The 57,268-nt window shown below is 60.8% G+C and carries 52 protein-coding genes (2 of these 52 only partly in view); 37 read left to right on the top strand and 15 right to left on the bottom strand.

The window, feature by feature from the left end; genetic code table 11:
* The 3 genes from SPHINGO391_RS16110 to SPHINGO391_RS16100 form a co-directional block, all read right to left on the bottom strand.
* Positions 1–1,093, bottom strand: partial view of an NAD-dependent succinate-semialdehyde dehydrogenase gene (locus SPHINGO391_RS16110; RefSeq protein ID WP_152009783.1) — the 5' portion only. Its footprint begins 386 nt before the window's first position; only the first 1,093 of its 1,479 coding nucleotides appear in the window; it begins with the start codon at positions 1,091–1,093; the stop codon falls past the left edge of the window.
* A complete protein-coding gene (locus tag SPHINGO391_RS16105) occupies positions 1,093–2,388 on the bottom strand; it encodes a 4-aminobutyrate--2-oxoglutarate transaminase (protein WP_152009782.1) in 1,296 nt (431 codons plus the stop codon). The genes SPHINGO391_RS16110 and SPHINGO391_RS16105 overlap by 1 nt, the downstream gene beginning before the upstream one ends.
* A gap of 272 nt (positions 2,389–2,660) precedes the next feature.
* Positions 2,661–5,090, bottom strand: coding sequence for a glycoside hydrolase family 2 protein (locus SPHINGO391_RS16100; protein ID WP_193217320.1), 2,430 nt, complete (start codon positions 5,088–5,090; stop codon positions 2,661–2,663).
* Between the two features lie 314 nt (positions 5,091–5,404).
* On the opposite strand from SPHINGO391_RS16100, the gene SPHINGO391_RS16095 reads away from it, so the two are divergent.
* The 14 genes from SPHINGO391_RS16095 to SPHINGO391_RS16030 all read left to right on the top strand — a co-directional run bounded on the left by SPHINGO391_RS16095 (position 5,405) and on the right by SPHINGO391_RS16030 (position 20,390).
* Positions 5,405–6,481: a C4-dicarboxylate TRAP transporter substrate-binding protein gene (locus tag SPHINGO391_RS16095; protein WP_244615220.1), complete on the top strand. Its 1,077-nt coding sequence runs from the start codon at positions 5,405–5,407 to the stop codon at positions 6,479–6,481.
* Between the two features lie 6 nt (positions 6,482–6,487).
* Positions 6,488–7,057 carry a TRAP transporter small permease gene (locus SPHINGO391_RS16090; protein WP_152009780.1) on the top strand — a complete coding sequence of 190 codons (570 nt, stop codon included), beginning with the start codon at positions 6,488–6,490 and terminating at the stop codon, positions 7,055–7,057.
* Positions 7,054–8,358 carry a TRAP transporter large permease gene (locus tag SPHINGO391_RS16085; protein ID WP_152009779.1) on the top strand — a complete coding sequence of 435 codons (1,305 nt, stop codon included), beginning with the start codon at positions 7,054–7,056 and terminating at the stop codon, positions 8,356–8,358. The genes SPHINGO391_RS16090 and SPHINGO391_RS16085 overlap by 4 nt, the downstream gene beginning before the upstream one ends.
* Positions 8,359–8,369: 11 nt before the next feature.
* Positions 8,370–9,161, top strand: a complete 792-nt coding sequence (locus SPHINGO391_RS16080; RefSeq protein WP_152009778.1) for a cyclase family protein — start codon at positions 8,370–8,372, stop codon at positions 9,159–9,161.
* Positions 9,162–9,185: 24 nt separating this feature from the next.
* Positions 9,186–10,124, top strand: a complete 939-nt coding sequence (locus SPHINGO391_RS16075; RefSeq protein WP_152009777.1) for a 3-keto-5-aminohexanoate cleavage protein — start codon at positions 9,186–9,188, stop codon at positions 10,122–10,124.
* Between the two features lie 3 nt (positions 10,125–10,127).
* Complete coding sequence (locus SPHINGO391_RS16070) at positions 10,128–11,165, top strand: SMP-30/gluconolactonase/LRE family protein (protein ID WP_152009776.1); 1,038 nt, start codon at positions 10,128–10,130, stop codon at positions 11,163–11,165.
* Positions 11,162–11,668 (top strand): OsmC family protein, encoded by a 507-nt coding sequence (locus tag SPHINGO391_RS16065; RefSeq protein ID WP_152009775.1) that lies wholly within the window; start codon positions 11,162–11,164, stop codon positions 11,666–11,668. The genes SPHINGO391_RS16070 and SPHINGO391_RS16065 overlap by 4 nt, the downstream gene beginning before the upstream one ends.
* Before the next feature lie 364 nt (positions 11,669–12,032).
* The gene (locus SPHINGO391_RS16060; protein ID WP_244615218.1) at positions 12,033–13,262 is read left to right on the top strand and encodes an FAD-binding domain-containing protein; all 1,230 of its coding nucleotides are present in this window, start codon (positions 12,033–12,035) and stop codon (positions 13,260–13,262) included.
* A 72-nt stretch (positions 13,263–13,334) separates the two neighbouring features.
* The gene (locus SPHINGO391_RS16055; RefSeq protein ID WP_193217319.1) at positions 13,335–14,357 is read left to right on the top strand and encodes a ChaN family lipoprotein; all 1,023 of its coding nucleotides are present in this window, start codon (positions 13,335–13,337) and stop codon (positions 14,355–14,357) included.
* A 436-nt stretch (positions 14,358–14,793) separates the two neighbouring features.
* A complete protein-coding gene (locus SPHINGO391_RS16050; protein ID WP_152009773.1) occupies positions 14,794–16,386 on the top strand; it encodes an ABC transporter substrate-binding protein in 1,593 nt (530 codons plus the stop codon).
* A 70-nt stretch (positions 16,387–16,456) separates the two neighbouring features.
* A complete protein-coding gene (locus SPHINGO391_RS16045; RefSeq protein ID WP_152009772.1) occupies positions 16,457–17,440 on the top strand; it encodes an ABC transporter permease in 984 nt (327 codons plus the stop codon).
* 9 nt (positions 17,441–17,449) lie between these two features.
* Positions 17,450–18,364: an ABC transporter permease gene (locus SPHINGO391_RS16040; RefSeq protein WP_152009771.1), complete on the top strand. Its 915-nt coding sequence runs from the start codon at positions 17,450–17,452 to the stop codon at positions 18,362–18,364.
* A gap of 8 nt (positions 18,365–18,372) precedes the next feature.
* Entirely contained in the window at positions 18,373–19,362 is a 990-nt protein-coding gene (locus SPHINGO391_RS16035) for an ABC transporter ATP-binding protein (protein ID WP_152009770.1), read from the top strand.
* Positions 19,359–20,390: an ABC transporter ATP-binding protein gene (locus tag SPHINGO391_RS16030; protein ID WP_152009769.1), complete on the top strand. Its 1,032-nt coding sequence runs from the start codon at positions 19,359–19,361 to the stop codon at positions 20,388–20,390. The genes SPHINGO391_RS16035 and SPHINGO391_RS16030 overlap by 4 nt, the downstream gene beginning before the upstream one ends.
* A gap of 67 nt (positions 20,391–20,457) precedes the next feature.
* Here SPHINGO391_RS16030 and SPHINGO391_RS16025 read toward each other — a convergent pair whose 3' ends face one another.
* Positions 20,458–21,408: a LysR family transcriptional regulator gene (locus SPHINGO391_RS16025; protein ID WP_152009768.1), complete on the bottom strand. Its 951-nt coding sequence runs from the start codon at positions 21,406–21,408 to the stop codon at positions 20,458–20,460.
* A 111-nt stretch (positions 21,409–21,519) separates the two neighbouring features.
* On the opposite strand from SPHINGO391_RS16025, the gene SPHINGO391_RS16020 reads away from it, so the two are divergent.
* From SPHINGO391_RS16020 to SPHINGO391_RS15985, 8 genes are all read left to right on the top strand, one after another.
* The gene (locus SPHINGO391_RS16020; protein ID WP_152009767.1) at positions 21,520–22,593 is read left to right on the top strand and encodes a maleylacetate reductase; all 1,074 of its coding nucleotides are present in this window, start codon (positions 21,520–21,522) and stop codon (positions 22,591–22,593) included.
* Between the two features lie 34 nt (positions 22,594–22,627).
* Positions 22,628–23,902 (top strand): ABC transporter substrate-binding protein, encoded by a 1,275-nt coding sequence (locus tag SPHINGO391_RS16015; protein WP_152009766.1) that lies wholly within the window; start codon positions 22,628–22,630, stop codon positions 23,900–23,902.
* Positions 23,903–23,987: 85 nt separating this feature from the next.
* Complete coding sequence (locus SPHINGO391_RS16010; RefSeq protein ID WP_152009765.1) at positions 23,988–24,707, top strand: ABC transporter ATP-binding protein; 720 nt, start codon at positions 23,988–23,990, stop codon at positions 24,705–24,707.
* Positions 24,704–25,414 (top strand): ABC transporter ATP-binding protein, encoded by a 711-nt coding sequence (locus SPHINGO391_RS16005; RefSeq protein ID WP_152009764.1) that lies wholly within the window; start codon positions 24,704–24,706, stop codon positions 25,412–25,414. Before SPHINGO391_RS16010 ends, SPHINGO391_RS16005 begins: the two co-directional genes overlap by 4 nt.
* Complete coding sequence (locus SPHINGO391_RS16000; RefSeq protein WP_152009763.1) at positions 25,411–26,274, top strand: branched-chain amino acid ABC transporter permease; 864 nt, start codon at positions 25,411–25,413, stop codon at positions 26,272–26,274. Before SPHINGO391_RS16005 ends, SPHINGO391_RS16000 begins: the two co-directional genes overlap by 4 nt.
* Before the next feature lie 2 nt (positions 26,275–26,276).
* Positions 26,277–27,362 (top strand): branched-chain amino acid ABC transporter permease, encoded by a 1,086-nt coding sequence (locus tag SPHINGO391_RS15995; protein WP_152009762.1) that lies wholly within the window; start codon positions 26,277–26,279, stop codon positions 27,360–27,362.
* A gap of 3 nt (positions 27,363–27,365) precedes the next feature.
* The gene (locus SPHINGO391_RS15990; protein ID WP_152009761.1) at positions 27,366–29,150 is read left to right on the top strand and encodes an FAD-dependent monooxygenase; all 1,785 of its coding nucleotides are present in this window, start codon (positions 27,366–27,368) and stop codon (positions 29,148–29,150) included.
* A gap of 11 nt (positions 29,151–29,161) precedes the next feature.
* The gene (locus SPHINGO391_RS15985; protein WP_152009760.1) at positions 29,162–30,043 is read left to right on the top strand and encodes an intradiol ring-cleavage dioxygenase; all 882 of its coding nucleotides are present in this window, start codon (positions 29,162–29,164) and stop codon (positions 30,041–30,043) included.
* Positions 30,044–30,327: 284 nt separating this feature from the next.
* Here SPHINGO391_RS15985 and SPHINGO391_RS15980 read toward each other — a convergent pair whose 3' ends face one another.
* The 3 genes from SPHINGO391_RS15980 to SPHINGO391_RS15970 all read right to left on the bottom strand — a co-directional run bounded on the left by SPHINGO391_RS15980 (position 30,328) and on the right by SPHINGO391_RS15970 (position 32,616).
* The gene (locus SPHINGO391_RS15980; RefSeq protein WP_152009759.1) at positions 30,328–30,777 is read right to left on the bottom strand and encodes an OsmC family protein; all 450 of its coding nucleotides are present in this window, start codon (positions 30,775–30,777) and stop codon (positions 30,328–30,330) included.
* A 25-nt stretch (positions 30,778–30,802) separates the two neighbouring features.
* On the bottom strand, positions 30,803–31,963 hold the full coding sequence (locus tag SPHINGO391_RS15975; RefSeq protein WP_152009758.1) for a glycine cleavage T C-terminal barrel domain-containing protein: 1,161 nt from the start codon (positions 31,961–31,963) through the stop codon (positions 30,803–30,805).
* Between the two features lie 161 nt (positions 31,964–32,124).
* Positions 32,125–32,616: an Lrp/AsnC family transcriptional regulator gene (locus tag SPHINGO391_RS15970; protein ID WP_152009757.1), complete on the bottom strand. Its 492-nt coding sequence runs from the start codon at positions 32,614–32,616 to the stop codon at positions 32,125–32,127.
* Positions 32,617–33,091: 475 nt separating this feature from the next.
* Here SPHINGO391_RS15970 and SPHINGO391_RS15965 point away from each other — a divergent pair, with 475 nt between their 5' ends.
* The 10 genes from SPHINGO391_RS15965 to SPHINGO391_RS15920 all read left to right on the top strand — a co-directional run bounded on the left by SPHINGO391_RS15965 (position 33,092) and on the right by SPHINGO391_RS15920 (position 42,803).
* On the top strand, positions 33,092–33,898 hold the full coding sequence (locus SPHINGO391_RS15965) for a GntR family transcriptional regulator (protein ID WP_152009756.1): 807 nt from the start codon (positions 33,092–33,094) through the stop codon (positions 33,896–33,898).
* 1 nt (position 33,899) lies between these two features.
* The gene (locus SPHINGO391_RS15960) at positions 33,900–34,922 is read left to right on the top strand and encodes a BMP family protein (protein WP_152009755.1); all 1,023 of its coding nucleotides are present in this window, start codon (positions 33,900–33,902) and stop codon (positions 34,920–34,922) included.
* Positions 34,923–35,010: 88 nt separating this feature from the next.
* Positions 35,011–36,537 carry an ABC transporter ATP-binding protein gene (locus SPHINGO391_RS15955; protein WP_152009754.1) on the top strand — a complete coding sequence of 509 codons (1,527 nt, stop codon included), beginning with the start codon at positions 35,011–35,013 and terminating at the stop codon, positions 36,535–36,537.
* On the top strand, positions 36,534–37,562 hold the full coding sequence (locus SPHINGO391_RS15950; RefSeq protein WP_152009753.1) for an ABC transporter permease: 1,029 nt from the start codon (positions 36,534–36,536) through the stop codon (positions 37,560–37,562). The genes SPHINGO391_RS15955 and SPHINGO391_RS15950 overlap by 4 nt, the downstream gene beginning before the upstream one ends.
* A complete protein-coding gene (locus tag SPHINGO391_RS15945) occupies positions 37,559–38,446 on the top strand; it encodes an ABC transporter permease (protein ID WP_152009752.1) in 888 nt (295 codons plus the stop codon). The genes SPHINGO391_RS15950 and SPHINGO391_RS15945 overlap by 4 nt, the downstream gene beginning before the upstream one ends.
* A complete protein-coding gene (locus tag SPHINGO391_RS15940; RefSeq protein ID WP_152009751.1) occupies positions 38,443–39,000 on the top strand; it encodes an isochorismatase family cysteine hydrolase in 558 nt (185 codons plus the stop codon). Before SPHINGO391_RS15945 ends, SPHINGO391_RS15940 begins: the two co-directional genes overlap by 4 nt.
* Positions 38,997–39,833 (top strand): carbohydrate kinase family protein, encoded by an 837-nt coding sequence (locus SPHINGO391_RS15935; RefSeq protein WP_152009750.1) that lies wholly within the window; start codon positions 38,997–38,999, stop codon positions 39,831–39,833. The genes SPHINGO391_RS15940 and SPHINGO391_RS15935 overlap by 4 nt, the downstream gene beginning before the upstream one ends.
* A complete protein-coding gene (locus tag SPHINGO391_RS15930) occupies positions 39,830–40,564 on the top strand; it encodes a uridine phosphorylase (RefSeq protein WP_152009749.1) in 735 nt (244 codons plus the stop codon). Before SPHINGO391_RS15935 ends, SPHINGO391_RS15930 begins: the two co-directional genes overlap by 4 nt.
* Before the next feature lie 21 nt (positions 40,565–40,585).
* The gene (locus SPHINGO391_RS15925) at positions 40,586–41,353 is read left to right on the top strand and encodes a sugar isomerase domain-containing protein (RefSeq protein WP_152009748.1); all 768 of its coding nucleotides are present in this window, start codon (positions 40,586–40,588) and stop codon (positions 41,351–41,353) included.
* Position 41,354: 1 nt separating this feature from the next.
* Positions 41,355–42,803, top strand: coding sequence for an aldehyde dehydrogenase family protein (locus tag SPHINGO391_RS15920; protein ID WP_152009747.1), 1,449 nt, complete (start codon positions 41,355–41,357; stop codon positions 42,801–42,803).
* A 149-nt stretch (positions 42,804–42,952) separates the two neighbouring features.
* Here SPHINGO391_RS15920 and SPHINGO391_RS15915 read toward each other — a convergent pair whose 3' ends face one another.
* The 7 genes from SPHINGO391_RS15915 to SPHINGO391_RS15885 form a co-directional block, all read right to left on the bottom strand.
* Positions 42,953–44,266 (bottom strand): TRAP transporter large permease, encoded by a 1,314-nt coding sequence (locus SPHINGO391_RS15915; protein ID WP_152009746.1) that lies wholly within the window; start codon positions 44,264–44,266, stop codon positions 42,953–42,955.
* Between the two features lie 3 nt (positions 44,267–44,269).
* Entirely contained in the window at positions 44,270–44,770 is a 501-nt protein-coding gene (locus SPHINGO391_RS15910; protein ID WP_193217318.1) for a TRAP transporter small permease subunit, read from the bottom strand.
* 66 nt (positions 44,771–44,836) lie between these two features.
* Positions 44,837–45,835, bottom strand: a complete 999-nt coding sequence (locus SPHINGO391_RS15905; RefSeq protein ID WP_193217317.1) for a TRAP transporter substrate-binding protein — start codon at positions 45,833–45,835, stop codon at positions 44,837–44,839.
* Between the two features lie 189 nt (positions 45,836–46,024).
* A complete protein-coding gene (locus SPHINGO391_RS15900) occupies positions 46,025–47,263 on the bottom strand; it encodes an acetyl-CoA acetyltransferase (protein WP_152009743.1) in 1,239 nt (412 codons plus the stop codon).
* Positions 47,256–48,947 (bottom strand): class I adenylate-forming enzyme family protein, encoded by a 1,692-nt coding sequence (locus tag SPHINGO391_RS15895; protein WP_152009742.1) that lies wholly within the window; start codon positions 48,945–48,947, stop codon positions 47,256–47,258. Before SPHINGO391_RS15895 ends, SPHINGO391_RS15900 begins: the two co-directional genes overlap by 8 nt.
* Positions 48,944–49,903 (bottom strand): nitronate monooxygenase, encoded by a 960-nt coding sequence (locus SPHINGO391_RS15890; protein ID WP_152009741.1) that lies wholly within the window; start codon positions 49,901–49,903, stop codon positions 48,944–48,946. The genes SPHINGO391_RS15895 and SPHINGO391_RS15890 overlap by 4 nt, the downstream gene beginning before the upstream one ends.
* Positions 49,900–50,616 carry an alpha/beta fold hydrolase gene (locus tag SPHINGO391_RS15885; protein ID WP_244615438.1) on the bottom strand — a complete coding sequence of 239 codons (717 nt, stop codon included), beginning with the start codon at positions 50,614–50,616 and terminating at the stop codon, positions 49,900–49,902. Before SPHINGO391_RS15885 ends, SPHINGO391_RS15890 begins: the two co-directional genes overlap by 4 nt.
* A gap of 267 nt (positions 50,617–50,883) precedes the next feature.
* Here SPHINGO391_RS15885 and SPHINGO391_RS15880 point away from each other — a divergent pair, with 267 nt between their 5' ends.
* From SPHINGO391_RS15880 to SPHINGO391_RS15865, 4 genes are all read left to right on the top strand, one after another.
* On the top strand, positions 50,884–52,416 hold the full coding sequence (locus SPHINGO391_RS15880; RefSeq protein ID WP_152009739.1) for a carotenoid oxygenase family protein: 1,533 nt from the start codon (positions 50,884–50,886) through the stop codon (positions 52,414–52,416).
* 96 nt (positions 52,417–52,512) lie between these two features.
* The gene (locus SPHINGO391_RS15875) at positions 52,513–53,466 is read left to right on the top strand and encodes a winged helix-turn-helix transcriptional regulator (protein ID WP_152009738.1); all 954 of its coding nucleotides are present in this window, start codon (positions 52,513–52,515) and stop codon (positions 53,464–53,466) included.
* The gene (locus SPHINGO391_RS15870; RefSeq protein WP_152009737.1) at positions 53,466–54,278 is read left to right on the top strand and encodes an IclR family transcriptional regulator; all 813 of its coding nucleotides are present in this window, start codon (positions 53,466–53,468) and stop codon (positions 54,276–54,278) included. The genes SPHINGO391_RS15875 and SPHINGO391_RS15870 overlap by 1 nt, the downstream gene beginning before the upstream one ends.
* On the top strand, positions 54,271–54,690 hold the full coding sequence (locus SPHINGO391_RS15865; RefSeq protein ID WP_152009736.1) for a PaaI family thioesterase: 420 nt from the start codon (positions 54,271–54,273) through the stop codon (positions 54,688–54,690). Before SPHINGO391_RS15870 ends, SPHINGO391_RS15865 begins: the two co-directional genes overlap by 8 nt.
* Before the next feature lie 108 nt (positions 54,691–54,798).
* Here the strand turns inward: SPHINGO391_RS15865 and SPHINGO391_RS15860 are convergent, their stop codons facing one another.
* Entirely contained in the window at positions 54,799–55,818 is a 1,020-nt protein-coding gene (locus SPHINGO391_RS15860) for a LacI family DNA-binding transcriptional regulator (protein WP_152009735.1), read from the bottom strand.
* A gap of 197 nt (positions 55,819–56,015) precedes the next feature.
* Between SPHINGO391_RS15860 and SPHINGO391_RS15855 the strand changes: the two genes are divergently transcribed.
* Positions 56,016–57,268 carry the 5' portion of a sugar ABC transporter ATP-binding protein gene (locus SPHINGO391_RS15855; protein ID WP_152009734.1) on the top strand. The gene runs 274 nt beyond the window's last position, so only the first 1,253 of its 1,527 coding nucleotides appear in the window; it begins with the start codon at positions 56,016–56,018; the stop codon falls past the right edge of the window.

Here is a 57,268-nt window from a genome sequence, read left to right as displayed (position 1 = left end):
TCAGAACCTTGGCGCCCTTCGACTTGGCATCCTCGATGTGCTCAACAACCTTTGTCACCGCGTCTTCGCTGATCAATGGGCCGGTGGTCACGCCGTCACCGAAACCGTCGCCGATCTTCATCTTGCCAACGGCAGCGGCGAGTTTTTCGGCAAACGCGTCATAGACGCCCGCCTGCACGTAGATCCGGTTGGCGCAGACGCAGGTCTGGCCGTTGTTGCGGTATTTCGAGATCATCGCGCCTTCGACCGCGGCATCGAGATCGGCGTCGTCAAAGACTATGAACGGCGCATTGCCGCCAAGCTCCATCGAGGTCTTCTTGATCTGGTCTGCGGACTGGCGCATCAGGATCCGGCCGACTTCGGTCGAGCCGGTAAACGTGATCTTGCGGACCTTGTCGTTGGAGCAGAATTCCTGGCCGATCGCAGCACTCGATTTTGAGGTGATGACGCTGAGCAGGCCCTTGGGCAGACCGGCGTCTTCGGCAAGCTTGGCCATCGCCAGCGCCGACAGCGGGGTTTCTGCGGCAGGCTTGGCGACGAAGGCGCAGCCGACGGCCAGCGCCGGTCCGAGCTTGCGGGCGATCATCGCGTTGGGAAAGTTCCACGGTGTGATCGAGGCCACCACGCCGACCGGCTGTTTGAGCACGACGATGCGCTTGTCGGGCTGGTGGCCCGGAATGACGTCGCCATAGACCCGCTTGGCTTCTTCCGCGAACCACTCGATGAAGCTTGCGCCATAAAGGATTTCGCCCTTGGCCTCGGGCAGCGGCTTGCCCATTTCCGCTGTCAGGATCGCGCCCAGGTCGTCGGCATTGGCGACCATCAGGTCATAGAGCTTGCGCAACACCGAAGCGCGCTCCTTGCCGGTTTTTGCGGCCCAGTCCTTCTGCGCCACATAGGCTGCATCGATCGCGGCCTTGGTCTCATCGACACCGAGATCCGGCAAGGCGGTAATCAGTTCACCGGTTGACGGGTTGAGGACGTTGAAGGTCTTGCCGCTCGGGGCCGCCTTCATCCAGGAGCCGGCGACATAGGCCGAGGTGACGAGAAGGCTCGGGTCTTTCAGCATCTCTGCGAGGGGTTTGCTGCTCATTACGCGGTCGCTCCAATTTCTGCATGAACTTCACGGATGGACGCTTCGAGAAGGTCCAGCGCTTCCTGGAACACCGGGTCCTGAATGGTGACCGGCGACAGAAAGCGGATGACATTGGCATAGACGCCACAGGTGAGAAGGATCAACCCTTTTTCCAGCGCCCGGGCTTTGACCGCATTGGTGAAATCAGGGCTTGGTTTGCCGGTCTTGACGTCGTTGAATTCGATGGCGTTCATGAAGCCTGGGCCGCGGATGTCAACGATTTCCGGCACATCCTCGCGGATCGCCTGCAGCCGTTGCTTCAACCGGTTGCCGAGCTGCATGGCGCGGTCGCACAACCCTTCCTCCTCGATCACGTCCAGCACCGCGTGCGCCGCGGCGATGCCGATCGGGTTGCCGCCGTAGGTGCCGCCCAATCCGCCCGGATTTGCGGCATCCATGATATCGGCACGTCCGGTGACGGCTGCCAGCGGAAAGCCGCCGGCCAGGCCCTTGGCCATGGTGGTCAGGTCCGGCGCCACGCCATGATGCTCCATCGCGAACATCTTGCCGGTCCGCGCGAAACCGGTCTGGATCTCATCGGCGATCAGCAGGATGCCGTGCCTGTCGCAGATCTCGCGCAACTGCTTGAAGAACCCCGCCGGGACCTCATAGAAGCCGCCTTCGCCCTGCACCGGTTCAAGTATGATCGCCGCCACCCGTGCCGGATCGACATCGGCCTTGAACAGGGTCTCGAGTGCTGCCAGCGACTGCTCGACGGAGACGCCGTGCAAGGCTGCGGGGAAGGGGGCATGGAAGACATCGCCCGGCATTGCACCAAAGCCCGCCTTGTAGGGAAACACCTTGCCGGTCAGTGCCATGCCCATGAAGGTACGACCGTGAAAACCGCCGGAAAAAGCTACAACCGCCGGGCGGCCGGTGGCGGCACGGGCAATCTTGATGGCGTTCTCGACAGCTTCGGCGCCGGTTGTCACGAACACGGTCTTTTTCTCAAAATCGCCGGGCACCAGCGCGTTCAGCCGTTCGGCCAGATGCACGTAATTCTCGTAAGGCACGACCTGATGGCAGGTGTGGGTGAAGCGGTCGAGTTGAGCCTTGACTGCCTCGATTACCTTGGGGTGACGGTGGCCGGTGTTGACCACGGCAATGCCCGCGGCGAAATCGATGTATCGGTTGCCCTCGACGTCCCAGATTTCAGCGTTTTCAGCGCGGTCCGCATAGACCTGCGTCATCATGCCGACGCCACGCGCGATGGCGTCTGTCTTGCGGCCCTGAATGGCGGCGTTCTTGCCCATTTTTCGAATCTTTCTTCGCTATTTGCATGTGCGGCTCGTCAAAAGGGGCCAGGTGCGCACCCGAACTGGCCAGTTTGGGCAGATTGCCTGCCTCTAGGGATGAATTCCTGAGCTGGTATATCGATTAAACAGTGTCTGGCAAAGCCACCCCTTGGCGCCATGCTGCCCGATTTCTCCGCATGGGAAAATACCCCCAAAAGTTCGTTCCGGCCACGGCAAAAATCAGGTAGCGCCGAGGGCTGACCGTGCCGGACATGATCCTGGAAAAGCGGTCAATTCTTCAGATGCCGAATCTTGCAGTCACCGTGGATTCCGCCGCGCGCCCGGCTGCGATGGATCACTTTCGGAATACCCGGCAGCAGGGTGAAGCCATTGTCCGACCATATATCCGACCCGCCATGATCGAGTGTGACAAAAAGCGCGGGCAGATTGCTGGTCAGCGATATGCTCTCACCTTCGTCCTCTACATGGATTTCCGGGTCCGCGAACCGGTAGTCCTTCGGCCGGCGCGGCAGGTAATCGTTCTCGCCGGCATGGGCGCCATCCGGATCCTGCCAGCTGAAATTGAGAAATTCGGTGTCACCGATGCTGTCAGCCGGAAACCGTGCAACTTCGACGGGGCGATCGGTCGGGCAGGGGAGCGCCCAGCTTCCGGCTTCGCTGATCAGGCCGGACATTGATACCCTGCAGGCTGTGACATGCAGATGCACTGTCTCGGCCGTGTCGTTGACTGCCCACAGCACAATCTCACCGGTTGCTTCGTCCGGCTGCGCCGTCACCAGCACCGGCGCGTAGAATTTCCGTGCAAGGTAATGGGTGAGCTTCCAGCCGCCGCCATATTCGAGCGACGACCAGCTCGCCACCGGCCAGGTGTCATTGAGCTGCCAGTACAGTGTTCCCATCGTCCGCGGCTTGGCCGAACGCCAGAATTCGATCGCGGTTTTCATCGCCAGCGCCTGGCTGACCTGGCTCAGCCATGTCATGTCCTCGAACCGATCGGGAAAACGAAAATAGCGCGCCAGCGTCTCGACGATGCGGCTGTTGCCGCCGGGATTGCGCTGGTGAACATCCATCACTCGCGAGGAGACATTGCGGTCTTCTGGCTCGGTGAAGCTGGCAATGGTCCGGTTGGAGGGGAACGACTGGAAACCGAACTCGGAGCAGAACCTTGGCTGTACCGTGCGGTAGTGCTCGAAATCCTTCGACGAGTGCCACACATCCCAGAAGTGCATGTCGCCCGAGGTGTCGTCGTGCCAGCCGTCGCCGAAATCCAGCCGCCCGACCGAGGGCGAGGATGGCCAGAAGGCAACATCCGGATCGGCTTCCGCAATCGCCTCTTCCAGCACCGCATTGAGCCGCGCATAGACGGCGACATAATGATCCCGGTCAGCCTTGCTTTCCTCAAACCAGTTGAGCGCGCCGATCACCTCGTTGTCGCCGCACCACAAGGCCATGCAAGGTTGCGATGACAACCGCCGGATCTGCTGCCATGCCTCCAGCCGGACGCTGTCGAGCCAGTCACGGTCATGCGCCGGATACAGGTTGCAGGCAAACATGAAATCCTGCCAGACCATCAGCCCCAGTTCCGAGCACATGTCGTAGAACCAGTCCGGCTCGTACTGGCCACCACCCCAGATCCGGATCATGTTCATGTTGGCCTCGACCGTCGAGGTCAGCATGTCGCGTACGGCTTCCGGCGTGGCCCGGGCCGGCAGCGCATCGGCGGGGATCCAGTTGGCGCCGCGCATGAAGATCTCGCGTCCGTTCACCCGGAACAGGAAGCGATGACCGGTCTCATCGGCGTCGGTGACAAGTTCGACCTGCCGCAGCCCGATCCGCAAGCTGCGCCGTTCCGTCCCGAACCGCAGCTTCAGCGCATAAAGATGCTGCCGTCCGTGACCGGCGGGCCACCAAAGGTCCGGATCCTTGATTGTTAATGTTAGCGTTGTCTTACCTTCTCCAGGCCAGACCTGAACCGAATGTGCCGTTGTCATGCCGTCGCAAACGAGTTCGGCTTCGACAGTGCCCGGCGTGAAAGCGCTGTAGTGCAGATCGACTTCGAGCCTTACATCGCCACCCGGCTGATGCCGCTGCCGCACCATCACGTCGTCAAGCCGTGCTGGCGTTGTGCGCTTCAAGGTTATGGGGCCGCAAAAGCCGACCGGCGACAGCGCGATGTTCCAGTCCCATCCGGCATCGCATTGCGGCTTGCGAAGGAAGTTGTAATGCGCCAGCCGGTTGTTCCAGCTGATATAGGGGACCGGGTAGGGCGAGGCGGCGGCCAGGCGCTCTGCCTCGGCGGAATTCGACCGGAACACCACCTGCAGGCGGTTTTCGCCCGCCAAAAGCGCATGGCCGGCATCAAAATCGTGGCGCAGGAACCGGTTCCGCGTCAGGCCCAGCAACACATCGTTGAGCCGGATCTCCGCCACACAGTCGATGCCGTCAAAACTCAGCGTCCAGTGTCCGTCGTCCTTGGCTTCAACGTCGAAGACTTTCGTCGCCGTCCAGTCGCTTTCATGGATCCAGTCGAGCGATGTTTCCGTGTCACGCCAGTAGGGATCAGAGATGATGCCGGCCGCGAGAAGTGCTGAATGCACATCTCCGGGAACCGGCAACGCCACGCTGTGGGCGCCATCGGAGACACGCCACCCTTCCGACAGATCACGCATGTCCTTGTTGGCTTCCGGTGCATGTGACATTGCGCGATAGCCTCCCTGATCATCGAGCATGGACTGCGTCGATGTCACGTCGGGCTGCAATCGGCAAGCCCCGCATGAGCGGGGCAGGTCGACCCGTGGTTGGAAATCAAGGCATTTGTTCTTGCTGGCGGGTCTGGCTTCGGTGTCGCAACCTTCACGCTTGCCGCGGGAGGCCGAGTTTACTCTTGGGTGCAAAGGCGGGCGGGCACTATTGCCTCGTCAGCTCATTCTTCTTGACAGCGTGGATGGGAGTTGTTGCATTGCTGACTGCGCGGGGACGGGAGGAACCGCGTTTCAAACTGGGAGGAGAAAACATGAAAGCCGGTCTCAAAACCATGGCGCTGACACTGCTTGCCGCAGCTGGCACAGTGCTCGCTGGCCCGAATACCTTGCGTGCCGATGACTTCAGCGCAACCGTGGTTGCGGGACATCCGCCGGTTTTCCGCTGGGTCAAGATGATTCCCGAAGTCTTCGTCCCCACGGTCCAGAAGGAACTGGAAGGAAGCGGCCATTCGGTGACCTTCGATCTCCAGGCCGGCGGAGCCATAGCCAAGGTGGGCGAGGAGCTTGAGGCGGTCGGAGAAGGCCTGGCCGAAATGGGTACGGTGCAGGCCCTGTTCGATCCGGCGAAACTGGCCGTGCAGAACGTGACCTACTACACCCCCTTCGTGTCCTCCGACGTCAATCAGATCTCCAACATGATGGACCGTCTGCACAAGGAGGATCCCCGCCTGCAGCAGGCCTACACGGACAACAACATCGTCTATCTCGGTGCGCCGATCGGCATCGATGATTATCTGCTGATGACGAATTTCCCGGTCAATTCGCTCGATGATCTCAAGGGCCGCAAGATCGCCGCACCCGGCGCGGCATTGAACTGGCTGTCGGGAACCGGCGCGGTGGGTGTTTCGGGCAACCTGACCACTTACTACAACGAATTGAAGACCGGCGTGTATGACGGCGTCATCGTCTTTGCGTCCGCGGCCGTGCCCGGCAAGCTCTACGAGGTTGCGCCCAATGTTACCCGAATGGGCCTGGGAGCCCAGTTCGCCGGTGTTCTCGGCGCCAACAAGGACTGGTATGAGAGCCTTCCCGAAGAGGTTCGGGCTGCTCTCCACACGGGAGCGGATGCCGCCAAGGACTGGTACAACAACGACCTCACCAGCTTTGCGGCAAAGGCGCTGGAGATCATGGCCGCCAATGGCGCGACAGTAAAGGAAGCGTCCGAGGATATGCGCAAGGCCTGGGCCATGGGCATGGACAATGCCGCCAAGACCTGGGCTGCTGATCTCGACAGCAAGGGTATCAAGGGCACCGAAGTCCTTTCCCTTTACATGGAGGAAATGCGCAAGGCTGGCGCCACGCCGCTGCGCGATTGGGACAAGGAGTAGCGCTCCATGGCGAGTTACTCGCCTGGCAATGTCCCGGCCCCCGGCTGGGGCATTGCCTTTTCGCTGCTTGACCGCATCACCATGCTTTTCAATGTGACAGGCACCTTGCTGATTGTCGCGCTGATGGTGCTGATCGGGGCCGATGTGTTTGGCCGCCAGGCGTTCAACGCGCCGGTCTCGGGTGTTCCTGAACTGGTTTCGCTTTCCATCGTCGCGATCGTGTTTCTGCAGGTGCCGCAGGCATTGCGGTCGGGCCGGTTCACGCGGTCGGATTCGGTGATCAACCTGGTCCTGATACGTTGGCCAAGGGCGGGCGTAACCCTCGAGACGATTTACGATCTGGTTGCCGTCGCCATACTCTCAGCCCTGATCTACGCGTCGTGGCCGCTTTTCGTTTCCGATTGGCAGAAAGACAATTTCGTCGGCGCCGTCGGGGACTTCACCGCCCCGGTCTGGCCGGTAAAGCTGATCATCGTCGTCGGAACCGTGCTTCTCACGCTGCAATTTGTTGCACGCATCGCCCGCCGCTTCGTACCGTTCGCGCAGCCACTTGCCGCAGGAACGGATGTCCGATGACGTCTTTCGATATCGGCCTTGTGTCACTGGCCGCCATGGTCGTTCTGGTCATCGGTGGGCTTTACGTGCCGATTGCGTTGATGGCCTGCTCGTTTGTCGGGGTCTGGGCCATCAAGGGCTCCTCGCTGCTCGCCTCCAAGATGTTGGGGCTTGCCGCCTACAACACCATCTCGTCCTACTATTTCGGCGTTGTGCCGCTGTTCGTCCTGATGGGATTTCTCGTGGCAGAATCCGGTATCGGCCGCGATGCCTATGACGTGGCCAACTCAGCTTTCAGGAGACTGAAGGGCGGACTGGCCGTCGGTACCGTTGGAGCCAATGCCATCTTCGCCGCGATCACCGGCATTTCGATTGCCTCGGCCGCGATTTTCACCAAGATCGCCGTTCCCGAAATGGTCCGCCACGGTTACACCCCGCGTTTCGCGCTGGGTCTCGTGGCCGGCTCTTCGGTTCTGGGTATGCTCATCCCGCCGTCGCTCCTGCTCATTCTGTATGGCGTACTCACCGAGCAATCGATCGGGGATCTGTTCATTGCCGGTGTCATCCCCGGACTGATACTTGCTGTCCTGTTTGCCCTTTGCGCCATTGCCATGGCCCGTTTCATGCCGGGCTTTACCGGCGAACCGCACACTGCGGACATCCCGGCGCTCGGTCTGTCGGAGATCCTTTTCAAGGCCTTGCCGATCGCTCTGCTCATCCTGCTGGTGCTCGGGGGCATCTATGGCGGCCTGTTCACGCCGGTGGAAGCCGGCGCCATCGGTGCGATCGGTGCTCTGGTGCTGGGGCTGGCAAAGCGAACGCTCGACTGGGCATCGCTGTGGCGGGTTCTGGTCGAAACCGGCCTTGTGACGGCATCGGTCTGCTTTCTCATCATCGCCGCGCAGATGTATTCGCGCATGCTCGCATTTTCGGGTGTGCCCGCGGGCTTCGGCAACTACGTCGTTGATGCTGACCTGTCGATCACCATGATTCTGCTGGCGTATCTCGCGGTTATCATCGTCATGGGAATGATCCTCGATTCCTCGTCGATCCTGCTCATCCTGGTGCCGCTGATGCTGCCGGTGCTGGCCCCCTACGACGTGGATCTCATCTGGTTTGGCATCGTCACGATCATCGCCGTGGAGATTGGCCTGCTTACGCCGCCGTTCGGCATTTCGGTCTATGTCATCAAGTCGGTGATCGAGGACCCCGATGTCAAACTCGGTGACATCTTTCTGGGAGCGGCGCCTTTTGCTGCCATGATGCTGATTGCCCTCGCGCTGGTTTTCATCTTCCCCCAACTCGCAACCGCATTGATCTGAGGAACCAAGTCATGCCGAGAAGATTTGTCGACATATCGGTGGCGCTGGAAGCCGACATCGTGTCCGACCCGCCAATCATGCTGCCAAAAATCGAGTATCTGTCCCACGGACAGACCGCCGATCAGGTCGCCTCGTTCTTCCCGGGGCTGGAGCGCAACCAGTTGCCCGGCGGCGAAGGCTGGGCCATCGAGCGCCTGGAAATCGCCACCCACAACGGTACCCATCTCGACGCGCCCTATCATCATCACTCGACGATGAACCGCCGGTTTACCGAGGGTGGCGAGCGTGCGATCACCATCGACGAGGTCCCGCTGGAATGGTGCTTCAATCCCGGGGTCAAGCTTGACTTCCGCCACATGGAAGATGGCTACGTCTGCACTCCCGGCGATATCGAGGCCGAGCTCAAACGCATCGGTCACGAGATCCAGCCGTTTGACATCGTCGTTGTCAACACCTCCGCCGGCGAGCGCTATGGTCATGACGACTACATCATGAAGGGCTGCGGCATTGGTATGGATGCCACCCTCTACCTGCTCGAGCGCGGTGTGCGTGTAACCGGCACGGATGCCTGGTCGTGGGATGCGCCATTCGCCCTGACCGCCAAACGCTGGATGGAAACCAGAGATCCCTCCATCATCTGGGAAGGCCATCGCGCCTCCATGGAGATCGGCTACTGCCACATGGAGAAACTGTCCAATCTGGACGCGCTTCCTGCCACCGGGTTCGAGATCTCCTGCTTTCCCTGGAAGATCAAGGGTGCCTCGGCGGGCTTTACCCGCGCCGTCGCCATTTTCAACGATTGATGCTGCATTTGAAGGAGATCAGCCATGGCCCGCAAGAACGACAAGGTGATCATCACCTGCGCTGTCACAGGTGGCGTGCACACGCCAACGATGTCGGACGCCCTGCCGATAACGCCTGATGAGATAGCCCAGCAATCCATCGAGGCTGCCGAAGCGGGCGCTTCCATCATTCACCTGCACGCTCGAGATCCCGAGACCGGCAGGCCCACGCCGGATCCGGACGTATTCATGCAGTTTCTTCCGCGCATCAAGCAGTCCTGCGATGCGGTAATCAACATCACCACCGGCGGCGGCCTCGGTATGACGGTGGAGGAACGACTGGCAGGTCCGCTTAAGGCCGAACCGGAGATGACCTCGCTCAACATGGGCTCCATGAATTTCGCCCTTCACCCGCTTGCCGGCAAGTACAAGGAGTGGAAGCACGATTGGGAGAAACCCTTCCTCGAAGCCAGCGACGACTTCATTTTCCGCAACACCTTTCGGGACATCGCCTACATCCTCAAGCATCTGGGCGAAGGCTGCGGGACCCGTTTCGAGCATGAATGCTACGACATAGGCCATCTCTACAACCTAGCCTATTTCGTCGATGCAGGACTGGTAAAGCCACCTTTCCTGGTTCAGTCGATCTTCGGCATTCTGGGCGGCATCGGCGCGGATGTGGAAAATGTCATGTTCATGAAACAGACCGCGGACCGGCTGTTCGGAAATGACTATGTCTGGTCGGTGCTGGCTGCCGGACGCTTCCAGATGCCGTTTATCACCCAGGCCGCGATGATGGGCGGCAATGTCCGCGTTGGCCTCGAGGACTCGCTCTATATCGGCCGCGGCGAACTGGCCCAGTCAAATGCCGAGCAGGTCCGCAAGATACGCCATATTCTTGAGGAACTCGGCATGGAAATCGCCAGCCCCACTGAAGCCCGACAGGTGCTCCAGTTGAAGGGCGGCGACATGGTGAAGTTCTAGGCCATGGCTACGCCGAACCCGCTCGATGGCTTCGAGGTCGACCCGGCATCCATTCGCCGGACCGGTCACGATCTGCAAAGGCCGGAATGCATTCTTGCCGAACCAGACGGATCGCTCTGGGCCGCCGACGCCCGCGGCGGCGTGATGCACATCCGCCCGGACGGAACCCAGAAGCTGATCGTTCAGGAGGAGCGCAGCGATTTTGCCAGTGCAGATGGCGAGGTCAGCCGTTTTACAAAGGGCACGCTGCCAAATGGTCTGGCATTCGCACGCAATGGCGACATCCTGATCTCCAATTTCGGGACCGACAGACTGGAGATCATGACACGTGAGACCGGCGAGACCCGGGTTCTGCACGACACGCTCGCAGGCAAGCCCATCGGCAAGGTCAATTTCGTGCTGCGTGACACCAAGGACCGTATCTGGCTGACCGTCTCCACGACGATACCGAACTGGATGGAGGCCGCCGGCTCGCTGCGACATGACGGTTTCGTTGCCCTTGCGGACGAGAAGGGCCTGCGCATCGTCGCCGACGGCTTTGCCTTCACCAATGAAATCCGTCTCGATGCAAAGGAAGAGTGGCTCTATGTGGTGGAGACCACCGGCATGAAGATCACCCGGCTCAGGGTGCAGCCCGATGGTTCGCTCACGCACCGCGAAACCTTCGGTCCGGCAAGCCACGGTGCCTTCATCGACGGCATTGCCTTCGATTCCTACGGCAACCTGTGGGGAACGCATGTGATGATTGACCGGGTGTTCGCGCTCACGCCGCAAGGCGACCTGCGTATCCTGCTCGATGACGACCACGGCTCCCGGGCCGGCAGGGAATTGCTGGCGGCCTTTGCCCAGGGCCAGGCCCGACCCGAGCACATGATAGCCTGCGGCGGCACAATCGCGCCCTGGATGGCGAGCATCACCTTCGGCGGACCAGATCTCAGAAACGTCTATATCGGCAGTCTGCGCGGCACCGATATCCCCTGGTTTCGCTCGCCGGTAGCGGGTTTGCCTATGGCTCACTGGAACGAAGGCAGATCAAGATGAGTGATGATCCCAACAAGGGCATGCCGCCAAGAGCACAAGTCCGTTTCGATTGCCTCGGACAGGCAACTGGCAAGATGCGCAACGAATTGTCGGTCCACATGAAGCTGCCCTTCGAGGAGGGGCCGTTTGAGCTTGCCACTGACGAAGGCTCGTTTCATGGCGGCGATGCCAGCGCGCCGCCGCCGCTGGCGCTGTTCACCGGCGGACTTACCGGCTGCATCATGACCCAGATCAGGGCCTTCGCCAAACGCCTTGGCGTCACCTTGAATGACCTGCAGGTCGAGACTCGCATCGTCTGGGACTGGGAAGCCAGGGGCCGGGTCTACGAGACGGCCCCGAACGCCTTCGAGATCGATGTGATGATCGATTCCGATGATCCGCAGGAGCGTGTGGTGGAACTGATCGAGACGGCAAAGAAGGGCTGTTTCATCGAGCAGACGCTGGGAGTCCGCAACACCATCCGCCACCGTCTGAAGACCGGCGATGGTTGGCTGGACGTGTGAAGCGCAGAACGATACCGACCGTGGATTGATGGCACCTGCTTCACCAATGGGCGGGCAGGCCCGTTGCGACTGACGGTCAGTGCGGCAATTTCTTGCTGAAGAAATCCCGCATCCTCAGTTCTGAAGCGAAATTGGCGGTCTCACTGAACCTGGCATCGGCAAGGAAGGAGAAAGCTGGCAGCGCATCGGGGATTTTCTCGACACCAGGCAGCCTTGCATCCGCGGCCCCCGAACGATCGGATGGCAGCGTTTCATGGGACCAGTCTCGAACAGCCGGTCCGCGTCAAAATGTGGCGGTCGACTCGCCCCGCCATCTGTCTGCCCTACTTGGCGGTCCAAGAATTACTGCAGGAGTTGCGGGCAGTTGTTTGCAGATTCAGACTTCATGGCTTCACGGCAGGCGGGCTTGATGCGTCTGGCCGCGTTCACGCCAAATGCCGGACGGCATTATTCATCAGACCGAAACCATGATCGGGGACCAGGCCAGCACAATTCGGTCTCGCAACTTTCGCCCTACCTGCGCCGGCGGCTGGTCACCGAAGAGGAGGTGGTGACGGCCGTTGTCGAAAGTCACGGCCTCGAAGGTGCGGAGAAATTCGTTCAGGAAGTGTTCTGGCGCAGCTACTTCAAGGGTTGGCTCGAGCGCCGGCCGGTCATCTGGGATCTGTATTGTGACGGCTTGCAAGACGATGTGAGTCGTCTCGGGGCGGATGCCGCCTTGAGGGAAAACCTCGATCGCGCGCTGGCAGGCAACACGGGGATCGAGTGCTTCGATTTCTGGGTCGGGGAGCTCGTGGAAACCGGATATCTGCACAATCACGCGCGAATGTGGTTTGCGTCGATCTGGATATTCACTCTCCGGTTGCCGTGGCGTCTGGGCGCAGACTTTTTCCTCCGCAACCTGATTGACGGAGACCCAGCGTCCAACACGTTGAGCTGGCGCTGGGTCGCCGGGTTGCACACCCGAGGCAAGACCTATCGGGCCGAAGCCTGGAACATCGCGAGATTCACGGATCGGCGGTTTGTTCTGCCGGAGGGCGTGCTCTCGCCGGTTGCCGACGCTCTGACCGGTGAAGAGCCGGATGGTCTGCCGCCTGTTACTTCGGTCAGGACGCCGGTTCTGCCAGACCGTACTCTTCCCACGGCACTTCTGATCACGGAGGAGGATTGCGGTATCGAGGCTTTGCCTTTTTCGGAATTCGACATCAAGACGGTTGCAACGCTTGAAGCCGGTCATTTGCGCTCGGGCTTGCCGGTCAGCCCCATCGTACGTGAATTCGAGGTTGCGGCGTTGGCTGATACCGTTGAACGGCTGGAACGTCCGGCTCGGGAATTGATCGCGCGGGATCCCGCGATCCTCCTCGATTGGGCCGCAAAGGCAAATGTCTCGCAGATCGTGACGGGCTACATTCCCGTCGGCCCGCTGCGTTACTGGATGAAGCAGGCCCAGACCCATCTCGATGTCGCGGGCATTTCCCTGTGTGAGTGGCAACGGGAGTGGGATGTGCGGATCTGGCCGCACGCGACTGCTGGCTTTTTCAAGGTGAAGAAACAGATTCCACGCATCCTGAATGAACTTGGAATGCCGGGTTGATGGTACGGTGGGATCAGCCAACCGGGTACCGATATGAGAAGAACCGGAAATCGAACAGGTGAGGACGCCTCCATGCCCAGACTTGCCAACAACCGTGCCAGCAGGTTCTCCCGATGGCGGCTGCGCCTTGTTGCCCCCTTCGTCAGCGCGATGTTGCTGGCCGGGCTGACATCCCACGCCCCCGCATCCGACGCGGAAGCTGGTGCCGAGTGGCAAACCTGGACGACTGGGGACCATGCGCCGGACCAGCTGATCGGCGCGATATGGTCATCTCGGGATCAGGCCTTTGTAAGCCCGTCCAGTCTCTTGCAAGCGGTGAGCGAGGCGCGGTTCATCCTTCTTGGCGAGAACCATGACAATGCCGCACACCATCACCTGCAGGCTTGGATCATCCGCAATGCGTCCTTGTCGGGAAACCTGTCCGTGGTGATGGAGCAGATAGACGCCAGCAAGGCTGAAACGCTGGAGGCTTTTCTGGCGCAATCCGACCCCGACCCGGTCAAGCTCGGTGAGACGCTGGATTGGGCCAACAGCGGCTGGCCGGATTGGGAGTTGTATCTCCCGGTTGCGGCTGCTGCGATTGACAGGCAGGCGGGGATTCTGCCGGGTCTTCCTGCGAGGTCGCAAACCCGCAGGATCGCCGAGGAGGGGTTTGCGAGCATGACCGCAGACCGTTTGTCAGCGCTCAAGCTGGATCAGCCGCTGCCGGAGGTGCAGAGCGAGGCCTTGCGGCAGGAGATTGCCGAGGCCCACTGCGACCTCCTTCCGACGCAGGCACTTCCGGCCATGGAGGCTGTCCAGAGGTTTCGTGACGCCTACATGGCAGAGGCCATGTTGAAAGCGGCAAGCAAGGGCCCGGCGATCCTGATCGCCGGAAACGGCCATGTTGAAAGAAACCGTGGGGTCCCGTGGTACCTTAAGCAGGCTGGCGCCGAAGGGGTTCTCGTGATCACAATGAGCGAGACCTTGCCTGATGCGCGGTCGGCTCGGGAAACGCCCGTCAACGATCAAGCCGCCGATTACACCTGGTATACGACCCATGTCGACAGGGGAGACCCGTGCGCAGCGCTTCGGGAACGCTTCAAGACAGAGTGATGGTTGGCCAGCGGTGTGCCGCCCTTAGCTCACGTCACGGCCGGGCACGGCAGACATTGCTGCAACCCGATCAATCCCTGGCGGCTCGACGAGACCGAATTCCGGGATGGTTGCCACGCGGCCAGTCTGTTTGAGGCCGCAGTTCATGGACCGCGCCATGGCGCCGCACCGAGCCGTTTTGTCCAAGGCGGTGTCAAAGCATTGAAATGCCAAATCTCAAACCTAGATTGGAGCCGGTTTCATGTGCCTGTGGATCGCGCCGGTGGCGGGCTTCAGGGGCATTGTTTGCCGGTGTGGACATGTGCATATGTTCGATTATAGTCACAGTCCTTCAAAACTTCGCGATCAGGCTGGGGAGGCCAATGCGGTCTGTCCTCGGTCGGGTGAAATTTGTCAGATCTAAAACGACAAGAACAATCAAAACTGGGAGAAATTAATGTCAAAAAGGTCAAAAATTCTTGGCTTGCTTCTGACCACCGCAATGGTGGCGGGAACCAGTGTCTTCGCCTCTGCGGAAACACTTCGTTGGGCACGTGCGGGCGACAGCCTGACGCTTGACCCGCATTCACAGAATGAAGGCCCGACCCACGCGCTTTCACAGCAGATTTACGAGCCGCTGATCTCGCCGGACATGGAAGCCAAGCCGATCCCCGCGCTGGCGACCGAGTGGATGGTGAAGGAAGGCAACGCCAATGTCTGGGTTTTCAAGCTGCGTGAAGGTGTGAAGTTCCACGGCGGCGAAGATTTCACCGCTGAAGATGTGGTGTTCTCGTTCAACCGCGCCAAGATGGAAAGCTCTGACATGAAAGAGCTTCTGGTTACCATCAAGGAAGTGCGCGCCGTCGATGACTACACCGTCGAGATGGAAACGGAAGGCCCGAACCCGATCCTGCCAAACAATCTGACCAACCTGTTCATCATGGACAAGGGCTGGGCAGAAGCCAACGATGTGACCAAGCCGGCTGAATTCGACGATGGCGAGGAAACCTATGCTGTGCGCAACGCAAACGGCACCGGTGCCTTCATGCTCGAAAGCCGCGAGCCGGACACCAAGACGGTGCTCAAGGCCAACCCGGATTACTGGGGCAAGGGTCAGTTCCCGCTTGAGGTGACCGAAATCATCTACACGCCGATCCAGAACGCAGCGACCCGTGTGGCCGCACTGCTTTCGGGCGAAGTCGATCTTATTCAGGATGTCCCGGTGCAGGATCTTGACCGGGTCGCCGGTGCCGATGGTCTGAAAGTCGGCAATGCGCCGCAGAACCGCACCATCTTCTTCGGCATCAATTCAGGCGATGCGGACCTGGAAAATGACAATGTCGAGGGCAAGAACCCGTTTGCCGATGTTCGCGTCCGCAAGGCCATGAACATGGCGATCGACCGTGATGCCATCAAGCAGGTGGTGATGCGCGGCCAGTCCGCCCCGACCGGCGTGATTATGCCTCCGTTCGTCAATGGCTGGACATCCGAACTCGATGCCTATCCGAAGGCTGACATCGAAGCTGCCAAGGCGCTGATGATGGAAGCAGGATATGGCGACGGTTTCGAAGTCACCATGCATTGCCCGAACGACCGTTACATCAACGACGAGGCGATCTGCCAGGCGGCCGTTGGCATGATGGGCAAGATCGGCATTACCGCCAATCTGGTTGCCCAGACCAAAGCCAACCACTTCCCGCTTATTTCGGGCAAGAAGACCGACTTCTACCTGCTCGGCTGGGGTGTTCCGACCTTCGATTCCGAATATGTATTCAACTTCCTGGTCCACTCGACCACGGATGACCGCGGTTCCTGGAACGGCTCGCGCTTTTCCAATCCGGACGTTGATGCCATGATCCAGTCGCTGGGTTCGGAGGTCGACCTTGAAAAGCGCAATGAGACCATCGCCAAGATCTGGCAGGTTGTTCAGGACGAGCAGATCTATCTGCCGATCCACAACCAGGTTCTCAATTGGGGCATGAAGTCCAACATCGACTTCCCGGTTCAGCCGGAAGACCAGCCGCACTTCAAGTTCATGAAGTTCAATTGATGCGCGCATGAGCGTTTGCTGGACGGGGGCCAAGGCCCCCGTTCTATTCCTTGTTTTCGAAAGCTGATTCATGCTCGCTTACGTAATCCGCCGCGTGCTCCAATCGATCTTCGTGCTGCTGATGGTCGGGTTGGTGGCGTTTTCCATGTTCCGTTTTGTCGGCGATCCGGTGGAAAACCTGCTTGGCCAGGAGCGCACCCAGGCGGATATCGAACGTGTGCGTGACCAGCTCGGTCTGAACGACCCGTTTGCCGTGCAATACGTCAAGTTTCTCGGCAATGCGCTGCAGGGCAATCTCGGCGTGAGTTACCGGCAGGGGCGACCGGTTTCCGAGATCATTGCAGAGCGTGCACCGGCGACATTGGAGCTGGCGGGCGTTTCAGCCCTCTTTGCCGTGCTTTTCGGCGTGGGCCTGGGCGTGTTCACGGCCATTCGCCGCGATGGTTTCATGGCGAATTTCATCATGACCACATCGCTGATCGGTGTCTCCCTGCCCACCTTCCTGATCGGCATTCTATTGATTTACATCTTTGCCGTGGAGCTGGGTTGGCTGCCCAGTTTCGGACGGGGTGAGACAGTCAAGATTGGCTGGTGGAGTACGGGCTTCCTGACCGAAAGCGGCCTGAAGGCGATCATTCTGCCCGCCATCACGCTCGGCCTCTACCAGATGACATTGATCATGCGTCTGGTGCGCTCCGAAATGCTGGAAGTGCTGCGCACCGATTACATCAAGTTCGCTCGGGCCAGGGGACTTTCCACGCGCGCCATCAATTTCGGTCATGCGCTGAAGAACACGCTGGTACCGGTGATAACCGTCACGGGCCTTCAGATCGGCTCCATTATTGCTTTTGCGATCATCACCGAAACTGTGTTCCAGTGGCCGGGGGTGGGGCTTTTGTTCATCAACGCCATCCAGTTTGTCGATATTCCTGTCATGGCAGCCTACCTGATGCTGATCTCCGTCATGTTCGTCCTGATCAACCTGATCGTCGACCTGCTTTACTTTGTCATTGACCCGCGGCTTTCTGCCGACGCGTCAACGCGTGGGCATTAGGGGGCATTGATGGAAGCGGTCTCCAATTTCCTGGCTTCAGATCTCTTTTACCGGTTCAGAAAGTCGCCGGTCGCCGTCATCGCGTTCATCGTCACCGCGCTGCTCGTGTTGTCGGCGCTGTTCGCGCCCTGGATCGCGCCGCAGAACCCGTTTGACCCCGGGTCGCTGAATCTGATGAACGGTTTTTCACAGCCGGGTGTACCCAACCAGTTCACCGGCGAAACCTTCATGCTCGGCACCGATGATCAGGGCAGGGACGTCTTCTCGACCATCCTCTACGGTCTGCGCATTTCTCTGTTCGTCGGCTTTTCTGCGGTCATGTTCGCCATGGTGCTCGGGTCTGTGCTAGGTCTGATTGCCGGCTACACGGGTGGGCGCACCGACACGATCATCATGCGCATTGCCGATATCCAGTTGACCTTTCCCGCGATCCTTGTTGCGCTGCTGATTTTCGGGATCGCCAAGGGCATAACGCCGCCTTCCTACCGCAACGAGGTGGCGATCTGGGTTCTCATTCTGGCCATTGGCCTTTCCGACTGGGTGCAGTTTGCCCGGGTCGTGCGCGGTGCAACACTGGTCGAACGCAACAAGGAATATGTGCAGGCGGCAAAGCTCATCGGCCGCAAGCCGATGGCGATCATGCTCAAGCACATCCTGCCCAACACGCTGGGACCCGTTCTGGTGATCGCAACCATTTCGCTGGCATTGGCGATCATCGCGGAAGCGACGCTGTCCTTTCTTGGTGTCGGCGCGCCGCCGACCCAGCCCTCGCTGGGCACGCTGATCCGAATTGGCCAGGGCTTCCTGTTCTCCGGCGAGTACTGGATCCTGCTCTACCCGGCCGTGACGCTGCTGGCGCTGGCGCTTTCGGTCAACCTTCTGGGCGATTGGTTGCGCGATGCGCTCAATCCCAAACTGAAATAGGCGGAGACATGACCACCCCACTTCTCTCCGTTCGTGATCTCGTCATCGAGTTCCCCACCCGCCACGGCCCGCTGACCGCCGTCGATGGCGTCAGCTTCGACCTGGCAGCCGGCGAGGTTCTGGGCGTGGTCGGTGAATCAGGCGCAGGCAAGTCGCTGACCGGTTCGGCCATCATCGGACTGCTGGACCCGCCGGGCCATATTGCCTCCGGCGAAATCTACCTGAAGGGCGAGCGCATCGACAATCTTCGCGCCGAGGACATGCGCGCCATTCGCGGCCGGCGCATCGGCATGGTGTTCCAGGATCCGCTCACCTCGCTCAATCCGCTCTACACGATTGCCGATCAGTTGATCGAGACCATACGAACCCATTTGCGCCTGTCCGAGCGCGAGGCCCGGCAACGTGCCATCGGCCTGCTGGACGATGTCGGGATACCAGCCGCCAGCCGCCGGATCGACGATTATCCGCACCAGTTTTCCGGCGGCATGCGCCAGCGCGTGGTGATTGCGCTGGCGCTTGCGGCGGAACCAGAACTCGTCATTGCCGATGAACCGACCACCGCGCTCGATGTGTCCGTTCAGGCGCAGATCATCGACGTTCTCAAAGAACAGTGCACCCAGCACGGCGCCTCGGTCATTCTCATCACCCACGACATGGGCGTGATTGCCGAAACCGCCGACCGGGTAGCCGTGATGTATTCCGGCCGGATCGCGGAAATCGGACCCGTGCGTGAGATCATCCAGAATGCCAAGCATCCCTACACAAGCGGTCTGATGGGCTCCATCCCCACGCTCGCCCAGGAAGAAGACCGCCTTGTGCAGATACCCGGATCAATGCCGCGCCTTTCCGATATTCCGCCCGGCTGCCCTTTCAACCCCCGCTGTGACAAAGTCTTCGACAAGTGCAGGGTGCAGCGTCCCGCACTGATCCCGGTGGAAAACCGTCAGGTGGCCTGCTGGCTCTATGAGGAAGCCACGACCAATGAGGTCGCGACATGAGCAAGACCTCCACGCCCGCCGAGACCCCGCTCCTTCAGGTTTCAAACCTGACGCGCATTTTTGATGTGTCAAAGCCCTGGCTGAACCGTGTGGTTGAGCGAGAGCCCAAGCAATTCCTGCGTGCGGTCGACAATGTCTCCTTCGAGATCCGCAAGGGCGAGACCCTTGCGCTGGTTGGCGAGTCTGGTTCCGGCAAATCAACCGTCGCCAAAATGCTCGTAGGCTTGCTCGATCCCAGCGAAGGCAACATCCTGTTCGATGGCCAGCCGATGATCATGAACAGCTCCGAGCGGATGATGGAGTTGCGCAAGCGCTTCCAGATGATCTTCCAGAGCCCTTATGCCAGCCTCAACCCGCGCTGGAAGGTTGCTGACATCATCGCCGAGCCGATGATCGTGCTGGGAGTTGAAAAGGACAGCGCAAAAATCGAAGCCCGTGTCGATGATCTGCTGGGTCTGGTCGGGTTGTCTGCCGCCGACGGGTCAAAATTCCCGCATGAGTTTTCCGGCGGGCAGCGCCAGCGCATCGCGATTGCCAGGGCGCTCTCCTCCAGTCCGGAATTCATTGTTTGCGACGAGCCGACCTCCGCTCTGGATGTGTCGGTGCAGGCGCAGATCCTCAATCTGATGCGGGACCTGCAGGACCAGTTGGGCCTGACCTATCTGTTCATCAGTCATGATCTGTCCGTGGTTCGCCACATGGCCAACCGGATTGGTGTCTTGTACCTGGGCGCGCTTGTGGAAATTGCCGACAGCAAGGAACTCTTCAAGGCACCGCAACATCCCTATACGCGCATGCTGCTGGATGCTGTTCCCGATCTTGAGATGACCGGCCGCCAGCGCAAGGAAGTGGAAGGCGAGATCCCCAATCCGATCAACCCGCCCTCGGGCTGTACATTTCATCCCCGCTGCCCCTTTGCCAATGACCGTTGCAAACGTGAAGTTCCGCTGTGGACGCAGACAAGAACCGGTGTTGCCGCCTGTCACGGCGTTGAAGAGGGGCGAATTCCATCGGCCGAAATGGCCTGACGGTTGGGGCACACCCGGCACGAAGTCTGGAGGGCTTCGACCCGACAGGCGGCGTTGACCATTCAGACTAACGCCGCCACAGGCTGTTCTGTTCGTGCTTCATGATCGTTGTGCGCAGGTTCGAGAACTCGGCGTCGATGAAACGGCGAAAGCGTCTCACCGATGGGCGATCGCTCTGCGCCGGGCTCCACATCTGTCCCAGGCTTCGTTCCGGATGATTGATCCGGATCGGCAGCGCCGCGAGCGCCTGCTGCCGGCGCAGCATGAACACGACGGAATAGGGAAGAACGGTGAGCGCGTCCGAACGCGCGAGAATGTTGAGGATCGACGCAAGCGTGCCACCTGAAAAACTCACTTTGAAATCGGTCATGCCGATCCCCGCCAGAATGCTGCGCAGATCCTGGTACAATGGGCTTTCGACCGGTGGCGCAATCCACGGATAGGGGGCGATCTCGGAGAGCCGCAACGAGGGTTTGCCAGCCAGTGGATGGGTCGGGGAACACGCGATCACGTTCCGGCCATCAAGCAGGGCGGAGAACTCGAGCTTTTCCGGAAGCGCGGCCGGGTCCATCGGGCAGATGGCGACATCGAGCGCGTTGCTGTCGAGCTGCCTCGAAAGATCGGCGGCATAGGCATAGGATTGTTCGATGCGGATTTCGGGATAGGCGCGCTGGAATTCGGCGATCATGCCTGAAATGACGCCATCCATGAAGAACGGCGTCCCGCCGACCCGGACCACGCCGGATTTTCCATCGATGTAGCGCCTGACCAGCGCGGAGGCGGTCTGGTTGGCGGCAAGCACCTTGCGCCCCTCCACCGCCAGCGCCTGGCAAAGATCGGTAGGTTGAAGCGGCCGCCGGTTTTTCTCGAACAACCGCGCGCCGACGCGGGCCTCGAGCATTGCGACTGTGCGCGAAACGCTGGGCTGGGATTTGCCCAGCGCCTCGGCCCCTTCGGTCAGACCGCCATTGTCGACAATGGCGGCGATGATCTCCAGGTGGCGCGCATCTATTTTCATAACCCAAGGTTATATAATCTCTCAGCAATTGGATCAAGATACCCATTGCCGCGTGATAGAAAGACTTGAGCCCCGAGAGTTGAGGAGACGCTAGGGGGCTTGGGAGGATTGATGTCGCATTTTCTGACCAGCTTTGACGCAAGGAGTGCCGCGGTCCGTGTCAGGTTCGGCCCGGGCGTGCGTCATCAGCTTGCCGACGAGATCACCCATCTGGGCTGTCGTCGTGCGCTGATCCTGTCGACCCCGCCTCAGGCTGACGGCGCCATGGAGATGGCGGCCGACCTGAAGGGGATGGCTGCAGGCGTCTTCACCCGGGCAGCCATGCACACGCCGGTCGCAGTCACCGAGGAGGCGATGGAGCATGCACGCTCTGTCGATGCCGATTGCCTGGTTGCACTCGGCGGCGGCTCCACCACGGGGCTGGGCAAGGCCATCGCCTACCGCACCGATCTTCCCCAGATCGTCATCCCGACCACCTATGCCGGCAGTGAGGCGACGTGGATTCTGGGCCAGACCGAAAACGGTGAAAAAACCACCGTGACCGACCCGAAGATCCAGCCGGAAGTCATTCTCTACGATGCGGAACTGGTGCGCACGCTGCCTGTCGACATGACGGTGACCAGCGCGCTCAACGCAATGGCCCATGCCGTCGAGGCGCTTTACGCTGAAAACCGCAATCCGATGTCGACAATGCTGGCCATCGAGGGGCTGAGGGCCTTTGCCGCGGCTATGCCAAGGGTGATCGAGAATCCGGAGGATCTCGATGCCCGCGGCGAAACCCTTTATGGCGCCTGGCTCTGCGGCACCGTGCTGGGTCAGGTCGGCATGGCCCTGCATCACAAGCTCTGCCACACGCTGGGCGGCTCCTTCGATCTGCCGCACGCCGAAACCCATGCCGTGGTGCTGCCGCACGCGCTCGCATACAATTCGATCGCGGTTCCGGATCTGCTGGCGCCGGTCACCGGGATATTCGGAGGATCAAATCCCGGTCGGGCGTTGTTCGATTTTGCCAGGTCCATGGGCGCACCGTTGGCTCTTCGGGACCTCGGGCTCAAGCGCGATGATGTGGCCAAGGCCGCCGAGCTTGCCACGCGAAAACCCTACTGGAATCCGCAACCGGTCACCCGGCCGGCAATCGACGAACTGTTGCTGGCGGCCTGGGCAGGAGACCCGCCGGCCGCATAGACGGACTTGTTTCATCAATCACTGGGAGGAAGCCATGATTACCCGCCGCAAACTTTTGAAGACATCCGCTGCCACCGGCCTGACCATCGCCGCAGGTGGCCTTGCCGCACCGGCCATCGCACAGGGCGCGAAGATCAAGCTCGGCTATGTGAGCCCGCAATCGGGACCGCTTGCGGCCTTCGCCGAAGCTGACAGCTTCATCCTGTCAAATTTCGGCGCGACCGAAGCAGCCAGGAATTTCGAGATCATTGTCAAGGACAGCCAGTCCAACCCGAACAGGGCTGCGGAAGTGGCCAAGGAACTGATCGTCGATGATGAAGTCGACATGATCCTCGTGGCCTCGACACCTGAGACCACCAACCCGGTCGCCACCACCGCCGAAGCCGAAGGCATTCCGGTGATCTCGACTGTAGCGCCCTGGCAGCCCTGGTTTATCGGCCAGCAGGGCAATCCCGGCGCGCCGGACAGCTGGCAGCCGTTCGATTATGCCTATCACTTCTTCTGGGGTCTGGAAGACGTGATCTCGGTTTTCACCGCCATGTGGGGCCAGCTCGAAACCAACAAGCAGGTCGGCGGCCTGTTCCCCAACGACGGAGACGGCAATGCCTGGGGCGATCCGAATGTCGGCTTCCCGCCGGTGCTCGACAAGCTCGGCTACGGTCTGGTCGATCCGGGCCGCTACCAGAACCTGACCGACGATTTCTCCGCCCAGATCAATGCCTTCAAGCAGGGCAATGTCGAGATCGTCACCGGCGTTCCGATCCCGCCTGATTTCACCACCTTCTGGAACCAGGCCAAGCAGCAGGGTTTCAATCCCAAGGCTGCTTCCATCGGCAAGGCGATCCTGTTCCCGCAGGCCGTCGAGGCGCTGGGGGATGCGGGCAACAATCTCTCCTCGGAAGTCTGGTGGTCGCCGAGCCATCCCTTCAAGTCTTCGCTCAACGGGCTCAGCGCCGGTGAAGTGGCGGCTGCCTACACGCAGGCGACCGGCAAGCAGTGGACCCAGCCGATCGGCTTTGTGCACGCCCTGTTCGAACTGGCGACCGACGTTATGGGCCGGGTCAGCGATGCCGGCGATGGCGACGCGGTGGCCGAGGCAATCGCTGCCTCGAACCTTCAGACCATCGTCGGGCCGATCGCCTTTGACGGTAAGGGCCTGCCGCCTTTCGCAGCCAGGAACATCTGCAAGACGCCGCTGGTAGGCGGTCAGTGGCGCTTGAAAGACGGCGGCGGCTACGACCTCGTTATCGTCGACAATTCCGACCAGCCGTCGATCCCGACGGGTGGCACCATGCAGCCGATCGGCTGATCCGGCGACAGGCACCCGGTTCACCAGCCGTCCGGGTGCCCGCCACAATCCATTAAACTGATCCGGCCTCCAACAGCGGGTTGCAATGACCATTCTTGCCCTCAAAAACGTGTCGAAAAGCTTTGGCGCCCTGAAGGTGACGGACGATGTCAGCTTCGAGGTGCCGGAAGGCATGGCGCTGGGCATCATCGGGCCCAATGGTGCGGGCAAGTCGACGCTGTTCAATCTGATCACCGGCAACATAAGTGCCGACAGCGGAACGATTAAGTTCCTTGGCCGCGATGTCACCCGGACACCTGCAAGGCAGCGTTGCGTGTCGGGCGTTGGCCGGTCGTTTCAGATCCCGCAACCCTTTTCGAAGCTCACGGTCTACGAGAACCTGCTGGTGGCGGGCACATTCGGACGCGACAGGAGCGAAGCGGAGGTCGCTCATACATGCGCCGTCATCCTGGAGCGAACCGAGCTGATTTCGAAGGCCAACGCGCCAGCGGGTGGTCTCTCGCTGCTTGAACGCAAACGGCTGGAACTGGCCCGCGCCATGGCGACCGATCCCAAGCTGCTGCTTCTGGACGAAATCGCAGGCGGGCTCACCGACGCCGAGTGCCAGTCGCTGATCGAGACCATCAAGGCAATCCACGCGGAGGGCGTCACCATCATCTGGATCGAGCATGTGCTGCACGCCCTCAATTCGGTGGTCGAGCGGCTGCTGGTTCTCGATTTTGGCAAGGTCATCGGCATTGGCGATCCCGCCGCGATCATGGACTCCAGGGAGGTCCGGGAAATCTACCTGGGGATCGAGATATGACCGCACTTCTTGAAACCAGGGACCTGACAGCCCGCTACGGGGATTTCCAGGCCCTGTTCGGCGTCGACCTGACGCTCGGCGAAGGCGAGACCGTGGCGATCATCGGCGCCAATGGCGCAGGCAAGACGACCCTGATGCGCTCGCTCTCCGGAGTTTTGAGGAATGGGCCCGACAGCATCCGTTTCGACGGGCGCGCCATTGGCGACCGGCCCGCCGACGAGGTCATGGCCATGGGCATCGCCATGGTGCCGGAGGGCCGCAAGCTGTTTCCGTCGCTCAGTGTCGAAGAAAACCTTCAGATTGGGGCCTATGGCCGCAACACCGGCGGCTACTGGTCACTGGACACCGTCTACGACCTGTTCCCCGTGCTCAGGGAACGCCGCAGCAACCCCGGCACGGCGCTTTCAGGCGGGCAGCAGCAGATGGTCGCTATTGGCCGCGCGCTGATGAGCAACCCGCGCGTGCTGCTCTGCGACGAGATTTCCCTCGGGCTCGCGCCGGTGATCATCAAGGACATCTACAAGGCGGTTCCGAAGATCCGCGCATCCGGAGCGTCGATGATCGTGGTCGAGCAGGACATCGGCCAGGCGATGGCGGTGGCCGACCGGGTCTACTGCATGATGGAAGGCCGGATCACGCTGTCGGGCAGCCCCGATGCATTGAGCCGGGAGGCGATCCACAATGCCTATTTCGGAGCCGCCGCATGATCTGGGTCGATACCATCATCCAGGGCATCCTGCTTGGCGGGCTTTACGCGCTGTTTGCTGCCGGTCTGTCGCTTGTCTTCGGCATCATGCGGCTGGTCAATCTCGCCCATGGCGACCTGATCGTGCTCGGCGCCTATCTGATCCTGCTGCTAGTAACGCTGACCGGTCTGTCACCCTTCGTTGCCGCGGCGGTTGCCATGCCCTTCATGTTCGCTCTCGGCTTCGGCTTGCAGAAATTCATGCTCAACCGTGTGCTGGGCGACGACATTCTGCCGCCGCTGCTGGTCACCTTCGGTCTCTCGGTGGTGTTGCAGAATGCGCTTCTGGAAGGCTTTTCCGCCGACAGTCAGCGGATTCAGGCGGGCTCGCTTTCCACAGCTTCGATCGAAGTTGCCGGCCTGAACCTCGGCGTCATGCCGCTCATGACCTTCGGCTCGGCGCTCATCGTGATCATCGGGCTCAACCAGCTGTTCTACCGCACATCGCTCGGGCGCGCCTTCCGCGCCACCTCCGATGACCCGACGACGGCCAGCCTGATGGGCATCAAGCCGGCCGGCATTTTCGCCAAGGCCACCGGTATCGCCATGATCATCGTCACCATCGCGGCACTCTATCTCGGCATGCGCTCGAACTTCGATCCGAGCATCGGCCCGGCGCGCCTGATCTACGCCTTCGAGGCCGTCATCATCGGAGGGCTTGGCTCGCTCTGGGGCACGCTTGCGGGCGGCGTGATCATCGGTGTCGCGCAGACCGTTGGCGCGGCGATCAATCCCGAATGGCAGATCCTCGCCGGACACATGGCCTTCCTGATCGTGCTGCTTTTGCGTCCCCGCGGCCTGTTCCCAAGAGCGGTGGATTGATCATGAAAAACGCCAAGTTCGATTACTCCGTCCAGACCCGGACCCGGGCGTCATCCATTTCGGCGATCGTGGCGCTTGTCCTCATCCTTGTGGCCTTCGCCCTGCCGGCCTTTGCCTCGCGCAGCCTGATCCAGGACATGTTCTTCATTCTCACCATGCTGGTGCTGGCGCAATTCTGGAACCTGCTTGCGGGGTATGGCGGACTGGTCTCGGTCGGACAGCAGGCTTTCGTCGGTATCGGCGCCTACGCGATGTTCGGTGTCGTCATCCTCATGGGGTTTGACCCCGTTCCCTCGATCCTGATTGCCGGTGTTGCAGCCCTGGTCTTGGCAATCCCAACGGCGTTCTTTGCCTTCCGGCTGCAGGGTGCCTATTTCGCCATCGGCACCTGGGTGATCGCCGAGGTGGTGCGGCTTCTGGTGGCACAATGGAAAGCCGTCGGCGGCGGCACCGGGACCTCTCTTCCGCGATCGGCCACCGGCGACATGTGGTTTACCGGGGCGATCGAAACCCTGTTTGATGTGCGCAACGCTGCCGCGCGCGACATTCTCGCCTACTGGCTCGCGGTGCTTCTGGCTGTCGCCACCATCGCCGGAATCTACTGGCTGCTCAGGACCAAGCGCGGGCTGGGACTGGCCGCCGTTCGTGACAACATCGAAGCGGCCAAATCCGTTGGTGTCGATGCGGTTCGCATGAAATGGACGGTGTTTCTGGTCTCGGCCTTCGGCACGGGCCTCGCTGGCGGGCTGATCTACATGCAGAAAGCGCGGATCTCACCGGACGCGGCTTTCTCGCTGCAGGACTGGACCGCATATGTCATCTTCATCGTCGTCATCGGCGGCATCGGCACCATCGAAGGGCCGATTCTGGGCGTGCTGGTGTTTTTCATACTGCAGTCGCTGCTGGCAGATTACGGCAGCTGGTACCTGATGGCGCTCGGCGTCATCGGCATCACCATCATGCTGTTTGCCCCGCGCGGGCTCTGGGGCCTGTTTTCCGACCGCACCGGCATCGAACTGTTTCCGGTGCGCCGTCGTCTGACCGGCGGGCGCCTCGCCAACTCATCATTATCATCGAAGGAGGAATAGATCATGGCTGATATTCAAACCGACGTCCTGATCATTGGCACCGGCCCTGCGGGCTCTTCGGCTGCAGCCCTGCTGTCGACCTACGGGGTCGAGAACATGGCAATCAACCGCTACCGCTGGCTGGCCAACACGCCGCGTGCCCACATCACCAACCAGCGTACCATGGAGGTGCTGCGGGACCTGGGCCGGGAAGTCGAGGACGAAGCCTACATGTTCTGCTCGCACCAGGACCTGATGGGCGAGAACGTGTTCTGTGAAAGCCTGGCAGGTGAAGAGATCGGCCGAATGAAGAGCTGGGGCAACCATCCGCTGTCCAAGGCCGAACACCAGCTTTCCTCGCCGACGATGATGAACGACCTGCCACAGACCTTCATGGAGCCGCTCCTGTTCAAGACCGCCTGTTCGCGCGGCACGCAGGCCCGGATGTCGATGGAATATCTCAGCCATGTGCAGGACGCCGATGGCGTCACAACCACCTGCCTGGATCGCCTGACCGGCAAGGAGATCACCATAAGGTCCAAATACCTGCTCGGCGCCGATGGCGGCAATTCCAGGGTTGCCGAGCTGGAAAAGCTGCCGTTCGAAGGACAGATGGGCGTCGGCGGCTCGATGAACATCATCTTCAAGGCGGACCTGAGCAAATATGTCGCCCATCGCCCCTCGGTTCTCTACTGGGTTGTCCAGCCCGGAGCCGATGTCGGCGGCATCGGCATGGGGCTGGTACGGATGATCCGGCCCTGGAACGAATGGCTCATCGTCTGGGGCTACGACATCAACGGTCCGGAACCGGTGGTCGACAACGCCTTTGCCATAAAGGTGGTGCGCGACCTGGTTGGCGACCAGTCTCTGGAACCCGAGATTACCTCGGTATCGACCTGGACCGTCAACAACATGTACGCCACGCACATGCAGTCGGGCCGGGTCTTCATCATGGGCGACGCAGCTCACCGGCATCCGCCATCCAACGGCCTTGGCTCCAACACCTCGATCCAGGACAGCTTCAATATCGCCTGGAAGCTTGCCGCGGTTCTCAAGGGCGAGGCAGGCGAGGGCCTGCTTGAAACCTACAGTCAGGAGCGCGCGCCGGTGGCGAAACAGATCGTCACCCGCGCCAACCAGTCGATCGGCGAGTTCGGCCCGATCTTCGAGGCCCTGGGCCTGACCGAATCGACCGACCCGGAGGTCATGCAGGCCAACATGGACAAGCGTTGCGACGCAGGCGGCGATGCCGAGCGCCAGCGTGCGGCAATCCGCGAGGCGATCGCCTTCAAGAAATACGAGTTCGATGCCCACGGTGTCGAAATGAACCAGCGCTACAAGTCCGGCGCGGTGGTGACCGACGGCCAGATGGAGCCGGCCTACGAGCTCGATGCCGAACTGCACTACCAGCCGACCACCTGGCCCGGTGCCCGGCTGCCCCATGCCTGGCTGTTTGACCGCAATGGCGCCAGGCACTCGACGCTGGATCTGGTCGGAAAGGGCCGCTTTACGTTGCTGACCGGTCTCAGTGGTGAAGCCTGGGCATCGGCTGCCCAAAAGGTGGCAAAGGCGTTGGGTATGGAGCTGGTCGCCCATGTCATCGGGCCGCGCCGCGATATCGTCGATCACCATGGCGACTGGGCCCGTGCACGAGAAGTGGGAGAGGGCGGTTGTGTCCTGGTCCGTCCGGACCAGCATGTCGCCTGGCGCGCTGAAGAGTTGTCCGACAACCCCGAGGCTGAATTGGCGCGTGTGCTGTCCGCGGTGCTGTACCGGGACGCCGCCGCCGCCCGGCAGGCGGCCCAGTAAGGAGGATGGACATGGAAGCGAATGAACAGGGGTTCTTTACGGAAGAAAATTCGGCCGACGTGGTGATCAGCCGCAATGCCAAGGCGAAGAATGAGCGGCTGGCGGAAGTGATGGAGGTGATCACGAGGCACCTGCATGCGGCGGTCAAGGAAATCGAACCGACCCAGGAAGAGTGGTTTGAGGCGATCATGTTCCTCACCAAAACAGGTCAGATGTGCAATGATTGGCGGCAGGAATACATCCTGCTGTCCGATGTCCTGGGCGTCTCGATGCTGGTTGACGCCATCAACAACCGCAAGCCGACCGGCGCGTCGGAATCCACCGTGCTCGGCCCGTTCCATGTCGCCGATGCCCCCGAACTGCCGATGGGCGCCAATATCTGCCTCGATCAGAAAGGCGATCCGATGCTGGTCAGGGGACGCATCACCGGCACCGACGGCAAGCCGATCGATCACGCCAAGATCGATGTCTGGCAGGCCAATGACGAGGGTTTTTACGACGTTCAGCAAAAGGGCATTCAGCCCGACTTCAACCTGCGCGGGGTGTTCCGTACCGGACCGGACGGAAGCTACCATTTCAGGGGCGTGAAGCCGAAATACTACCCGATTCCCGACGATGGACCGGTGGGGCAACTGCTGGGCAAGCTCGGCCGCCACCCCTACCGCCCGGCGCATCTGCACTACATTCTAGAAGCCGAGGGCTACGAGACGCTGGTGACGCACATTTTCGATCCAGACGATCGCTATATCAATTCAGACGCTGTCTTCGGGGTGAAGCAAAGCCTGCTCGCCAGGTTCGACTGGGTGGAAGACGCCGAAAGGATCAAGGCGGCCGGGATGGAGGGACCCTACTTCGAAGTGGTGCACGATTTCGTGTTGGTCCCAAAAACCTGACCGGACGGCAGAGAAGGTGCCCAGGTGCCCAGGTTGGGGCGGTGAAAGAACGGATGTTCCGGGTGCTGGGTTCGCGCATAACCCTTTGTATCTCTTGAGACATGGAATGGCGCATCTGTACCAGTCGGGCAATGGCCCTGCTTCACGCTTGTTTTCTGCCTGTTCAACTGAGCGAATCGATGGAGCGGTTGCCGCGCTACACGGACGACATTTCATGTTTCAAGATTGTGGTCTTGCAGGCCACCAAGCGGCAAGGGGCAATCCTGATGACCCTTTTCCGGGATTTACAGAATGTTGATTTCAACGCTGTCCGCCAATGTGTTGGCGATGAAGCAATAGCGGTGCGCCCGGTCCTGCATTTCCGCCAGGGCAACCGCATCAACCTCGAAGCCGGTGTCAAAGCGAACCACCGGGTGCAGGTCGATCCGCGTGACTGACATCTGGCCTTTGGCGTTCCTGCCAAGATGCGCCTCGGCATAATCATGATAGGTCGCCACCGGCCACCCCGCTTTGGCGGACAGGGCCAGGAATGTCATCATGTGGCAGCTGGACAGGGCCGACGCGAGAGCCTGCTCGGGATTGGTGTTCTCCGGCCTGCCGCCCCAATCGGGGGCGGCATCGACGCTGACCTCGTGGGTCTCGCCATAGCGGACCACATGCTCCGCCGTGTATTTCCCCGGCTCCAGAACGGCTTCTGTTCGATGCCAGTGCAGTTCAATTGCAAGGTCGGACATGGTCATCTCTTCGTCTGGTATCTGCTCAGGCTGCGGCGATCCGCTTCTGCGGGTCGTAGAAGGGGCGCTCCACGACGACGGCACGTTCCGTTCCGGCCTCGTTGACAAGCCCTGTCCTGTTAACAACGTCGAACTGGGCGCCCAGAACGGCATGTTCGGTCCCGACCATGGCAAGCGCGATGTTTTGCTGCAGGCGCGGCGAATAGATCGCGGATGTGACCTTGCCAATGGTCACGCCATTCTTCCTGATCGGCCAGTAGGAGGTGTTCGGGCCATTCAGGGGGCTGCCTTCGATGACCAGGCCGATCTGTTTGCGGGTCACGCCCTCAGCCTTGATGCGGCGAAGGGCGGCCTTGCCGATGAAATCCGCTTCTATGTCCAGGTTCACCAGCCGGTCCAGTCCCAGCTCAAACGGGTTGGTCTTGTTGTCCGCGTCCGCATGGTAGGACAGCATCCCGCCCTCGATCCGCCGAATGGAGGAAGTGTGTCCGGGCTTCAGGCCAAAGGGTGCTCCCGCAGCCATGATCCTTTCCCACAACGCGTCACCATAAGCACCGTCGCGCAGGTAGATCTCGTAGCCCAATTCACTGGACCAACCGGTGCGCGACACCAGAAGCGGAATCCCGTCAAGCTCGACCTCGCGCAGCCAGTAGTACTTCAGATCCAAGATTTCGCCGCCGAACAGCGCCTGCATGATCAGACCCGATTTCGGTCCCTGCAATTGCAGCGGCGACACATCAGGCTCATCGATCGTGACATCAAGGCCAGAATGGACCGCGACGCCTTGAGCCCAGAGCAGGATGTCGCTGTCCGCCAGAGAGATCCAGAAATGGTTCTCGCCCAGGCGTAGCAGGATCGGATCATTCAGCAGGCCGCCATCGGCATTCGTGATCAGGATGTATTTGCACTGTCCCACTGCCATCTTGGAAAGATCGCGCGAGGTCAGCATCTGGACGAATCTTGCCGCATCCGGTCCGGTGATTTCCACCTGGCGCTCAACTGCCACATCGCAGAGGATCGCGTCGTTCACGAGGTTCCAGAAGTTCTGTTCAGGATCGCCGAAGTCGCGCGGAATGTACATGTGGTTGTAGACCGAAAACCCCTTGGCGCCCCACCGCACGGTGGCGTCGAAATAGGGGGACTTGCGGATCTGCGTGCCGAAACCGAAATCGTCTGCTGTCATCATTGTCTTCGACCTTGCTTTTCGATGGCCGACTGGCCTGGTGGTGCTGGAATTCTGTCGAATATCTAGTCACGGTCGAGGCATGAATGTGGACTGAAAACAGCCAAGGCGAAGTCTGGGCAGACTGTTCTTCTGGCAGCCAATGGGCTGATTGGTCGGATGGATCAGTAGCGCCCCTTGGCCACCAGTTTTGCAAGGTTCGGCTTGCTTGATTTGATGCGCCGGGTCGCGATGTAGGTCATGTAGCGGTCAATCCCCAGATCGGCCGCCAGAAGGATATCCATCAGGGCCTGAAATGAGGCCAGATCAGGGGTGATCGTTTCCATCACATAATCCATGCCGCCGCCTGTAGCGACGCAATCAGTGATCTCGTCAAGAGTCCTGATAAAGGATTCGAAGCGATCAAAATCCACTTTTCGGTGACGTGCCAGCGAGACGGTCACGACAACCTGGGTAAAACTGGCGATCTGCTCCAGCGCGATATCCGCGTGAAATCCGCGGATGAACCCGGCAGCCTTCAGCCGATCCAGACGGGCCCAGCAGGGTGTTGCGGAGATGTTGGCAATCTCGGCAAGTTTGGTCTTGCTCAATTGCCCATGCTGCTGGATCGCGCTGAGAATGCGGATGTCCGTGCTATCGAGACCAAACTTTTTCATGAGCTCAAACTTTCGCCGCACATACTTGTGCCATGGAAACAGCAAGCTTCAGTCTTCCGTGTAGAAGTCTTTTTAGGTCATGCGCGCTGAGCTTGCCCCCGGTTTTGCGACACCGTCTGGAACAACCGCGTCGGCAACCGTCTGCCGGGCGTGTTTCGGGTTCACTGGAAATGATGGTTCTGCGTGTTCATGCATCCACGCAGCCACGTCGCAGGTATCTCCTGAAAGTCCGGTGTCACGCCGTCGGTTGGCTGCTTTGGGGAGCCGAGACCAAGATCGTGAGCCAATGCCTTGGTCCAGTCGCCGCAACGGGTTCCATCTCCTCCTTCGCTTGTTCAGCACAAAAAACCGGGGTTCTGACGCTTCCTTCGATGTTGAGTTGCGAAGCGGCGCGTCAGGTCGGAAGCATAACGCACAGTCAAATACGCAAATTTGGTAACTTGACTAATCAAATTTTCATGTCGATAGTTGGGGCATGGCAACCAAAGAGCAACCTGTTTCCAATCCCCGTTACCGGATCCTCGCCGAGGCCCTTCGAGAGGCCATCGTCGCCGGAGAATACCCGCCGGGCGGGCAATTGCCGACCGAAGCGGAGCTGGCCAAGCGGTTCGGAATGAGCCGGGGCACTGTGGTCAAGGCAATTGATACTCTTGTTGCCGAAGGCATCGTGATCAAGCGCCAAGGGGCCGGCAGTTTCGTGGCGGTTCCGGCGCTGCACCGGCGATCTTCGCGCCTGATGTCGTTTACCGAGACGGTTTCAGAACAGGGCCGGACGAGTTCACAGAAGGTGCTGTCCTACGGGGGCGCCAACAAGGAAGAGGCTCGGGCTTACGGGTCGCACGAGCCATCCATGCTGCTGACCCGTCTGCGTTTCGTGGACAGGGTGGCGGCATCAATCCATCGCTCTTTCATTCCTGAGCGGGTCCTTGAACAGCTCTCGGCCGAAAGACTCGGTCAACTGCTCAAGGGCGACGCGTCGCTGTATGCCGCTTTTGAGGATGCCGGGATCGCGATCGGTCGCGGTTCGGAACATGTCTCTGCGCGGCTTGCCACGGCAGATGAAGCCGAGATGCTCAACATCCCGTGCCCTTCGGCGCTGATGGTGGTGGTCCGGCAGAGTTACGACCACCAGGGACAGCTGATCGAAGCTGCCGAGGCCGTCTATCAGGCTGATTACTACACCTACGATCTGGAACTGGTGCGGGGTACGGCTCATGAGGTGCCGCACCGGCTTCGTGTTGTGACCGACAACTCAAACAACAAAGACCAAAAGGAGAACTGAAATGATATTCAAGAAGCTTCTGGCAGGGGTTGCGCTTTCCCTTCTTGCTGTTCCGGGTTTTGCCGCCGATGCGCCGGTTGCAATGATTGTTGCGCAGGGCGGGCTGGGCGACGGCTCATGGAATGACACCGCCAATGCCGGCTTTGAAGCCGGTATCGCGGAAACCGGTCTTGAAGGCCGGGCGATCGAATCCAATGACGTGGTGGCGCAGGGCGAGGAAATCATGCGCCGCGCAGCAGATTCGAACTTCGGCCTCGTCTTGAGCCTCGAATATGCGCACGGCGAGCCGATGGAAGGGCTGGCCCCCGATTATCCCGATACGTCCTGGGCCATCTTCAACCAGGTCCGTGCCGGCGACAACATCGCATCGGTTCTGTTTGGCGAGCATCAGGGCTCCTATCTTGCCGGCGTTCTGGCGGCAAAGATGACCACGACAGAAGGCGTTGAAGGGATCAATCCCGAACCGATCCTGGGCGTGATCCCGGCCGTCAAGAGCCCCGGTATCGACAAGTTCGTGGTCGGCTTCATTCAGGGTGCGAAATCCGTCAATCCCGATATCGAGGTCAAGGTTGGCTATGCCGAAAGCTTTGGTGATCCGACCAAGGGTGAGCAGATGGCCAATGCCATGTTCGAAGGCGGTGCCGATATCGTCTATCATGTCGCAGGCGGTACCGGGCTGGGCGTCATCGCCGCAGCTGAAGCCTCCGGTCACTACGCCATCGGCGTCGACACCAATCAGGACGGTCTGGCGCCAGGGCACGTTCTCACATCGATGGTCAAGCGTGTGGATGTCGCCACCGAGGAGCTGATCAAGGCCTATGCGGCCGACAAGTTCCCGGGCGGCGAGACCCTGAAGTTTGGTCTGCCGGAAAATGGCGTTGGCCTGACGGAGATGGAGTTCACCAAGGATATCATCCCGGCCGAATACCTTGAAGCTGTTGAAGCTGCCAAGGCGGGCATCATTGCAGGTGACATAGAAGTCTGGGACGTGTCCTCACAAGGTTACCCGGACTTCTACAACTAAAATCTGGCTTCCCCGGTTTGATCATCTGCAAAACGCGGCGGGCCGTTTCCGGCCCGCCGCACAAGAATTGGATTGTTGTGAGTATGTCATGACCAGGATTGCGCTCGGCGCCACCGAAATCCGCAAGAGCTACGGATCGGTACTGGCAAACCAGGGTATTTCATTGTCGGTGGGGCCGGGCGAGATCCATGCCGTCGTTGGGGAAAACGGTGCTGGAAAGTCGACGCTGATGCGCGTGCTTCAGGGTATTGAGCGCCCCGACAGCGGCCATGTGACAGTGATGGACCGCGACGTGAGCTTTGCCGGTCCGGCAGATGCACTGGCTGAAGGCATCGGCATGGTTCACCAGGAGTTCATGCTCGCCCCCGATTTGAGCCTGCTGGAGAACCTGGTTCTCGGCGACGAGCCGTTGCGATGGGGGCGCGGCGCCTTTGCACTGATTGACTGGCAATCGGCCGAGGCGCAGGGCAGGGGACTGGCCGAACGCATCGGCATTGAGGTCGACTGGCATCGGCGCGCGGGCGCAGCCCCGGTTCACATTCAACAGTTCGTCGAAATCATCCGGCTGCTGCGTCGCGGATCCAGGATTCTGATCCTTGATGAGCCTACCGCTGTGCTTGCACCGCAGCAGGTCAACGAGCTCTTTGACCTGGTCCGGCGAATTCGTGAGGACGGAACGGCAATCCTGTTCATCAGTCACAAGATTGGCGAGGTCATGGCGCTCGCCGATCGGGTGACGGTCATCCGGCAAGGCAAGATTGCGTTCAGCGCAGCGGTTGCGGAGACAAGCGGAGAAGAGATTGCCTCCCATATCGTTGATGGTTCCAATCCGGTCGGCGGCGAGATCAGGCGCGGAACGCCCGGCCCGGTGGTTCTCGACGTTGCAGGGCTGTCGGCCGAGGCTGTCGAGAAATCCCACCCGCTCCACGACATCTCGTTTGCCGTGCATTCGGGCGAGATTGTCGGACTTGCCGGTGTTGCCGGAAATGGCCAGGTCGAATTGATGGAAGCGCTGTCCGGTCTGAGGCAGGCCAAAGGCCGTGTCGAGCTGGCAGGCATTGACCTTGGCGGTCTGGACGCGGAGCGTCGCCGCGCGGCAGGCATGGGGTACATCAGCCCCGACCGCCGGCATGAGGGGCTCGCAATCGATGCTTCGATCGAAGAAAACGCCATTGCCGGGTCACACCGGGCAAGCCCCATCTCGAACGGGTTGTGGGTTGACCGGGGAGCGATGAAACGCGTTGCGCTGGAACGGTTGAATAGGCTTTCCGTGAAATATGGCGCGCTGCGTGACCCGGTTGCCAGCCTGTCGGGGGGCAACCAGCAACGCGTCGTCTTTGCCCGCGAGACCGCTGGATCACCGCAATTGCTTCTCGTCTCCCAACCCACCCGGGGCGTGGACCTCAACGGCATCGCAGCGATCCACAGCATCTTGCGCGATTTCCGCGATGCCGGCGGCGCGGTGCTGCTTGTGTCAGAGGAACTGGATGAACTGCAGATGCTGTCCGACCGCATCATGGTGATGGCGCAAGGCCGGATTGTCGGGGCGTTGGACGCGGATGCCGACAGGCGTGAGATCGGACGCCTCATGGTCATGGAAGGGGTGGGTGCGTGAGCAACTGGCTTGACCGCGGACTGGGCTTTGCCGTTCCCTTGCTGATTGCGCTGTTGGTCAGCGCCCTTGTGTTGCTGGCCATCGGGGAAAACCCGCTGGACACGTTCTCCTTGATGCTGACCGAGGGCTTTGGATCGCCGCGGCGTCTGGCCTCGACCCTATCGGCCGCAACGCCGCTTTTGTTCACCGCCGTCGGCACCGCGATCTGCTTCCGAGCCGGGGTGTTCAATGTCGGTGTCGACGGAGCATTTCTCATTGGAGGTCTCGCAGCCGTTGTTGCGGGTTTCAGCCTCCCCGCAGAGCTTGGATGGTCATTGGTTCCGATCTGCCTGGCGGTCGGTGCGCTGTTTGGCGCCGCATGGCTGTTCATTCCAGGGTGGCTGCTGGCAAGGCTGGAAGTCGATGAGGTTGTATCCACCCTCATGCTCAATTTCATTGCCGTTGCGATCACGGGGTACCTTGTCAACGGTCCCTTCCTTTCACGGCAATCCGGCAACAACGTCACTCCTCCGGTTCACGAGGCGGCCGAATTGTCACGCTTGATGCCTCCGGGCACGCTTCACAGCGGCTTCCTGCTGGCGCTCGCCGTTCTTGTTGCCTATGCCTTCTGGACCCGCCGCACTCCTGCCGGGCTTGAAGGAGCCTGGGTCGGATTGAACCGCCGGTTCTCGCGGGTTGTCGGTGTCTCGGTCCAGCGCACGATCATCCTTGCAATGGTGCTGTCCGGCATTGTTGGCGGACTTGGCGGCGCCGCGCACGGGCTTGGTCAGTTGCATCGCTTCACCGACGGTTTCTCTGCCGGCTACGGGTTCACCGGCATGGCAGTCGCACTGCTGGCCCACAACTCGCCACTGGGCATGCTGATCGGTGCTATTCTCTTCGGGGCACTCGCCTCGGCGGGAACCACGATCCAGCTCTTTTCCAATATCCCGCTCGATCTCGTGAACATCATCCAGGGCATTGTCATGATCTTCGCTGTGATTGAGCTGGGCCGCATCGGTATCCGTCGGAGGGTGAAAGCATGATCGAACAGATCCTTGCCTCCGGCGTGGTCCTTACAACCCCAATTCTTCTCGCCGCCATCGGCGGCCTGGTGAACCGGCAGGCCGGCATCGTCAACATTGCACTCGAAGGCAAGATGCTGGTCGGAGCCTTTGTTGCGATCGTTATCTCGGCTGCCACCGGCAGCTGGCTTGTCGCCACCCTGGCTGCAGCACTGGTGAGCATGGTGATCGGCTATGGCTTCTCGCTGACCATCACCCGGCTGGGCGCCAACATGATCACGGCAGGGCTCGGGCTCAATGTGCTTGCAGCCGGCGCCATCGGGTTTCTGATGAGCTATGCCTACGGATCGTCAGGCACCTTGCGCCTGCCGGACGTGGCACTGTTGCCGCACGTGTTTCCGCAGTCCATCGAGCGCGTCCCGGTGGTCGGCCGGTTGTTGGCACATCTCGATCCGCTCACCATCCTTGCCGTTGTGGCGATTGCGGTGCTTCCGTTCCTGCTCGGTGCGACGCGTTTTGGCCTGTGGATCCGCGCAACCGGGAACGCGGCGCCGGTCATGCGCTCGGTCGGACTGAAACCCAAACTGCTGCAGGAAGCCTCGACTGCCTTTGCCGGCTTCTTTGCCGGCCTCGCCGGCGCGCAGCTCGCACTTGCATCCATCGGCATCTTCAACGAGGGCCTGACTGCGGGACGCGGCTTTATTGCCCTCGCAGCCTTCTACTTCGGACGTGACCGCCCCTGGCAGACTGCAGCCGCCTGTCTGCTGTTCGGATTGCTCGATGCCGCGCAGATCCGCATGCAGACAGTGGGGCTTCCGCCCCGGCTGATCGGCGCGTTCCCCTATCTTATGGTGCTTGTCGCTCTGGTCGTTTCCCAGATGCGCAGCCTGAGGAGAACACAATGACAAAGACTGCACTGATTGTGGTGGATATGCAGAATTCGTTTCTGCATCCCGATGGCGAAAACTTTTATCCGGTCGCGCCGGAGGTGATCGAGCCGGTCCGTGGGCTGATCCGCGCAGCGGAAGAAGGCAGCGCAATCATCGTCCACGTGTGCGACCGGCACCGCGAGGGCTTTGCCGATTTCGAGCAGCCGCGCCTCCCGGTGCACTGCATAAGCGGAGGGTTCAATGCCGAGTTCTTCGAGGGCTTCGGGCCGCAGGGCCGCGCCAGGGAAATCCTGATCACGAAACGGCGCTATTCGGCGTTCTTCGCGACCGAGCTGGCCCTGTTTCTCAATGAACAGGGCGTCAAGCGTGTGGTGATCTGCGGGGTCAAGACCAACGTCTGCGTCCGGGCAACGGCAACGGATGCCTTCGCCAACGGTTTCGCGGTCAATGTTGTCGGTCCGGCGGTCAACACCAACCGGCCCAACCTCGGCGAAGCGTCACTCGAGGATATCGATCGCTACATCGGCAAGGTGGTGGACCTTGAGACCGCAAAGGATCTGCTCGCATGAGCAGATTGGTCGTTACCGGTTATGCCAGTCTCGATTTCGCGGTCGGGCTCGACGGTCAGGCGGTGGGGGATAAAACCACGCTGATCGCCGCGCGTGACCCGGAGGCTTGGCCGCGCGCCGGCGGCTGCCCGACTTACATATCGGGTGCAGCGGTTCGTGCCGGTCAGCAGGCCACCCCGGTCATGTGGGTCGGCAAGGGGGCTGAGGGCGAAGGCTTTGTCGCCAGGCTTGACGCACAGGGGATCGGCACGGAAGGGATCGGTGTGGTTGACAGCCTGCGCTCGCCCACCGCGCTCCTGGTCTACCAGTCGGACGGATCCTGCATGTGCCTTTACGATCCGGCGCTTGGCCGGGCCGAAACACTGAACCAGGCGCAGATGGACCTCATCGCATCGGCAACCCATCTCTGCGTGGCCGTCGGCCCGCACCATCTGATGGACGAGATCGTCGCACTCTGTCCGGCAGATGCGCGCCTCTACTGGGCAGTGAAGAACGACCCGGATGCCTTCCCGCCGGAGCTTCGCGCAAAACTGGCCGCACGGGCGGACGTGATTTTCCATTCGGCCTCGGAACGCTCGCTTATCGGAAAGACAGCCGCCGTGCTGGTCGAAACACGCGGCAGCGATCGCGTTGTCGTCACTGCTGCGGGGCAAGCGAAGGAGCTGCTCGTGCTGCCGATTGATATCGCTGACACCACCGGTGCGGGCGACAGCTTTGCCGGCGGATACATCGCTGCGGAAATGTCCGGGGCTGACCCGGTGGAGGCCGCCGGCGCAGGAATAAAAGCAGCGGCCGCACTTCTTGCGGACCGCAAAGGGAGACGCTTATCATGAAACGAGCCTGGTACTCGGGACACAGCGCCGAAGAGTTGGGAGACAGCGCAATCCTGGTCGGCGATCCCGACCGTGTCGAGCGGATTGGCGCGCTTCTGGCCGAGCCGGTGTTCCTGCCGGTCAAACGAGGGCTGAAGACCGTCACAGGCATGTGGAACGGCAAGAAAGTCAGCATTGTCGCCTTCGGCATGGGGGCGCCGATTGCGACCATCGTGCTGCACGAATTTGCCGATCTCGGCATCAGGCGTTTCGTCCGCATCGGCACGGCTATGTACTTTCCGCCTGCAACCGGGGGCGAGTTTCTGATCTCCGACTCCGCCATAGGCTTTGACGGAACATCACCTGCCTATGGCGTGCCGACAGGCGAGCAGGTGTCAGCTGACGCAGCCCTCGTGACGGCCCTCGTGGAAGCCTCCTCCGCTGCAGGCGAGACCTCGCACCGCGGCCTCTACGCCACCTATGACGCATTCTATCGCGACATGTTCGGGATCGACGCGAAGGGCTCATCCCGCGCGGATGCCATGCGCAAGGACATGAACGCGCGTGGTGTGATGGCGCTCGATATGGAGACTTCTGCGCTGCTTGCCGCCGGCCAGGACCTCGGCCTCGCCGTCGCCACCATGTGTTACGGCACCGTCGATGCATTGAGCCAGGAGAAGCTTGGCGCCGAGGCGCTTGAAGGCGGCGAAAACCAACTTTTCCATATCGCGCTGGACGCGATCACGAGCTGAACAGACAAAAGGACAAGAACAATGAGCGATATGCCCAAGCGCTATCTCCAGACGGTCGTTGATCGTTTGAGCCAGGTGATCAACACCCAGACCGATGCAATCGAAGAGGCCGCGCGCGTCTGCGCCCGATCAATCCTCGACGACAAGCTGGTGTTCACTTTCGGGACCGGCCATGGATCTTTTGCCGCCATGGAAATGTACCCGCGCACCGGCACGGTCACCGGGTTTCGCCCCATCGTCGAAAGCTCGATGATCTCCTTCCACCGGGTGCTGGGTGACGCCGGCGCCCGCCAGTACCGCTTCATCCATGCACAGGAAGGCTACGGCAAGGCGATTTTTGACAGCCATCAGACCGATCCCGGCGACACCATGTTGATGTTCTCCCATTCCGGCATCAATGCAGTGACGCTCGACATCGCCGTGGCTGCAAAAGAGAAGGGCATGAAGGTGATCGGGGTGACCTCGATGCCGCATTCCTCCAGCGTTCCGTCGCGTCATTCGAGTGGCAAGCGGCTTTATGAAATCGCTGACGTGGTGATCGACACCGGCGTGCCGCTGGGCGATGCAGGGATCGGGATCGAAGGAGTGAAGGGCAAGACCGGCGCAACCTCGACTTCCATCGCCATTGCCATCGGCCATGCAATCAACTCGACCACGGCCGAACTGGTCGCCGAAGCCGGCCGCGACCCCTATCTCATGGTCAGCACCAACACCACCGAGAAGGCCGCAGCCAACGCCCAGAACGACCTGAACTATGCCGAGCTGTGGCGCCGGCTGAAGGCACGCTGAGATGGACCGCGGATTTTTCATCAACGGCCGTTGGGAATACCCCACCGGTCTCGACCGCTTCGAGATCGTCAACCCCGCCAATGGCGAACCAGTCGGTACCACGTTGCTGGCGGATGCGGCTGTGGTCGACCGCTGTGTCGATGCCGCCGAGGCAGTGGCGGCATCCTTTGCGCTGATGCCGGCGCGGACCCGCGCGGACATGTTGCGCAAGGCCGCCACATTGATCGAGGAGCGCGTCGACGATATGGCCCGCCTGCTCACCCGAGAGCAGGGCAAGCCGGTTTCCGACAACATCAAGGAGATCCTCTTCGGCTGTGAAGTCATGCGCTACTATGCCGAAGAGGCGGTGCGTGTGGGCGGTTCGATCCGTCCGGCTTCGGCGCCCAATATCCGCAACCTCGTAACCTATCACCCGATCGGGGTGGTAGCGGCAATCGTGCCATGGAACTATCCCATCGATCTCTACTGCTGGAAGATCGGTCCGGCGCTGGCCGCCGGTTGCCCGATCATTGTCAAGTCCCCGCATGAGACACCGCTGGCCATTGCCATGGTGGTCGATTGTCTGCAGGAAGCGGGCTTTCCGGCAGGCACCATCGCCGACATTCCGGGCCTCGGGCCGGTGGCCGGCGAAGCCCTGTCGTCGCATCCGCGCATCAGGGCACTGTCCGCCACCGCGTCGATCCCCGCGGGGCAGGCCATCATGCGCGCCGCTGCGGGCAACATGAAACGGCTCTGCCTCGAGCTTGGCGGCCATGCTCCCTTTGTCGTGATGGAGGACGCCGATCTCGAAGAAGCCGCACGAGCAGCCCACAGGCGCGGCTTCTCCAACATGGGTCAGATCTGCATCACCGTGAACCGCATTCTGGTGGCGGCACCTGTTGCCAGGGAGTTTGCCGATATCCTTGCATCGCTGACCGAGGAGACGGTCATCGGTGATGGGCTCGATCCCGCGATCGGCTATGGTCCTGTCCAGAACGCCGGTGTGATCGCGCGGATGGACCGGCATGTTGCCGATGCCGTGACGAAGGGCGGCCGTGTCATTGCCGGCGGTGCCCGAGCCACCGGCAGCGGATTTGACGATGGGCTGTTCTACCGCCCGACTGTCATCGCCGATGCGCCGCTCGACAGCCTGCCGATGAGCGAGGAGACCTTCGGGCCGGTGATGGGCATGGCGACGTTTGCGAGCGACGCCGAGATGCTGTCCATCGCCAACAGCCTGGAATATGGCCTTGCCGCCTACATCTTCGGCGGTGATCTCGATCGGGTCTGGTCACTGGCGGAGCGGATGGAGTTCGGCGCCGTCGGCGTGAACGTCAACGACACCAGTGATCTGCAGGCGCCGTTCGGCGGTTGGAAGATGTCGGGCTTCGGGCGTGAACTGGGGCCCGAAGGTCTCGACACCTACCTGCAGCCCAAACATCTGAAAATGCGCCTTCGTCACAGCATGTAGGTGTCCACTTCGGCCTTGGCGGGCCGGGTGGAAAGCCTGCTGCCGGAGCCGGCATAGTCTTTGGGCTTTGGCGGTTTGCTCCCACCGGCACGAAAACAGGGAGGCCGGAGAGGCCCGGAGTTCCCTTCAGGGACCAACTTTTGACCCTGCTACCGCGGCAGATCCCAGAAGTCGACGAGCATCAACGACAGTGCCGGAAATGCAATCAGGATGGCCAGCCGGATCACATCCGCCAGGATGAACGGACCCACGCCGGCATAGATCGTGCCGAGTTTCGTATCGGGCAGCATGGCCTTCATGACGAAGACATTCATGCCGATGGGCGGTGTGATCATCCCGATCTCGATCACCATGACCGTAAGGATACCCCACCAGACCGGATCGTATCCGTAGCTCAGGATCAGGGGGAAGACGAAGGGAATGGTGATCACCATGGATGAGATGGTGTCGAAGATCGCGCCCAGGATCAGGTACATGACCATCAGCAGGATCACCACCCAGATGCCCGGCAAGCCCGTGTCGCGGATACCGTTGACGATGATTTCCGGCAATCCGGAAAGCGTCACGGCATAGGTGAAGATAGAGGCGCCGATGATCATCAGGTAGATCATCGAGGTGGTTGCCGCTGTATCGCGCAGGGCCGCCCAGAAGCCGCGCCAGGAAAGACGGCGACGCGCCACGGCGATCACGAAGGCAAGAAATGCGCCCACGGCGGCGGATTCGTTGACCGAAAAGATGCCGGCATAGATACCGCCGGTGACCACGATCATGAGAATGACCGCAGCCCACCCGTTCTTGAGCGCTTTCCAACCTTCCGACCAGGGCAGAACGTCCCCCTCGGGAGCCAGTGCGGGGTTGCGGCGGACCAGGATCATGATCGTGACAATGTGCAGGCCGACCGCGAGCACTGCCGGGATCAGCGCCGCCACGAACAGTGTCTTGACGAACTGCTCCGTCAACACACCGTAGAGCACCAGGATGATCGAAGGCGGGATCAGCATGCCCAATGTGCCGCCCGCCGCGATGGAACCCGTTGCGAGGCGTTCCGAGTATTTCCTGTTCATCATCTCGGGCAGGGCAACACGGGTCATCGTGGTTGCCGTGGCGATCGACGATCCGCAGATTGCACCAAAACCGGCACAGCCGCCGATGGTCGCAATGGCCAGCCCGCCGCGCACATGGCCGATGAAGGCGTAGGCGATCCGGTAAAGATCGGCTGAAAGGCCGCCAAAGGTGGCGAAGGCGCCCATCAGCAGAAAGAGCGGGACAACCGAGAGCTCGAGACTGGCGACTTTGCTCACCGTCTCGGTCCCGAACAGCGACAGCGCCGGTCCGAAACTGCCGCGGATCAGTCCGAACGTGAGGACGCCGGAAACACCCATGGCCACACCGATGGGCACGTGGATGAAGATGAGAAGAAGCATCAGGGCCATGCCGAGCAGGCCAATGGTTGCGGGATCCATGACTCAGTCCTGATGTTGGGAAGCGGGATGGCCGAGAATTTCGGCGATTATGACGAAAAGCTGTGCGGGAATGCAGGCCCAGAAACAGATGCTGGCAATCCACCACCACGGACCGATCGGCATGTTGAGGACCATGGTGGCCTGATGGCTGTCGCTCACACGCATCGCATGAAGTGTCACGAAATAGGCAATGAACAGGAACATCGCGCCGGTCAGGACCGCGCCGAGCACTTCCATTGCCCGGTTGATGCTCTCAGGCAGAAAACTGCCAAGGACTGTGACCTTGATCTGACGACGCTCGAGAAGTCCCGCGGGGAAGGATGAAGCGATGATGATGATTGTGAGCAGACTGGCCAGATCGTGAGCGCCGCGGATTGGACGGCCGGTGATTTCCCTTATCACGATGTCGGCGACGGACATTGCCGCGACCAGCAGCAGAAACAGCACACCAAGCGTGGCCGCCGCGCGCGACATCAGCATGAAGGTCCGTTCCAGTTTCTTCATCATCTCGCCCCTTGTGGTTGACCGCAAGGGCCGAAGGCAAAGCGGCCTTCGGCCCTTCTGAACGCCTTAGCGTGTGCGGATTTCCTCGAGCTTGCTTTTGAACGCCTCCAGCAGGCCCGGTGTGGCCGCAGCGGCCACACGATCGATGACCGGTGCAACAGCCTCATCGATGCGCGCGCTATCCTCTTCGGAAGGTTGCACGACGGTGTGCTCGTCGCTGGATTCCCATTGCTCCAGGTTGCGGGCAACGGCGGGACCATAGGAAGCGATCTGGTTGTCGGCGACGATCTGGCCGCTTTGCGCCAGCAGATCCTGGACCTCGGCCGGCAGATCCTCGTAGACGCCGCGATTCATGACGATGGTAAAGACCAGCACGCCAAGCTTCGCAGCGTAATGGTTCGTCGCGACATCCGAAACCCGAAAGGTGCGGGCAACCGAAGCGTCGGTCAGCGCACCGTCAAGCAGACCGCGGTCGATCGCTTCCGCCATCTCCCCGGCGGAGGCATTTTGCGGAACGCCGCCAAGAGCTTCGACCACAGCCGTCTGGATCTGTCCAGCGACACGAAAACGCTTGCCGGCAATGTCGTCGAAAGATTTGATCTCGGGCTTCGAATGCAGCATGTAGGTGTCCGAGGTGTAGATCGCGACGACATAATAGTCCTCGTAGCCGCTGAGCTTGCCTTCCTGGTGAAGTTCCAGCGCTGCAAGCGAACCTTCCTTGACGTTGCCGATAAAGCCCGGCAGCTCGAACATGTCGAAGTCCGGATAGACCCCCGGCGTGTAGGAGGGAACGGTCAACGCCATGTCGGCCACACCGTCGGCAACCATCTGAGCCTGGGCCAGCGGGCTTCTGCCCAGCGTACCGCCGGCATAGAGTTTGATCGAGACGTCATGCGGCGCAGCCTTTTCGTTGAACCAGTCGATCCATGGCTGGTAGACCGCGGAGACGGTGGGCGATGCGGCGGGTACGAATACCGAAAACGCAAGATCCTTTGCCTGCGCAGCGGTCACGCCAAGAGCCACGACGGCTCCTGCCAGCAGGTGTGTGATAGTTCTGTTCAACATGGTTTCCTCCCTGGTTGTTAAGTCTCGTTGCAGCCGCGATTGCCTTTCCTCCGGTGGCATTCGCCTGGCTGCACCGCGGTTCGGTCAGTCATGCGTCATCGGCCCGGGTTCTTCGGGCGACCTTGCAGACAGGCAAGCGGACGGCCGGGCCTGTCTTTATCTTCCGGTCACGGCTTCCGCTGCGCCGGTTCATTCGCCGCGTCCGACGACAAAGGAAGCGATGGTGGTGGTCGAGCCGCCAATGTTGAGCAGGCCGACCCGTTTTGCGTTCTCCACCTGGCACTCATCCGCGCTGCCCGTCACCTGACGATATCCGTCGAGCATCATGCGCACACCGGTTGCACCGACCGGATGGCCGAGACCGATCAGCCCCCCCGAGGGGTTGATCGGCAGCCTGCCATCAGCGGCAATCACGCCCTCTTCCACCGCTTTCCAGGCCTCGCCTGGCTCCGTGATTCCGAAACAGTCGATGGCCGCATACTCGGTCATCGCAAAACAATCGTGGGTCTCGATCGCGTCGAGCTGGAAAGCATCAGCGATACCGGCCCGGTCGAAACACTCGCGAATCGCCTGGTGCACCTGCGGAAGCACAAAGCGGCTGTTGCGGCTTTCCTGCAATTTCTCGCTCAGAAGCATCGGTGCCGTGCGATGCCCCCACCCGTCGATCCTGGCCAGATCCGACAGTTTCAGGCCGCGGGCCTTTGCGTATTCGCGCGCACGTGCCTCGGAGGCCAGGAAGACCACGGCGGCACCATCGGTTACCTGTCCGCAATCGTTGCGGCGCACACGGCCCTCGATCACCGGATTGGCTTCATCATCCTCCTTGAAGCTCTGCTCGGAGAATTGCCAATTGCGGGTCTGCGCATTCGGGTTGCGTTTGCCGTTTGCGTAGTTGATCCGGGCGATCTCACCGAGATGGTCGTAGTTCACATAGCCGAATTTCTCGGAATAGGCCGTGATCAGGTCGGCGAATGCCGCTGGCCAGACATACTTTGCGTCGGTCCATTCCCGGCCGGCCCATGCCGCAGCACCCAGATACTCTGCGGCCTGCCGACCGGGCACATTGCGCATGTACTCGACGCCCAGAACGCAGACCAGATCGTAGCGCCCCGCCTCGATTTCTGCGCCGGCGGCCAGAATGCCCATTGACCCCGAGGCGCAGGCGGCCTCGTGACGGCTCGTTGGCACCCCGGAGAGATCCGGGTGCATGGAAGCCACCATGCCGCCCAGCTGCCCCTGGTTGCAGAACAGTTCGGCAGTGAAATTGGTGACGTGGACACTCTGGATGTCGCGGGCCTCGAGGCTGGTGGCTTCGAGACCTTCCATCAAGGTCTCAGCCATCATGGCGTCGATGCCGAGCCCTTCACGGTGCCAGTTGCGGGCAAAGTCGGTCTGTGCGCCACCGAGGATGTAAACAGGATCAGGCATGGACGGCGTTTCCTTCTGCGGCCAATCGTCTGGTGAGTGTCTTGCGGTCGAGCTTGGCCAAGGGCGTGCGTGGCAAGCCTTCGACGAGGATCAGCCGTTCCGGCCATTTGAACTTTGCCATTTGCTTGTCGTTGCAGAAACGTTGCACCGCCTCGAGATCAAGTGAGCAGCCATCCTCCAAGGCCGCGAACAGGCAGACCTTCTCGCCCATCCTGGCATCCGGGTAGGCTGCAACGGCGACTTCACGCACACCCGGCAAAGCCGAGAGCAGACCGTCGAGCTCGACCGGTGAAATCTTCATGCCGCCGCGAACGATCAATTCCCGCGACCTCCCGTGGAAACGGATAAGGGTGCCGCATTCCGAAATTTCGAAGAGGTCTCCGGTCGCGAAGAACCCCTCGGCGTCAATCCGGTCGTGGCGAACCCCGTCGCGCCCGAAGTAGCCCGGCATCAGCGCGGGACCGCGAATATGCATTTCACCGGTGCTGCCGGGCATTGTCAGGGTTGCTCCGGTGTCGGGGTCGACAATCTTGAACGTGCCGCCATTGGCAGTCAGGCCATCTGGCCGGTCGGACCAGCCTTCATCCCCGTCGCGGGGAAAGAAACTTGCCCGCTTGCGCGGGTCAACGACCTGTGCCGGAGATGAGCACAATTGAGCGCCTTCGTTGGAACCGAAGAAATTGAGCACCGGGATGTCGAACTTGGCGTCGAAGAAGGCAAAGACCTCTGGATCAGGTGGCGCGGAGCCCGTTCCGATGGCCTGAAGCCGGTGCAGTGCCGGATGCAGGTCCGGATCGGCTGCCTTGTCGCGCAGGTAGACGAGCACCGTCGGCGCCACCATCGTGTAGGCGATTTCCTCGGTCTTGAGCTGATCGATGAAGGTCGTCACGTCGAAGGGGTGGTGCAATATCATCGCCCCAGCTGTCCGCATCCAGCACATCATCAATCCGCCCATCGCAGCGGCGTTCACGAAGGGGAAGGGCGCAAGGATATTGGCGCCATCGGGCAGACCGAGGATGCGCCATGCGCCGAGCGAGCTCGCCATCATGTTGTTGTGGGTCTTGGGCACCGCCTTGGGAAGGCCTTCGGTGCCGGAGGTCCAGAACACCGCGAAGAGGTTGTCTGCGTCGAGTTCGACCGGCTCGGGTTTTCCCGGCGCTGCAGAAGTGTCGATGCGGGCAACTTCGGGCGGCAGGTCCTCTCCGATCCCGAGACGGATGGCCGTCGCCGGGAGTGCGTCAAGGCGCTCGGCGTAGTAGGGCTTTCCGCGCATCCGGCCAACCGAGATATAGGCGTCAAAATCCGCGATCTCGGTCATCGCACGCAATTCCGCGCCACGATAGGCGACCGAGATCGGACTCAGCACCGCTCCGATCTGCGAGATAGCGAGATAGATGAGGATCAGTTCGGAAATGTTGGGGAGCTGGGTGGCCACCAGTGAGCCGGGGCCAAGTCCGTGGCTTTGCAGGAGGGCCGCGTAGCGGTCGACTTCCCTGCGCATTTCGCCGTAGGTCAGTCGCCGGGGCGCGCCCTCGAACACCCGTGCGCGATCTGGCGGATCGACCAGCCCAAGACGCCCGGATGCGCGCTCGCAGGTGTCGCGGAACATGTCGGGGATGGTGGTGTCTCCCCAATGGCCGGATGCCCGGAAACGTTCGCTGTTGTCGGGAACGAACAGGCTCATTTGCAAAGCGCCGCCACGCGTGTCCTGGCCGCCTCGTACTCCGAGGTGAACCGGTCGATGATAGCGGCGGCAGGCTCTATGCGATCTATGCGTCCAACGCCTTGCCCAGCGCCCCAGATGCCCGACCACGGCTTGACCTTTTCGTCCTTTCGTCCCGTGAAATTCATCTTGGCGACCTTGAATTCGAGCTCTGCCGGATCAAGCCCCTGCTTGACCATCGAGGGTTTCAGCATGCTTGCGCGCGCGCCGGTGAAGGCTTTGGTGACCATCAGGTCGGTCGGGCCGCATTCGGTCAGCATCTGCCGGTATTCGTCCGACGCCAGGCTTTCTGTTGCCGGAATGAAAGCGGTGCCGACATAACCGAAATCGGCTCCCAGCACCTGTGCAGCCAGCACCGCCTCGCCTGTATTGATCGCGCCTGCCAGGGCGATGTAGCCATTGAAGAACTGCCGGACGCGTTCGGCAAAGACCAGTGGGCTCAGCTCGCCGGTGTGCCCGCCGGCGCCTGAACACACTAGAACGAGGCCATCGACCCCTGCATCCGCGGCCTTGCGCGCCAGTTCGACCGACGTGACATCGGCAAATACCAGCCCGCCATAGGTATGGACGACCGGTATGACCGGTTTCGGGCTGCCAAGCGCTGTTATGACGATGGGCGGCTGGTGTTTGGCCACCTGTTCCAGATCGGACGCAAGCCGTGGAGAGGTCGAGTGGGTGACAAGGTTGACCGCCCAGGGCGCGACCGGCCAGGCGCTTTCGGCTGGCTGCGCAACGCCGTCCCTGATGGTCTGCATCCAGTCTCCCAGTTCGGCGCTGGTGCGCAGGTTCGGGGCCGGAAAGCTGCCGACAACCCCCGCCTTGCAGCAGGCGACGACGAGCTCCGGCGATGAGACAAGAAACATCGGGGCCGCAAAGATCGGCATGCGCAAATTGGAAAGCTGATCACGAATTGTCATTCTGCCAGGGTCTCTTTCTTCATGTCATGGCCGATGAATAAGTTCAACTGTGCTGCCACGACGTCCGGCCGTTCAAGCACGACCAGATGTCCGGCATTCTCGATTTCCACGAACCTGCCATTGGCCAGCCCTTCGGCGAGGTCGCGCCCCGCATGCGGCGGCGTCACCGTATCGTCCGCTCCGGTGATGACCAGTGCAGGACAGGTGATCTCCGAAAGAGCGGCAGTATTGTCGGGGCGTCCGGCGAGGGCGGCCTGATGGCGCTGAAAGATCTCCAGTCCCTGCGCATGCGCCATCCGCGCAACCTTCTGGCGCAGCGGAGCCTTGGCCCTGTTTTGCGGAGACAGCATTCCTGCGCAGATCGTGTCGGAAAGAGCATCAAGCCCTTCGCGCCGCGCCCATTTGACCACCTTGCCGCGCTTGGCCGCTGATTGTTCGCTGTCGGCTTCTGCGGTGCAGCCAATCAGCACCATGCCCGCAACCCGGTCAGGCTCCCGTCTGGCGATTTCGAGACAAAGATAGCTGCCCATCGACATGCCAACAAGGATCGCGCGATCCGGCAGCGCGGCTGCAATGTCTGAAGCAATCCCTTGGAAGTTGTCAGAGTCGGGCAGCTCCATCACATCCGCCGGTACGTCAATGCCCCGCAATACGTCGGCATACGCCTCCGCTGTGCAAAGCAGTCCTGGCAGACACACTAGGCGCGACATCATCAACTCCTCCCGTTAGGTAAAATTGCTAGACCAAACAGATCGGGCGGTCAATGGGATTTCACAAATTCAGTACGATGTTTCATCTGACGGAACAGGTAGCGCTATTGAAGATGCGGGTCGGTGTCCGTGTTGGGTTTGCATAGCGCCAGGCATCGAGCAGATTGCCTTGGAAATGGAGGGATCTCGACAGCAGCGCCGTCGGCGCAGCTTGACAAATGGCAGGATTTGGCAGAATTTGGTCTAGTAATATACAAAAGGAGCGCCGCGATGTCGCATGACACGCCACTGATGGTAACCGCCGCCAATGTAAGGATGGTCGCGCCCGACGGTACACCGCCGCCTGATGCTCCGGACTGGATCAAGCGGTATGACCATCCGTATCTGCATGGCGCTTTCGCACCAACCGACGTTGAGTATGATGCCGAGGATCTTGAGGTCGAGGGCGAGATCCCGTCGGATCTGTGCGGCGCCTACGTGATGAACGGCCCGTCGCAGCGTTTCGAGCCGGTCAACAGCAAGTATCACTACTATGACGGGGACGCGCAGCTCCGGGCGATCTACTTCCGTGACGGCAAGGCGACATTCCGGCAGAGATATCTGCGCAATGGCGCCTTCATCGTGGAGGACAAGGCCGGAAAGGCGATTTGGCCCGGTATTGCCGGCCCCTATGACTTCCGTCTGCCCGGTTCGCCCATCAAGGATGTCTCCAACACCGATGTTATCTTCTACAACGGCAATCTGCTGTCGTTGTGGCACATGGCAGGTGATCCCTATCAGGTCGATCCACTGACGCTGGAGACCAAGGGCCGCGAAACCCTGGGCGGCGGTCTCAGCCACAGCCTGTCTGCGCATTCCAAGACCGATCCGAACACCGGTGAACTCTTCTTCTTCAATTACCAGGATGAGCCGCCCTACATGAGCTACGGCATGGCCGATGCGCAAGGCCGGTTGAAATTCGATATCGACATCGACCTCAAGGGCCCCCGATCCCCTCATGACATGGGTCTGACCGAAAATTATGCCATCCTGCACGATCTGCCGTTTTACCACGATGTCGACATTCTCAAGAACCACAACCGGCGCGTCATGGGCTTCCACCGGGACCAGCCGGCGCGGTTCGGCCTGATCGACCGTTTCGGGCGCAGTGACAAGGTGCAATGGTTCGAGGCCGAGGCCTGCTACATCCTGCACATCTCGAATTCCTGGGAAGAAGGCGACTGGGTTCATATGCTCGGTTGCCGCCAGGAAGACCCGATGCCGCAAAAGGACGCCCGCGACCATCATCTCGCATCGATGATGGCCTATCGCCGCCGCAGCCACGTCATGTATCGCTGGTCTTTCAATGTGAAGACCGGAGAGACGCGCGAAGGCATGATCGACGAGACCAACACCGAGTTTCCGACGATCAATTCCCACATGACCGGACGAAAGACCCGCTACAGCTTCAACCAGGTCATTCCGGTTCCGCACGAAGGCAGTCTCGAGGGACGGTGCCAGACATTCAACGGCCTGCTGCGCTATGATCTGGAGACGGGCGCGACTCAGCGCTACGATTATGGTGACGGTGTCTATGGTTCGGAAGCACCGGTGGCGGCGGCCTATGGCCAGGGTCATTCAGGGGATGAAACCAGGGCCTATCCCGTCATGTTCACGACCGACAGCAATGACTGGACGTCCTACTGCCTGATTTTCGATGCCGCCGACATCACCGCTCCCATTGCGCGGGTGAAAATCCCGAGGCGGATCAGCATTGGATTCCACACGACATGGGTGGACGGATCCGAGATTTGGAACGTATGACAGGTCCTGGATGACAATTCCGGACAATATCGGGATTGCACGTCCGGTCGCGGAGGCACACTGCGTGCGACCGGTCGCGTGGCGGAAGGTGGGGGCGTGAATCAGATCAACCGGGATACCGTCGCAGGACCTCCGACAACATCGTTGCGCCGGGCCCTGCGCATTCTGGGCGACCCGTGGACCATGCTCATCCTCAAGGAAGCCTATAATGGCGAACGCCGTTTCGGTGGATTTCAGAAGAAGCTCAACATACCCAAGCAGACGCTGTCCTTGCGGCTGACGCATCTGTGCCATGAGCAGATGATGTATCGCCGGCAGGTCAGCCCGACCCACACGACGCTCGAATATGCGCTGACGGCCAAGGCTTTTGATCTGCAGGATGCGATGTACTCGATCTGGCTCTGGCACGAAGCCAATCCGAGCGATGTCAGCGTTCTGCCGTTCGAGATCGTCCACCGCAGCTGTGGACAGCGTATCAGCGCGCGCTATCGCTGCACGCATTGCCGGAACGAGGTGCTGAGTGAGAGCGTGACGGTCGAGCACACCCAGCCGTTGCAGTTTGATCCGCGCGACAGGCTTTCGCGCCGCAACGATACAGCCGTCACCGCGGCCGGGGATCTGGGAGCCGAAAAGATGGTTGCGGCGTCCCTCGTCGGTGACATTGCCTGCAATGAAATCCTCTACACGCTGTTTCGATCCCCGTCCCACCTCAAGGCGATTGCCGACGGCCTTGATCTGGGGATGTCGGTCGCTCGCGGCCGGTTGGAGAAGCTGCGCCTTCTCGGGTTGGTCGAAGAGCGCCAGGACGGTCGCAAGCTGACCTATTCGGTTCTGCCCAAGGCAGAAAAATTCTACCCTCTGCTGCTGAGCATCGCCGACTGGGGAGACCGCTGGTGTAATGATGGCCAGCCACCGCCGGAGTTGCGTGTTCATTCATGCGGTGAACTGGTCCACGGCCGTTTCTGCTGCGATCATTGCGGCGGCTGGATCGGTCGCGAGAACGTCTATGTACGGCCGCGGCAAGACAACAGCGACGGGGAGGGGAGTTGATGACCGACGAGCCGGATGAACCTGACACCGACGCCGCCGATCCGAAATTCGTCACGGCCCTTGCCCGCGGACTGGGGCTGATGAGCTGCTTCCGCAAGAACGAGGTGGAGCTGTCGAACCACGCCTTCGTCGAACGCACCGGGCTGCCCAAGGCCACCGTGACGCGGATGACCTATACGCTGTGCAAGCTCGGCTATCTGGTGCAGTCCGAGCCGGGCGGGCTCTACAGGCTCGGGCCCGGTGTGTTGCGGCTGGGGTTTGGCGCACTCGCATCGACCGACCTGAAGGACCGTGCCGAGGTCGAGCTGAGGGATCTGTGTGCTGGCGACAATCCCAATGTCGCCGCGGCCATTGCCGAACGCCACGACCTTTCGGCTGTCTATCTGGTCACCCATCGCGCGCCCTCTGCCATTCTGACGGCGTTTTACCTCGGGGCGCAGGTGCCGCTTTTCTCCACCTCCATCGGACGGGCGCTTTTGATGGGGCTCTCCGAGAACAAGCGCGAGGAACTGCTGGTCCGGGCTTTTGACCGCGCCGCTTCTGACGAGGAGCGCGCCCGGCTGACCCATGGTCTTGCCCGTGCACGGGCGGACTACGAGGCTTACGGCTTCTGCACCTCGTTCAGCGAATGGCGCAAGGAAATCAACGGAATTGCAGCCCCCATCGTGCCGGTCGAGGGCGACCGTGTCTTTGCCCTCAATGTCGGCGGAGTGGCCTTCCTGAACAGCGCCGAGGAATTAATGGAAACCCGGGCACAGCGTCTGCTGCGCGCAGCCCACAACCTGAGCCTGAGGCCGATGGACAATGACTGAACATCCGGAAACCGTCGAACCCTTCGCCAGCGCCTACGGGTTTCAGGATCTCATCGGATTCCGCAAGACCGAGTTCCGGGAGGGCTATGCGCGTTTTGAACTCGATCTCGGCCCGCAGCACATGAACCGGGCTATGGTGCCGCACGGGGGTATTCATTGCAGTCTGCTCGATACAGCTCTGGGTGCCGCGGGGGTCTACAAGGGCTTGCCTAACGATTTCCGCCGGGCTGTGACGCTGAACCTCAATGTGAGCTATCTCGCAGCGCCCAAGGGCCGCATGCTGATTGCCGAAGGGCGGCGCGTGGGCGGCGGCAAGACCATCTACTTTTCGGAAGGTCATGTCGAAGACGACACTGGCCTGATCCTGGCACGTGCTTCAGGCGCTTTCCGCCTTCTTGATCAGTCGCGTTAAGCCAGCTACGGGAAACTCGTCCGGTAATCGGTACCCCAATTCCTGAAGCCCGGGGTTGCTCTCGTCTTGGGGCCCAGCCCACTCTGTCAAGCCTGTTCTGACCGGATATCAGGGTGTTGAACAGGAATCCCGCACGATGAGATCCCCATGCAGCAGCGTTTCTTTGGCTGTAACAGTTCGCGTCGAAAGCGCATCGAGAAGATGTGACATTGCCAGTTCGCCGATCTGCCCGCGCGGCTGACGGACCGTCGTCAGCGACGGTGAGATATTCCTGGAGAACGGAATGTCATCGAACCCGACAACCGAAAAATCTTGTGGTACCTGGTATCCACGCGCCTGCAGCGAGCCGATCACACCGATGGCACTGCTGTCGTTGAAGCAGAAGAATGCCGTGGGCAGGCTGTCGCGAATGAAAAGGCGTTCGACCGCGGCACGGCCGCCTTCACTGGTGCCGTCGCCCTGGACGTGCCACGCCGAACCGGCATCATGAGCCTCGCCGAAGGCCAGGCAGTATCCGCGATACCGCAATTCGGACACGGCATCGCCATGCGGCCCCGAAACATAGACGATGCGTTTGTGACCAAGCGACATCAGATACTCGGTCGCCACTTTCGAGCCATTGACGTCGTCAACGCCCACATAGGCGATGCTTTCGTGCATCACCGGTCGTGACACCGCCACCATGGGTGGAAGGGCGGCCTTGGGATTTTTCGGCCAGCCGGCGACGGGAACATGCCCCGACATGAGAACAAGACCATCCGCCATGCCTGTGGACAGGAAGCGAAGATACTTCTCCTCCATGGCGACATCACCCTCGGTGTTGCCGATCAGCAGGCCATAGCCCCGGGCATTCGCCACCTTTTCGAGTCCGGTAAGTATGCCGGGAAAATTGGGGTCGGAGATGGACTGGGCGAGAACCATCACCATCTGCGATCTCTGCATGCGCAGGTTCTGCGCCATGGCATTGGCGGTGTATCCCGTGTGCGCGATAGCGGCCGTTACCCTTTTTCGGGTGCTTTCAGCGACTTTCTCCGGGTTCCTTATCGCGCGGCTCACCGTGGCAATCGAAACGCCGGCAAGCTTTGCAACATCCTCGATTGTCGCTGGCTTGATCGGTTGTTCTTCCAATTTTTCCTACGCTTTCCACTAGCCGGCGCCCAAGAAGCAGCATCGAGAATCGCGATTGCGGCTCCGCAACATAGCCAAGGTTTGCATTTATGAAAAGGTTTTCAGAATTCTATGAAAAGGTTTACATGTTGAATGAAAAGGTTTACATAGCGATGGTCGATTGAGGAGTCGGCCAATATCGTGGGGGGAGGCGGAGCATGCAAGAGGCGGCCAGCATCGAGGCATCGGTGCTTTCAGCGGAGAGCGTTAGCAAGTCGTTCGGCACTGTTCCCGTGCTGTTCAGCGTGAGCTTTGACATCCGGGCCGGCGAAGTTCATGCGCTGATCGGCGAAAACGGTGCCGGCAAATCCACCTTGATGAAGATCCTTTCGGGATTCCACGACACCACCTCCGGTGCGATCCGGCTTGACGGTGAGGAAATCCAGCTCCCCGGCAATGGCCAGGCCGAAGCCCTGGGCATCGTTCTCATCCATCAGGAGCTGAATCTCGCCGAGCAGATGACGGTGACTGAAAACATCTTTCTCGGTCGCGAATTATCGCGCAACGGCCTGCTCAATCGCGCCGAAATGGCGCGTCGGGTCGGCGTGATGCTGGCTGAAGTGGGGCTGGATGTCTCGCCGAAGGCCCGGATCTCCGATTTGTCCATCGCCCAGAAACAGATGGTGGAGATCGTCAAGGCAATGAGCCGCAATGCCCGTGTGCTGATCATGGACGAGCCCACCGCCGTCCTGACGGATGCCGAGACCGAGTTGTTCTTCAAGCAGGTGCGCAAGCTGAAGGCGAGCGGAACTGCGATTGTGTTCGTTTCCCACAAGCTGCACGAGGTCATGGAGATCGCCGACCGGATAACCATCCTGCGCGACGGGCAGTGGATCACCACCAAGCAGACGGCCGAGTTCACGCTCGACAGCATGGCGCAGATGATGGTCGGGCGCGAATTGTCGGATTTCTATCCGCCGATGAATGAAGCCGATGTCGATGCGGAAGTGGTTCTGAGTGTTCGCGGCATGACGACGAAAAACCTTCGCAATGTGTCCTTCGATCTGCGCAAGGGCGAGGTCTTGGGTTTCTTCGGTCTCATCGGCTCCGGGCGAACGGAACTCTTCGAAACCATTTGCTGCCTGGGAGAGAAGGCCGCGGGAACCGTCTCTTTATCCGGGGTGGAATCGTCGCATGCTTCCGTTGCGGAAATGCGCGATGCCGGGATTGTCTATCTTACCAAGGACCGGAAGGAGAAGGGCCTGCTGATGGAGCAAGGCATGGGCCCGAATATCACGCTCCTTGCCCTGCCCAGGTTCATCCGCCATTTCATGCTCGACCGGACCGCCGAACAGAAGGCCCTGGAACGCGGCATTCGCCGCTTCGACATCCGCGCTCGAGACCCGAAAGCGCGCGCTCGCGAACTCTCGGGCGGCAACCAGCAGAAGCTGCTGCTTGCCAAGATCATGGA

This window comes from Hoeflea sp. EC-HK425 (assembly GCF_902498795.1).
Lineage (GTDB): Bacteria > Pseudomonadota > Alphaproteobacteria > Rhizobiales > Rhizobiaceae > Hoeflea > Hoeflea alexandrii.
The sequence above is the reverse complement of the archived record's forward strand: the minus strand, read 5'-3'. Positions and strand labels throughout refer to the sequence as shown.

Coding starts and splice junctions, on each gene's coding strand:
- SPHINGO391_RS16105 (WP_152009782.1), bottom strand. CDS start 2,388: ATGGGCAAGAACGCCGCCATTCAGGGCCGCAAGACAGACGCCATCGCG.
- SPHINGO391_RS16100 (WP_193217320.1), bottom strand. CDS start 5,090: ATGTCACATGCACCGGAAGCCAACAAGGACATGCGTGATCTGTCGGAA.
- SPHINGO391_RS16095 (WP_244615220.1), top strand. CDS start 5,405: ATGAAAGCCGGTCTCAAAACCATGGCGCTGACACTGCTTGCCGCAGCT.
- SPHINGO391_RS16090 (WP_152009780.1), top strand. CDS start 6,488: ATGGCGAGTTACTCGCCTGGCAATGTCCCGGCCCCCGGCTGGGGCATT.
- SPHINGO391_RS16085 (WP_152009779.1), top strand. CDS start 7,054: ATGACGTCTTTCGATATCGGCCTTGTGTCACTGGCCGCCATGGTCGTT.
- SPHINGO391_RS16080 (WP_152009778.1), top strand. CDS start 8,370: ATGCCGAGAAGATTTGTCGACATATCGGTGGCGCTGGAAGCCGACATC.
- SPHINGO391_RS16075 (WP_152009777.1), top strand. CDS start 9,186: ATGGCCCGCAAGAACGACAAGGTGATCATCACCTGCGCTGTCACAGGT.
- SPHINGO391_RS16070 (WP_152009776.1), top strand. CDS start 10,128: ATGGCTACGCCGAACCCGCTCGATGGCTTCGAGGTCGACCCGGCATCC.
- SPHINGO391_RS16065 (WP_152009775.1), top strand. CDS start 11,162: ATGAGTGATGATCCCAACAAGGGCATGCCGCCAAGAGCACAAGTCCGT.
- SPHINGO391_RS16055 (WP_193217319.1), top strand. CDS start 13,335: ATGCCCAGACTTGCCAACAACCGTGCCAGCAGGTTCTCCCGATGGCGG.
- SPHINGO391_RS16050 (WP_152009773.1), top strand. CDS start 14,794: ATGTCAAAAAGGTCAAAAATTCTTGGCTTGCTTCTGACCACCGCAATG.
- SPHINGO391_RS16045 (WP_152009772.1), top strand. CDS start 16,457: ATGCTCGCTTACGTAATCCGCCGCGTGCTCCAATCGATCTTCGTGCTG.
- SPHINGO391_RS16040 (WP_152009771.1), top strand. CDS start 17,450: ATGGAAGCGGTCTCCAATTTCCTGGCTTCAGATCTCTTTTACCGGTTC.
- SPHINGO391_RS16035 (WP_152009770.1), top strand. CDS start 18,373: ATGACCACCCCACTTCTCTCCGTTCGTGATCTCGTCATCGAGTTCCCC.
- SPHINGO391_RS16030 (WP_152009769.1), top strand. CDS start 19,359: ATGAGCAAGACCTCCACGCCCGCCGAGACCCCGCTCCTTCAGGTTTCA.
- SPHINGO391_RS16025 (WP_152009768.1), bottom strand. CDS start 21,408: ATGAAAATAGATGCGCGCCACCTGGAGATCATCGCCGCCATTGTCGAC.
- SPHINGO391_RS16020 (WP_152009767.1), top strand. CDS start 21,520: ATGTCGCATTTTCTGACCAGCTTTGACGCAAGGAGTGCCGCGGTCCGT.
- SPHINGO391_RS16015 (WP_152009766.1), top strand. CDS start 22,628: ATGATTACCCGCCGCAAACTTTTGAAGACATCCGCTGCCACCGGCCTG.
- SPHINGO391_RS16010 (WP_152009765.1), top strand. CDS start 23,988: ATGACCATTCTTGCCCTCAAAAACGTGTCGAAAAGCTTTGGCGCCCTG.
- SPHINGO391_RS16005 (WP_152009764.1), top strand. CDS start 24,704: ATGACCGCACTTCTTGAAACCAGGGACCTGACAGCCCGCTACGGGGAT.
- SPHINGO391_RS16000 (WP_152009763.1), top strand. CDS start 25,411: ATGATCTGGGTCGATACCATCATCCAGGGCATCCTGCTTGGCGGGCTT.
- SPHINGO391_RS15995 (WP_152009762.1), top strand. CDS start 26,277: ATGAAAAACGCCAAGTTCGATTACTCCGTCCAGACCCGGACCCGGGCG.
- SPHINGO391_RS15990 (WP_152009761.1), top strand. CDS start 27,366: ATGGCTGATATTCAAACCGACGTCCTGATCATTGGCACCGGCCCTGCG.
- SPHINGO391_RS15985 (WP_152009760.1), top strand. CDS start 29,162: ATGGAAGCGAATGAACAGGGGTTCTTTACGGAAGAAAATTCGGCCGAC.
- SPHINGO391_RS15980 (WP_152009759.1), bottom strand. CDS start 30,777: ATGTCCGACCTTGCAATTGAACTGCACTGGCATCGAACAGAAGCCGTT.
- SPHINGO391_RS15975 (WP_152009758.1), bottom strand. CDS start 31,963: ATGATGACAGCAGACGATTTCGGTTTCGGCACGCAGATCCGCAAGTCC.
- SPHINGO391_RS15970 (WP_152009757.1), bottom strand. CDS start 32,616: ATGAAAAAGTTTGGTCTCGATAGCACGGACATCCGCATTCTCAGCGCG.
- SPHINGO391_RS15965 (WP_152009756.1), top strand. CDS start 33,092: ATGGCAACCAAAGAGCAACCTGTTTCCAATCCCCGTTACCGGATCCTC.
- SPHINGO391_RS15960 (WP_152009755.1), top strand. CDS start 33,900: ATGATATTCAAGAAGCTTCTGGCAGGGGTTGCGCTTTCCCTTCTTGCT.
- SPHINGO391_RS15955 (WP_152009754.1), top strand. CDS start 35,011: ATGACCAGGATTGCGCTCGGCGCCACCGAAATCCGCAAGAGCTACGGA.
- SPHINGO391_RS15945 (WP_152009752.1), top strand. CDS start 37,559: ATGATCGAACAGATCCTTGCCTCCGGCGTGGTCCTTACAACCCCAATT.
- SPHINGO391_RS15940 (WP_152009751.1), top strand. CDS start 38,443: ATGACAAAGACTGCACTGATTGTGGTGGATATGCAGAATTCGTTTCTG.
- SPHINGO391_RS15935 (WP_152009750.1), top strand. CDS start 38,997: ATGAGCAGATTGGTCGTTACCGGTTATGCCAGTCTCGATTTCGCGGTC.
- SPHINGO391_RS15930 (WP_152009749.1), top strand. CDS start 39,830: ATGAAACGAGCCTGGTACTCGGGACACAGCGCCGAAGAGTTGGGAGAC.
- SPHINGO391_RS15925 (WP_152009748.1), top strand. CDS start 40,586: ATGAGCGATATGCCCAAGCGCTATCTCCAGACGGTCGTTGATCGTTTG.
- SPHINGO391_RS15920 (WP_152009747.1), top strand. CDS start 41,355: ATGGACCGCGGATTTTTCATCAACGGCCGTTGGGAATACCCCACCGGT.
- SPHINGO391_RS15915 (WP_152009746.1), bottom strand. CDS start 44,266: ATGGATCCCGCAACCATTGGCCTGCTCGGCATGGCCCTGATGCTTCTT.
- SPHINGO391_RS15910 (WP_193217318.1), bottom strand. CDS start 44,770: ATGAAGAAACTGGAACGGACCTTCATGCTGATGTCGCGCGCGGCGGCC.
- SPHINGO391_RS15905 (WP_193217317.1), bottom strand. CDS start 45,835: ATGTTGAACAGAACTATCACACACCTGCTGGCAGGAGCCGTCGTGGCT.
- SPHINGO391_RS15900 (WP_152009743.1), bottom strand. CDS start 47,263: ATGCCTGATCCTGTTTACATCCTCGGTGGCGCACAGACCGACTTTGCC.
- SPHINGO391_RS15895 (WP_152009742.1), bottom strand. CDS start 48,947: ATGAGCCTGTTCGTTCCCGACAACAGCGAACGTTTCCGGGCATCCGGC.
- SPHINGO391_RS15890 (WP_152009741.1), bottom strand. CDS start 49,903: ATGACAATTCGTGATCAGCTTTCCAATTTGCGCATGCCGATCTTTGCG.
- SPHINGO391_RS15885 (WP_244615438.1), bottom strand. CDS start 50,616: ATGATGTCGCGCCTAGTGTGTCTGCCAGGACTGCTTTGCACAGCGGAG.
- SPHINGO391_RS15880 (WP_152009739.1), top strand. CDS start 50,884: ATGTCGCATGACACGCCACTGATGGTAACCGCCGCCAATGTAAGGATG.
- SPHINGO391_RS15870 (WP_152009737.1), top strand. CDS start 53,466: ATGACCGACGAGCCGGATGAACCTGACACCGACGCCGCCGATCCGAAA.
- SPHINGO391_RS15865 (WP_152009736.1), top strand. CDS start 54,271: ATGACTGAACATCCGGAAACCGTCGAACCCTTCGCCAGCGCCTACGGG.